The organism is Pseudomonas sp. 10B238 (assembly GCF_000970615.1).
Classification (GTDB): Bacteria; Pseudomonadota; Gammaproteobacteria; order Pseudomonadales; family Pseudomonadaceae; genus Stutzerimonas.
The window spans coordinates 57,029-114,699 of the sequence record NZ_KQ033938.1 but is presented as its reverse complement, the minus strand read 5'-3'; the positions used below and the strand labels follow the sequence as shown (position 1 = coordinate 114,699).

The following is a 57,671-nucleotide window of genomic DNA, read 5'->3' as shown; positions in this document are numbered from 1 at the left end:
ACCCTCGATACCGGCAAACCGCTGATGGAAACCCGTAGCGTCGATATTGTCACCGGTGCTGATGTGCTCGAGTACTACGCAGGCCTGGCGCCGGCCATCGAAGGCGAGCAGATTCCACTGCGCGACACCAGCTTCGTCTATACCCGCCGTGAGCCGTTGGGTGTGGTAGCTGGGATCGGGGCCTGGAACTATCCGATCCAGATCGCATTGTGGAAAGCCGCACCCGCTCTGGCTGCCGGCAACGCGATGATCTTCAAACCGAGCGAAGTGACCTCGCTGAGCGCGCTCAAGCTGGCAGAGATCTTCACCGAAGCCGGCTTGCCGGCGGGCGTGTTCAACGTGCTGACCGGCACCGGGGCGGAGATCGGTGCGTTGCTCACTGAGCATCCGCGCATCGCCAAGGTGTCCTTTACCGGCGGCGTGGCGACGGGCAAGAAAGTCATGGCCAGTGCGGCCAGCTCATCGCTCAAGGACGTGACCATGGAACTGGGCGGCAAGTCGCCGTTGATCGTCTGTGACGATGCCGACCTGGACCGTGCCGCCGACATCGCTGTCATGGCCAACTTCTTCAGCTCCGGTCAGGTCTGCACTAACGGCACCCGCGTATTCGTCCCGCGCGCCTTGTTGAGCGAATTCGAAGCGAAGCTGCTCGAGCGGGTCAAACGCATCCGCATGGGCGACCCGCAAGACGAGCAGACCACTTTCGGCCCCATGGTCAGCTTCGCCCACATGCAGAACGTGCTCGGTTATATTGCCAAAGGCAAGGCGCAGGGCGCGCGTCTGCTCTGCGGCGGTGAGCGCGCCACCAATGGTGAGTTCGGCCGCGGCGCCTACATCGAGCCGACCATCTTCAGCGACTGCACCGACGACATGATCATTGCCCGTGAAGAGATTTTCGGCCCGGTACTCAGTCTGCTGGCCTACGACGACGAGGACGAGGCAGTGCGTCGCGCCAACGACAGTGACTACGGTCTGGCTGCTGGTGTTGTCACCCGTGATCTGGCGCGCGCCCACCGCATCATTCATCAGATGGAAGCCGGAATTTGCTGGATCAACACCTGGGGTGAATCCGCCGCGCAGATGCCCGTCGGCGGCTACAAGCAGTCCGGGATTGGCCGCGAAAATGGTATCTCGTCGCTGGCGCATTACACGCGGTTGAAGTCCGTACAGGTAGAGCTGGGCGAGTTCGCGTCGGTTTTCTAAGCGAGCAGGCTAAGGCGAGCGCAGGACAGCGCTCGCCAACGCGACAGGAGGATTCATGGAATACGACTACATCATCATCGGTGCCGGCTCTGCGGGTAATACCCTGGCTGCACGCCTGACCGAGGACGCGGATGTCAGTGTCCTGCTGCTGGAAGCCGGCGGTCCTGACTATCGCCTCGACTTCCGCACTCAGATGCCGGCAGCACTGGCCTACCCGCTGCAAGGCACGCGCTATAACTGGGCTTACAAGACCGACCCAGAACCCCACATGAACAACCGCCGCATGGACTGTGGCCGCGGCAAGGGTCTGGGCGGCTCGTCGCTGATCAACGGCATGTGCTACATCCGAGGCAACGCGTTGGACTACGACAACTGGGCGACCATGCCCGGTCTCGAGGACTGGTCCTACTTGGATTGCCTGCCATATTTCCGCAAGGCCGAAACCCGCGACATCGGCCCCAACGACTATCACGGTGGCGATGGGCCGGTCAGCGTGACCACGCCTAAGCCCGGCAACAATATCCTGTTCCACGCCATGGTGGAGGCGGGCGTACAAGCCGGCTATCCCAAGACCGAGGACCTCAACGGCTACCAGCAGGAAGGCTTCGGCCCGATGGACCGCACCGTCACGTCCAATGGCCGTCGTGCCAGCACGGCACGTGGCTACCTCGACCAGGCCAAGGACCGCCCGAACCTGACCATCATCACCCACGCCGTGACGGACCGCGTGCTGTTCGAAAGCAAGCGCGCTGTCGGGGTGAAGTATCTGCGCGGCCGTGAGCAGGCGACCACTGCACGAGCGCGCCGCGAGGTGCTGCTCTGCGGCGGTGCCATTGCCTCGCCTCAGGTGCTGCAGCGCTCCGGCGTCGGTCCGGCACCATTACTCAAGGGGCTCGGCATCGAGGTGGTTCACGACTTGCCTGGCGTCGGCCAAAACCTGCAAGACCATCTCGAGATGTACCTGCAGTACGAATGCAAGCAACCGGTTTCGCTGTATCCCGCTTTGAAATGGTGGAACCAGCCGGCAATCGGCGCTCAGTGGCTGTTCGGTGGCACGGGCATCGGCGCCAGCAATCAGTTCGAGGCGGGCGGTTTTATTCGCAGTCGCGATGAGTTCGAGTGGCCGAATATCCAGTTCCACTTCCTGCCCGTTGCGGTCAGTTACAACGGCAGCAACGCCCACGATGGCCACAGCTTCCAGGCGCATGTCGGTTCGATGCGCTCGCCCAGTCGCGGACGGGTCCAGATTCGTTCGACCGACCCGAACGTCGATCCGAGCATCCTCTTCAACTACATGGCCCACGAGCAGGACTGGCAGGAGTTTCGTGATGGCATTCGCCTGACCCGCGAGATCATCAATCAGCCGGCGCTCGATCCCTTCCGTGGCAAGGAGCTGAGCCCTGGCATTGATGCTCAGAGCGATGCGGATCTGGATACTTTCGTCCGTGAGCATGCGGAGACGGCTTATCACCCGTCCTGTTCCTGCAAGATGGGCACGGACGACATGGCCGTCGTCGATGGGCAGGGCCGCGTGCACGGCGTGGAAGGCTTGCGTGTTGTGGATGCGTCGATCATGCCGCAGATCATTACCGGCAACCTCAATGCCACCACCATCATGATCGCCGAGAAGATCGCTGACCGGATTCGTAGCCGGCAGCCATTGCCGCGCAGCACAGCGGCTTACTACGTCGCCAAGGATGCACCGGTGCGCAAGGCGCCTGTGCGGGGCTAAGTATCGCCGGGGTCGGTACGGGCTGGCGGGCACGTGATGTGCCCGCCAGTTCTTTGCTGGACGCTTGAACGGCGTTCCTGCCAAGGATGCTTGCGGCTCAGTCTCCTTGGTGCAGCGCGGTCAATTCACTGCAGCTGAAGCTTCCCGGCGATAGGCGTAGGTCTCGGCGAAACGCGAAAGCATATAGGCGCTACAGGTTGTGTCCGGATACTTGGGCGGATTGTCCTGGCTCTGGCAACCGGGCAGGCAGCTAATGATCGTGTCCGGGTTGGGCTCGGCAAAGAAGGGCATCGAGTAGCGATCGACGCCCAGCGGGCTGATCACTCGATGCGGCGTTGACTTGTACCGGTCGTTACTCCAGCGCGCCATCATGTCGCCGATGTTGACGACGAAGGTGCCCTCGATTGGCGGCGCATCGATCCACTCTCCGCGCACGTTTTGCACCTGCAAGCCGCCAGCCTGATCCTGGTAGAGCAGCGTGATACAGCCGTAATCGGTATGGGCGCCGGCACCTTGTTGCTCGGGCGCCGTTGCGGTCTGGCGTGGCGGGTAGTGGATCATGCGAAACACGCTGATCGGCTCGATGAAGCGCTCATCGAAAAAGTTTGATTGGACGCCTAGTGCGTTGGCCACGGCGCGAAGAAGGGTACAGGCCAGCGCATGCATGTCTTGATAGTGCTGTTCGAACAGCGCCTGCCATCCTTCGATCTCGGGATGGCGATTCGGCCCCCGCAATGGCTTGCCTGCCAGCACCTCGGGATGATCGGGTGGCATATGGAAACCCATATCGAAGGTTTCCTTGAGGTCGCTTGGCTTCGCGGGGTCGAGTTGTTCGGTCGCAATCGCTCCGTAACCGCGGTGATGGGTGCTCTTGGTGATATCGATCTGCAGTTTCTGCTCGACGGGCAATGCGAAGAATTGTTCGGCCGCATCCTTCAGCTGGGCGATACGCTCGGCACTGATCGGATGGTTGCGGATATAGAAAAAACCCCAGTCACGGCAAGCCGTGTCGATTTGACGGGCCACTTCGTGCCAGCCCTTAACATCCGAGGCGTAGAGCGGCGCGATGTCGATAATGGGGAGTGGTGTGTGCATGGATAGCTCCGAGGAATGCTCGCTGCGGTCTTCTCGTACCGTCAGCCATATAGGGTTTCACCCCTTGCCAGCGGTTCTCCGGAGGGAGGGACGGCACGGCAAATTCCAGGTGCCGCGCCTGTGCTGGCGCGGCTAGCGCAGCGGCCGCTGGGTTACTTCGGCAGATCGGCAGTGATGCCGTTGACGTAGTAGTTCATCGAGGCCAACTCGCCGTTGCTGGCGGTGGCACCCTCGGCAATACGCACGGTGCCGGTCTGATCCTTGATCGGGCCGGTGAATGGGTGAAACGCCCCGCTGCGGATGCTGGCGATGATGTCTTCTGCCTCGGTTTTCACCTCAGCGGGTACCAGATCGCTGATCGGCAAGCTGATGGTTTCCTCTGCCAGACCACCCCAGAAGTCCTGCGGCTTCCAGCTGCCGTCGACGACTGCCTTTGCCGATTTGCTGTAGTGCGGGCCCCAGTCGTTGACGATGGACGTCAGCACGGCCTTCGGGCCGAAGTGGGACATGTCCGATGCATAGCCGACCGAATAGACGCCTCGGCGCTCGGCAGCCTGGATCGGCGCCGGGCTGTCGGTGTGCTGGAAGACCACATCGACGCCCTGGTCGATCAGTGCGTTGGCAGCATCCGCCTCCTTGCCCGGATCGAACCAGGAGTTCACCCACACCACTTTGATTTCGGTGCCGGGGTTGTACTTATCGAGCGCTAACTGGATGGCATTGATGTCGCGGATCACTTCAGGAATCGGGAAGGAGGCGATGTAGCCGACCTTCTTGCTCTTGGTCATCTTTGCCGCGAGGAAGCCGCCGACGTAACGGCCTTCATAGGAGCGCGACAGGTAGGTGCCGAGGTTCTTGTCCTGCTTGTAGCCGGTGGCGTGCTCGAAGGTCACCTTGGGGAATTGCTTGGCGACTTTGAGCGTCGGGTTCATGTAGCCGAAGGAGGTGGTGAAGATCAGGTCATAGCCACCCTTGGCCATGTTGCGGATCACTCGCTCGGCATCGGCGCCTTCGGCAACGTTCTCGACGAAGGTGGTCTCGACCTGCTCGCCAAGCTCTTTTTCCAGATACTGGCGGCCCATCTCATGCTGGTAAGTCCAGCCGTGGTCGCCGATCGGGCCTACGTAGACAAAGCCGACCTTCAGCGGATCAGCGGCGAAGGCTGCGCCAGTGGAAAGGGCGCTGGTGAAGCCGATGGCAACGGCAAGGCTGCGCAGCAAGGCGCTCCGTGGTTTCTTCTGCATGTGAATGACGCTCCTGTGTGTCATGACGCGAGGGCCGTAGCGGCTGCCTGTCCGATTGCAAAAAGCTGACCAGATGGACAGATCGCCGTGTTGCCGGCTCGCGGATGTCAGGAAGTGCCCAAAAAAGCTGTGCACTGGAGCGCTAGTGGTGCGTCGTCCGGTCCTCGCGCTCCACTAAAGTGCAACCTCAGCCGTTCACCAGCTCCCGCGCGGCGAGCTTGTGGTCCGCTATCAGCCCAGCGATGTCGAGCCCCGGGATCTGGCCGTCACACACCTTCCATTGGCCGCCGACCATGACCCGGTCGGCGCGATCGGCGCCGCACAGGAGCAATGCCGCGATGGGATCGTGGCTACCTGAAAAGCGCAGTTCGTCGAGCTTGAACAGTGCAAGATCGGCCTGCTTGCCGACCGCCAGCTCGCCGATATCGCGACGCCCGAGCAAGCGTGCCGAGCCGCGCGTGGCCCAACCCAGTACTTTTTCCGGCGTGATCTTCTTGGCACCGTAACGCAAGCGCTGGATGAACAGTGCCTGACGTGCCTCGAGCATCATGTTGGAGGCATCATTGGAAGCGGCGCCGTCGACACCCAGTCCGATGATTGCACCCTTGTTCTCGAGTTCCAGGGTGTGACAGATGCCCGAAGCCAGACGCATGTTAGAGCTGGGGCAATGGCAGATCCCGACTCCGGCTGCACCCAGACGATGCATCTCCACCTGATTGAAGTGGATGCCGTGGGCCAGCCAGGTACGTGGACCGAGCCAACCGACGCTCTGTAGATAATCCACGGTGCGCATGCCAAAGCGCTGCGCGCAGAACGGCTGCTCATCCAGCGTTTCGCCTAGATGGGTGTGAAGTCGCACATCGTACCTTTCTGCAAGCTCAGCACAGCTGCACATGAGGTCGGTCGTGACCGAAAAGGGCGAGCAGGGCGCCAGGGCAATCTGGATCTGCGCGCCGTCGCCGCGCTCGTGGTAGCGATGGATCAGTCGCTCGCTGTCGGCGAGTATCACCTCGGCAGTTTGCACCACGCTCTTGCCGGGCGGCCCCCCATCGACCTTGGACAGGTTCATTGAGCCGCGGGTGAGCATGGCGCGCATGCCGAGCTCGCGTACTGCTCCGACCTGAATGTCTATGGCTTCCTCGAGTCCCGCTGGAAACAGGTAGTGATGATCGGCGGTCGTAGTGCAGCCGGAAAGCAGGAGCTCGGCCAGAGCGACCTTGCTCGCCAATTCCAGCGCCCGTGGCGTCAATCGTGCCCAAATTGGATAGAGCGTCGACAGCCAACTGAATAGCGGCTCATTGACCACCGGCCCCCAGGCGCGGGTAAGTGTCTGATAGAAGTGATGATGGGCATTGACCAGCCCCGGCAGTACGACATGCTCGCGGGCATCGAAGGTCTCATCGATAAAAAGCGATGGCGTCGCACCAGCGACCAGTAGCTCGGTGATGACGCCGTTTTCGATTACCAATCCGCCAGGGGCACTCTGATCGGTGGCTGTGAAGAGCGCGAGGGGATTTTTGATCCAGATTCGATGAGTCGTCACGACCGGCTTTCTCCTGGGCGAATGAGTTCAGAGTAGGCAGCTCGGTGAAACCCAGTTTTCAGGTACGAAGTCAGATGCCCGTATTCGGCGCAGCGCCAGCTTCCGTGCTTCGCGCGGTGGACCGCGGGCGCCACGTTATCCATTACCAGGGCAGTTGATCGCCTTTGTAGTCGAGGTAGTGATGCCCGCCACGACCCAGCGCCAGGGTGACCTGCTCGACCATTCCGTCTGCACTGGTCTGAACATCCAGCGGCGCTTGGTCACCGCCCATGTCGGTCTTCACCCAACCGGGGTGCATGGACAATACGGTCAACCCGGTCTCGCCCAGCTCGGATACGAAAGTGCGGGTCATATGGTTGAGCGCAGCCTTGCTCGCGCCGTAGAGCGACATGCCCATGCCGGGGCCGGTCTCGACGCTGCCGAGGATGGAGCTCATGAACACAATGACGCCTCGCTCGGGATTGACCGCCGGTCGCAATTGTTCGGCCAGGCGCAGCGGAGCGACAGCATTGGTGAAGAACAGCTGACCCACTTCCGCCTCGGTGGCCTGGGTGGCCGGCTTGTCTTGCGGCCCGGCAACGCCAGCGTTGGCGAACAGCACATCCAGCTGCGTGCCCTCTAACCGCTTGGCCAGCGCATCGACGCTTGCCGCATCGTTCATGTCGAGTGTTTCCACGCTCACTCGTGGAATCTGGTTGAGCGCGTCGGCCTGTTGCGAGTTGCGAACCGTGGCAATGACCTGCCAGCCTTCGCTGGAAAATTGCTTGGCGAGGCCTAGACCCAGACCGCGGGAGGCGCCAATCACGAGTACGGTTTTTTGCATGAGAGATCCTTGTGGTGGAAGTGGGTTTCGAGCATAGCGCGGCGCAACGACATCAGCGCGTGCGGGGCGGCTGCGACATTCGACCGCTGCCTCTGTGTTGCAACGCGTGTCCCCACGATAGCTATGTTGATCTTTATTGGGCTCTCATGAGACCACTGCGTTGCCGGATTTGGCACCGCGAATCAACACCAGGGGGATCCAATGCCCGAACAGCAAATCCAATCGCACCGCTGGCATGCCTGCGAGGCTGACGAGACGTTGCGTGAGCTTGAATCTTCGGCTACCGGGCTGACCCGCCAAAGCGTAGAGGAACGGCTCTCTCGACACGGAGCGAACCGTCTCGACGAAGCCAAACCTGCAAGCGTGCTGCAACGGCTGATGCGTCATCTCAATAACGTGTTGCTGTATGTGCTGATTGCTGCCGCGGTGGTGACCGGTTTGATGGGGCACTGGGTCGATACCTTCGTGATCCTGGTCGTGGTGGTGCTCAACGTCGCCATCGGTTTCGTGCAGGAAGGCAAGGCGGAAAAAGCATTGCAGGCGATCCGCCACCTTCTGGCGCCCCATGCGGTGGTGCTTCGCGACGGACACCAGCAGGATATCGATGCGGCTGAACTGGTCCCCGGTGACGTGGTGCTGCTGGCGTCCGGCGACAGCCTGCCGGCAGACGTGCGGCTGCTGCAGGCGCGCAATCTGCGTATCGACGAGTCGGCGCTCACCGGTGAATCCGTCCCGGTGGACAAGCAAGTCGACACCGTGGCCGATGACGCGCCCATCGGCGATCGGCTCTGCATGGGCTACGCCGGTACGCTGGTAACCCAAGGTCAAGCGCGCGCCGTGGTCGTTGCCACCGGGGCGGCTACCGAGATCGGCCGCATTGGTCGCATGCTGGAGTCGGTCGAGCAGGGCACGACGCCGCTGCTGCGCAAGATGGAGCAATTCGGCCGCATCCTGACGATGGTGATCCTCGCGACCAGCGCCGTGCTGTTCCTGTTCGGCACGCCGGTACGCGGCATGGGCGCCGGCGAGATGTTCATTGCTGCGGTGGGGCTTGCGGTAGCGGCAATCCCGGAAGGGCTGCCGGCGATCATGACCATCACCCTGGCCATTGGCGTACAGCGGATGGCGACGCGAAACGCGGTGATTCGGCGACTGCCTGCGGTCGAAACGCTGGGTTCGGTGACGGTGATCTGCTCCGACAAGACCGGCACCCTCACACGCAACGAAATGACCGTGCAGGAGGTGATCTGCGCCGGCCAATCGCTGGAGGTCGAAGGTGCCGGCTATGCACCGCATGGCGCGCTGCTGGTCGATGCTGTGCCCATCGAGCCGGCTGCATTGCTGGCCCGATCGCCAGCGGTCAATGCACTGATGCATGCGGCAGCGTTGTGCAACGACGCCAGCCTGCACGAGAAGGATCAGGTGTGGACGCTGGCCGGCGATCCCACCGAGGGCGCACTGCTGACCCTTGCAATGAAAGCTGGGTTGTCACCGACCAATCTCCATGTCGATCATCCTCGGCTGGATGTGATTCCCTTCGAGTCAGAGCACCGCTTCATGGCGACGCTGCACGCTACCGATAGCGGCAGCGAGGTGCTGGTCAAGGGTGCGCCGGAGCGCATTCTGGGCATGTGCTCACACCAGCTTATGGCCGATGGCGAGGAGCTGTCGCTTGAACAGGCTCAGTGGCATGAGCAGGTCGAGGCGCAGGCGCAAGCCGGTCGCCGCGTTCTGGCGCTCGCTCGGCGCCAATTGCCCGCCGACAAGGACATGCTCGAGCACGCCGACGTCGCCAACGGACTCACCCTGCTCGGGCTGGTCGCCATCATCGACCCGCCGCGCGAGGAGGCGATCCGCGCAGTTGCGGAGTGTCGCGCTGCCGGAATTCGGGTGGTGATGATTACCGGTGACCACGGCGTCACCGCGAGTGCCATTGCCAGACAGCTCGGGATGGGGGATGACATCAAGGCGATCACCGGACCTGAGCTGGAACGGATGGACGAAACTGCGATGCGTCAGGCAGTCGCCGAAGCCCGGGTGTTTGCGCGCGCCAGCCCGGAGCACAAGCTGCGCCTGGTGCGGGCGCTACAGGCCAATGGCGAAGTGGTGGCCATGACCGGCGATGGCGTCAACGACGCGCCGGCGTTGAAGCAGGCCGATGTGGGTGTCGCCATGGGCATGAAGGGGACCGAGGCGGCCAAGCAGGCCGGTGCGATCGTGCTGGCGGACGATAACTTCGCCTCGATCGCGCATGCCGTGGAAGAAGGCCGCACCGTTTACGACAACTTGCGCAAGACGGTGACTTTCCTGCTGCCCATCAATGGCGGCGAGTCGTTGTCGTTGCTGCTGGCCGTATTGCTCGGCATCGCCTTGCCGATCACGCCGGTGCAGGTGCTGTGGGTGAACATGGTCAGCTCGGTGGCGCTGGCGATGGTTTTGGCGTTCGAACCCACCGAGGCGGATGTCATGCAGCGTCCGCCGCGCCGGCCGGACGAGCCGATGCTGTCGCGATTCGTTATCTGGCGGATCTTCTTCGTCTCGGCGCTGTTCCTGGCGGGCATTTTCGGCATGTTCGAGTGGATGCGCGCTCAAGGCGCTACGGTTGAGGCAGCGCGTACCGTGGCGGTCAACACGCTGGTCTGCATGGAAGTGTTCTACCTGTTCAGCGTGCGCTACCTGAAGGCGCCCTCGTTCACTGCGGAAGGCGTGAAGGGCACGCCGCGGGTGCTGATGGCAGTATTCGGCGTTTTCCTCCTGCAACTGATGTTTACCTATGCGCCGTTCATGCAGTCACTGTTCGCCTCCGAGGCGTTGTCGCTGACCACTGGCATGTTCGTGGTACTTGCCGGGGTGGCGGTGCTGGTCATTCTGGAGATCGAAAAGGCGCTGCTACGGCGTTTGGGCCTCGGCCTGTAGGGACGGCGTATTGCGCAGGGAGCGCATGGAAACGAATGGCCGCAGTAGGAAAGCGAGGCCTGGAAGGCCCGCTTTCCTGGCCGATCAGTGACCGGCTTTCCAAGGTTGCCCCAGCGACACCGGTGCATACAGGCGGGTGCGAATCGCGTCGCGTGAGAGCAGCACCAGCACGACGATGGTTGCCACATACGGCAGCATCGCCAGCAGGTTGCCGGGGATCGACAAGCCGATCCCTTGAGCCACCAGATGCAGGATGCTGGCAAGGCCGAACAGATAGGCGCCAAGCAGCACACGCCCTACACGCCAGCTGGCGAATACCACTAGCGCCAAGGCGATCCAGCCGCGCCCGGCAGTCATATTCTCGGCCCACATCGGGGTATAGGCGAGCGACAGATAACCACCTGCCAACCCGGCCATGGCGCCTCCGAACAGTACCGCCAACGCGCGAACCCGCAGGACCGGCAGGCCCATGGCGCTGGCCGCGTTGGGGTTCTCACCGACTGCTTGAATGATCAGGCCGACGCGGCTTTTCAACAGCACCCAGGCAACCAAGGCGAAAAGCGCGAAGGACAGGTAGACCAGCAGGTCCTGGGCGAACAGCATGCGACCGATCAACGGAATGTCGCTCAGGAAAGGAATGGCGATCGGTTCGAAACCGGCCAGCGGCTTGCCGACCCAGCCGGCACCGATGAATGAGGACAGGCCGACGCCAAAGATGGTCAGCGCCAGGCCGGTAGCTACCTGGTTGGCATTGAAGCCCAGCGCCACCAGCGCGAACAGCTGCGACAGCAGCATGCCGCCCAGGCAGGCGAACACCACGCCCAGCCAGAGGTTGCCAGTGGCGAAGGCGGCGATGAACCCGGCCACTGCGCCGAACAGCATCATGCCCTCCTGACCGAGGTTGAGGACGCCGGACTTTTCGCAGACCAGTTCGCCGAGTGCGACCAGCAGCAGCGGCGTGCCGGTCCGGATCATGGCGTAGAAGATGTTGGTGAGAAGGTCGATATCCATCAAATCAGCCCTCGAGCTGTAAGCGGCAAAGCAAAAGAGAAGTGGGGCATGAAGGTCATGTGGCTGGCTCCGGCTCGAGCGCCGATGTGTGCGGCTTGCGGCTCCAGCCTTTCAGGCGCGGCCGATAGAGAATCAACACGTCGCAGGCCAGCAGGAAGAACAGGACCATGCCCTGGAACAGCTGAGTGATCGACTGCGGCAGGTTGGCCGCCATCTGGGCGTTTTCGCCACCCAGATAGAGCAGTGCCATCAGCAGGCTCGCAAACAGAATCCCGATGGGATTGAGCCGACCGAGGAAGGCGACTGTGATGGCGGCATACCCGTAGCCAGGCGATACCTGGGGCACCAATTGACCGATCGGGCCGGTGACTTCCGCAACTCCGGCCAGTCCAGCCAATGCGCCGCTGATCAACAGGGCAATCCACACCAGGCGCTTTTCACGAAAGCCGACGAAGCCAGCGGCACGCTTGTCGAGGCCAAGTACCTTGATCTGAAACCCGAGAAAGCTCCTGTGCAGCAGTACCCATATCACCACCAATGCCAGCAGGGCGAAGTAGAAACCGGCATGCACGCGTAGATCTTCGAACAGCTGGGGCAGACGGGTGGCGTCGCCGAACATCGCCGACTCGGGGAAGTTGAAGCCTTCAGGATCTTTCAACGGCCCATGCACCGCGAACAGCAACAGGTTCAGCGCGATGTAGTTGAGCATGATGCTGGTGAGGATTTCGTTTGCATTGAACTGAGTACGCAGCCAGGCGCAGAGACCAGCCCAGGCGGCGCCACCGAGGGTGCCCGCCGCAAGCGTAAGGGGCAGCGCCCAGCGCGAGTCCCAATCGATGATGTTCACCGCCAGCGCACTGCCGGCCAACGCGCCGATAAGCAACTGACCCTCGGCACCGATATTCCAGATGCGCGCGTTGTACACCACGGCCAGGCCCAGGGCGCAGAGCAGGATCGGTAACGCCTTGACCAGAAGTTCGGAGACGCCGTAGAGGTCGCTGACCGGATCGATCAGCAGCACTCGCAACGTCTCCAGCGGCGGGTGACCCAGCGCGACGAACAACAGCGCGCCGCTGATCAGCGTCAGCAACGCGGCAAGTAGTGGCGACAGCCAGAGCATTGGTCGCGATTCATAGCCGCGTGGTTCTAGGGATAACAACATACGAAGGCTCTCAGGCAGCGGTGGGCGTGGGTTGATCGAACTGACCGGCCATCCAGCGACCCACGTCCGTGGGGCTGGTCTCGCGTGTGGCACGCAAAGCCGACAACCGGCCGTGGCTCAGGGCGGCGATGCGATCACTGATCTGGAACAGCTCTTCAAGGTCTTCGGATATCACCAGGATGGCTGCGCCGGCGTCTCGCAGCTCGATCAGTGCGCGGTGGATCGCGGCCGCGGCTCCGACATCGACGCCCCAAGTCGGATGCGCGGCGATCAGCAGCTTCGGTTGCTGGAGAATTTCGCGACCGAGAATGAATTTCTGCAGATTGCCGCCGGACAGGCTGCGAGCCGGGGTGTGGCTGCTTGGGGTCTTCACTGCGAATGTCTCGATGATGCGTCGCGCGAACGCCTCGACGCGGCTGTGCCGGATCAAGCCACCTCGCACCATTCCGTCCTGCTGGAAACCGGTGAGCAATGCATTGTCGGCCAGGCTCAGTTCAGGCACCGCACCATGGCCGAGCCGCTCGGCTGGAACGAAGGTCATGCCATGACGGCGTCGCGCATCGGGGCGCAAATGCGCCACCGGAGCGTCGAGAAAGCGGATGTGCTGACCCTGCTGTCGGCTCAGCCGCTGCTCGCCGCTCAGCAGGGCCAGCAGCTCGTCCTGACCGTTACCGGCGACACCGGCGATGCCCACGATCTCCCCGGCACAGACTTCCAACATCAAGTCCCGCAGCGAGACCCCGAACGGATCGGCGTTGTGCCAGGACAGCGACTCGACACGCAGGAACGGCGTGCCACCGCGGGCTTTCGGGTACTCGGCTTCAAGCCCCTCTGCATCACCTACCATCAGCCGCGCCAGGTCCAGATCGGTGCACTGCGCCGGTACGCAATCGCCGGAGACACGGCCGCCACGCAGCACCGTCGCGCTCTCACAGAGCGCGCGCACCTCGTTGAGCTTGTGGCTGATGAACAGAATGCTGCAGCCTTCGGCAGCAAGCCGGCGCAGTACGACGAACAGATCGTCGGCCTCTTGCGGCGTGAGGACCGACGTCGGCTCATCGAGAATCAAAAGCTTGATGTCCTGCATCAGGCAACGAACGATCTCCACCCGTTGGCGTTCGCCGATCGACAGGCTGTGCACCAGCCGCTGCGGCTCCAGCGGCATGCCGTAGCGCTGCGACACCTCGCGGATCTTCGGCTCCAGCTGTCTTGGCGTCCCCGCGCCGGTGCCCAGCGCCAAGGCAATGTTCTCGGCCACGCTCAAGGTTTCGAACAGCGAAAAGTGCTGGAACACCATGCCGATGCCGCGGTCGCGCGCCTGCGCCGGGTCGCGCATGATCACCGGCTGGCCTTCCCAGCAGATCCTGCCGGCGTCGGGTTGCGTCACGCCGTAGATGATCTTCATCAGCGTGCTTTTGCCTGCGCCGTTCTCGCCGAGCAGGGCGTGGATCTCGCCGGCCTGGATCGAAAGATCGATGCGGTCGTTGGCCAGGCAACCTGGGTACGCTTTGGTGATACCGGTCAGTTGCAGGCGTGCGGTCTGTGGTTCGGGCATGTCGGCGTCCGCTGAAATTCTCATGGCATGGCAGTAGCAAAAAGCTGGCCAGCCAGTCAGGAAATGCCGAGAAGAACGGGGTAGCGCAGATGCGCTGCTGGTCGCTGGTCAACCGAGCGCTGTGGGTGCTTCGCTTTGGTGCTTGCTTGTCGGATGGGTCCGGCATGTGCACCGTTGCAGGGCGTGGCAACTGATGCACGTGAAGCATGCCGCGCCGGCAGGCGCGGCATTTGCGTGCTACGGCGCAACTCGGTCGGGCACCTCGCGCAACGCCTGCGCCGCATCGATGGCTCGAGGAAAGCCCGCGGTGACGGTGGTCAGGTACACCACTTCCTTCAGTTCATCCCGTGTGACGCCAAGGCGCAGCGCGTAGCCGGCGTGAACTTTCATATAGGGCAGGTTGCCCTGTGCGGCGAAGGCTGCGACCACCGCCAGCTGACGAGTGCGATCATCCAGGCCGTCGCGCCCCCAAACATCGCCCAGCGCGTACTCGGTGATGCCGTCGGCAAGAAATGGATAGTCTTCCCGCAGCGCTTCGAGTACGGGCTGACCAGCACCGCCAGACAGATGATCCATGACCTCGACGCCGCGGGTGTGGCGCTCGTTGCCGACCGCTTCCAGCGAGGCAAATGTCAGCGAGCCGAGCAACCCCAGGCAGACCGCGCTCAATGCGTTACCAGTCAGTAGATTCATCGCGGCGTCCTCAGTAGGGGCTGGCGGTCGGACGAACCACCAGTTCGCTGACATCGACATCAGCCGGTTGCTCGACGGCGTAGGCGATGGCTCGAGCGATGGCCTCGGCAGGAATGGCAATCCGGCGGAAGTCATCCATGGCTGCCCGCGCGCCCTCATCGGAGATGCTTTCGGCCAGTTCCGATTCGGTGACGCCGGGTGACACCAGCGTGACGCGAATATCCCCGCCGACCTCCTGACGCAGCCCTTCGGAAATGGCGCGTACCGCGTACTTGGTGGCGCAGTAGACGGCGGCGGTAGGGCTGACCGCGTAAGCACCGATAGAGGCGATGTTGATGAACTGACCTGAGCGCTGGCGCTGCATCAGCGGAAGGCCGGCCGCGATGCCATGCAGCACGCCACGGATGTTCACGTCGATCATCCGGTCCCATTCGTCGACCTTCATGGCATCGAGCCGCGACAAGGGCATTACCCCGGCGTTGTTGATGATCACGTCGACCCGACCAAAGCGCTGCTCGGCGAAATCGACGAAGGCCTGGGTGTCCTCGCGGCAGGTGACATCCAACGCACGAAAGGCTGCGCTGCCACCGGTTTCGGTGATGCTGGCGGCAAGCTGCTCGAGCCGCTCCAGGCGGCGTGCGCCGAGTACGACCGTGGCGCCTTTGGCGGCCAGCAGCCGCGCCGTCGCTTCGCCGATACCACTGCTGGCGCCGGTGATGAGTACGATTTTTCCGTTGCTGTTCGACATGTGCAGCACCTCCGCTCGGTCATTCGAATCGACGCCCATGCGCCGTGATTTGAATGCTAGACAGAGTGTCGCAGCTGGCGTTATGTCGATCCTGCCGAGGGCTTGCCTGATTCTGGCCCTGTGCCGATCACCAGATACCGTCGTGCAATGCAGCCGCCTCCTCTTCCAGCAGAGGGCCGATCACTTCGACCTTGCGTTGGCCGGCTTCGAAGACCACGCGGCAGGGCAGATCCAGCGTCGGGTTTTCAGGATGGTTACCGGTAATGGCTTTCAGGCTGCGTTCGGAGAGGCCGTACACCACCCGCCCAAGGCCCACCCAGTAAGCGGCACCGGCGCACATGGCGCAGGGCTCGGCGGAGGTGTACATGGTGCAGCGGGAAAGGAATTCCGGCGTGTAGCGGGTCGAGGCACGGGTCATCAGTACCCGCTCGGCATGGCCTGTCATGTCGTGATCCGGCATGTAGGCGTTGCCCTGTTCGAGCAGGGTTTCGCCGTCGGGGCCCACCAAGATGGCGCCGAAGGGATGCGTGCCCTCGGCCAGGGCGCGACGGGCGACATCGAAACTTTTGCGTAGCAGGGCAGCGTCGTCTAAGGGCATGTCGAAATGTCCATGGAATAGTAAAGAGGCGGCGGGGTCAGCCTTCGTTCTTCGGCACGCTCCAGGTGAACAGCAGCCGCTGCACCAGGCCGACCAGTTGAAACAGCCCCAGGCTGATGATCACCAGCATCATCAAGGCGGCAAACGCTTGTGGGACCTGGAACATCGAGGTCGAGAAGTTGATGAAGTAACCGAGGCCCTTGTCCGCCGCGACGAATTCGGCGACCACCGCGCCGATCACGGCCAAGGTGATGGAGATGCGCAGTGCCGAGAAAAGGTGAGGGATGGCATAGGGCAGGCGGATGTTGCGGAACTCGCGTGCCCGGGATGCGCCCAGCGAGCGCGACAGTTCGATCAGCTCCGGCGGCGTCGCCAACAGGCCGGTTACCGTCGACACCACGATTGGGAAAAACGCGATGAGAAAGGTGATGAACACCCGTGGCAAGTCACCAGCGCCCATCACCACGACAATGATCGGCGCGACGGCGACAATCGGCGTGGACTGGACAATAACCAGCAGCGGGTAGAGGGTGCGAGACAACAGCCTGGACGAGGCGAGGGCGATGGCCAGCGGAATGCCGATCAGAATCGACAGGCCATAGCCGAGCAGGGTGACGCGCAGGGTCGCGAAAATGTGCTCGGCCCAGATCGTTGGGCCAAGTTTCCAGGTAGCGGTGAGGATTGCGCTGGGGGAGGGCAGCACGAAAGCGGGCAGGCTGAACGCCCAGCAGGCCGCTTCCCAGAGCAGTAACAGGCCGAGCAGCGCCAGCCCTGGGGCGAAGCGTTCGCCCATTGCGCGATTAAAGGCCATGGCGGCTGAATACCTTGCGACGGATGTGATTGGCGAGCTCGTTGAAGCGGGGCTCGGTAAGGGTGTCAAGGGACCGTGGCCGTGGCAGGTCGACGTCTATGATCTCGGTTATCCGCCCTGGGCGGGCCGACATCACCAGAATGCGGTCTGCCAGCAACAAGGCCTCGGGAATCGAGTGGGTGATGAACAAGACCGTCTTCGGTCGCTGGGTCCAGATGTTCAGCAGTTCCAGACTGAGCTCGTCGCGCGTCAGAGCATCGAGCGCCGAGAAAGGCTCGTCCATCAGCAGGATTTCGGGGTCGTGTAGCAGCGCACGAGCAATGCCTGCGCGCTGCTGCATGCCACCGGACAGCTCGTCCGGGCGCTTCCCTCCGAACTCCTTGAGGCCGACCAGCTCGAGCAATGCTTCGCCGCGCTCACGCTCTTGAGCGGTGACCCGGCCGTATTTGTGCTTCATCGGAAAGGTCAGGTTGTCGCGGATCGTCAACCAGGGCAGCAGGGTGGGCTTCTGGAACACGATGCCGACTTCGTCCCGCGGGCCATCGAGTTTCTTGCCGTAAATGCTCACCTGGCCGCTAGTGGGACGAATGAGGCCAGCGAGGATTCGCAGCAACGTCGACTTGCCGCAGCCCGAAGGGCCGATCACCGCGATGAACTCGTGGCGATCGATGGCGAAGCTGGTGTCGTCGAGGGCGACTACTTCGCTGCCGTCCGAGGAGGTGAACACCTGCCGAACCTGCTCGAAGGTGATGCTCGGCCGGGCAGCCGAGCGGGTTTCGGTCTGATTCATGCGATTACTCGACGAAGCCGTTGGCAATGACCTGAGCCGGGTCGAGGCTGTCGCTCGGCAGGTTCTGCGCGCGGGCGACCCATTGCCAGGTGGTCTCCAGGCGCTTGGCATCGAACTTGGCAGTGCCCTCGGCTTCACTGATTTCGTTCTGCATCAGCGGGACCGACGCCTCGAACTGCTCCACGGCCTGCTGCTCGTCGATCTCCGGGACCATTTTCTTGAGCGCAGCCGCGGCTGCAGCCGGGTCCGCAATAGCCATTTCTTGGGCCTGGCGGTAGGCCTTGATGAATTTCTTGGCGACCTCGGGGTTGTCCTTCAGGAAGCGCTCGGAGGCGATCAACGACAGGCCATAGCCGTCGAAGCCATAGTCCGACCACGGGATGACCTTGAGCTGTTTCCCGGCCTCCTGCATTGAACGGGCAAAACCGGGCGCGACGGTGACCCAGTTGATGGTCGCGTCAACCTTGCCGGTGGCCAGCATGGGCGCTAGCGCGCCGGGGTCCAGCTTGAGCAGCTTCACCCCATCGCGAGCGATGCCGTTGGCTTCCAGGACCAGCGGAAACACCACATTCGAAGCAGAAAAGGTTGGGGTGGCGACAGTCTTGCCGGCGATGTCCTTGAACTGATTGATGCCCGAGCCTTCGGCCGTGAAGAAGGCGTCTGGTTGTTTGTTGTAGATCGGCGCCACGGCGACCACCGGTACGGGCCCTTGCGCTCTTGCCTGCAGCACTGAGGCCAGCCCAGCGCTGCCAAAGTCAGCGCTGGCGGTTGCCAGTTTGGTGACCACGTCGCTGCCGCCGCGTGCACTGGCGATTTCCACTTCAATGTCCTGCTCGGCGAACAGGCCCTTGTCGACACCAAGATAGATCACCGCCTTGTCGCCAGCGGGTAGCCAGTCGTTCAACCAGCGCACGGTATCGGCCGCAAGCGCCGCTTGGGAGAACAGGGCCAGCAGTGAACTGGCGATCAGGGTTTTCTTGAACATGGGGCGTCGCTCCTTGATAGGCGTCACGAGAGGGTGTCGATCAGAAAACGGGGTTGGGATGACGTGAAAAGAACGGCAGCAAGCTGGCGAGCAATAACTCCGGGGCGGCCAGTTGCGGTGCATGGCCACAGTCGAGGGTGACCCGCTCTGCGCCCGGCACCAGCTCTTGCATCCAGCGCTGAACGGCCGGGACTACCGAGCGGTCCGTACCGCATTCGATATACAGGCGTGGCAGGCGACCAAAGCGCTCGGCTGTCCAGCGCGCCACGACTGCGCGCCCGCCGTCCGGCTGTGAGCCCAGCCGTTGCGCGGCGGCCAGTGCTTGGGGCAGCTGTACGTCATGGAAGAAGAGCGCACAGGCAATTTCGGCGGGAACGCGAGTGCCGAGCCCGTCGGCGCTGCGTTGCAGAAAGGGGCCCACTCCAGACACTTCTGGCGCTGTGCTGACCAGCTCTGCGCAGGCATCGGCAAAGGACAGGCCGCTGGGCAACATCATGCCGGCTACATAGGTGACGCCTGCGATGCGTTCGGCGCGCTTTTCGGCCACGGCTGTCGCCGTCATCCCGCCACCGGAGTGCGCCACCAACTGCACGGGCCCTTCCAGTTGATCGATCAGGGCACATACGTGCGCGGCGTAAATGTCGAGGCTTACCGCGGCTGCTGGCGTGTCATCGCTACCGTTTCCGGGCAGGTCCACGGCGTGAGGGCTGAAGCCGGCAACCCGCAGCCCGTCGAGCAAACGGTCCCAGACCCAGCTGCCGGCCCAAGCGCCGTGGATCAATACGACATGACGGTCAGGCATACGTCCTCCGGTACATCTCGCGGTAGTGTTCTTCCACCGTCACGCCGGGGTAACGCGGTGCTTCGCCGGCTTCGAGGCAGGTAGGGATGCAGCTCACCTGATGGTCAGGGTTGCCGCCGTAGAAAAAGGGCACGCTGTAGCGCTCGTGCCCGGATAGATTCACCACGCGATGCAGGGTCGAGCGGTAACGGTCGTTGGTCCAACGAGCGATCATGTCGCCAAGGTTGACGACGTATGTACCGGGCAGTGGCGGGGCGTCCATCCAGGCTTGAGCACGGTGATTCCAGACCTGGAGCCCGGGGTTGTCATCTTGCAGCAACAGCGTCAGGCCACCGAAGTCGGTGTGAGCACCACAACCCTTCTCGCCAGGCGCTGCCATTGCGGGCTGCGGTGGATAGTGCAGCAGGCGCAGGGTGGCCATGGCCTCATCACAGAAGCCGGCGAAGTAGTTCTCCGGCAACTCAAGCGATAACGCCAGGCCTGCCATCAGCCGCTCGGCGAGATCGGTCATGGCGGCGTGATAACGCTCCATGGCGGGGCGGAAACCGGGCAGCGACGCCGGCCACTGGTTCGGCCCGTGATTGAAGCGCCCGGCTTGCACGCGCGGATCGTCTGCCGGCAGGTCGCGGCCCAGGTAGAAGCCTTCCTTCAGGTCAGCCGGCGCGCCGGGCTCTAGGCACTGGCCTCGCAGCGCTTCATAGCCGCGGTTGGCTGGTGACGCGGCCTTGTCGAGTGCTCGCTTGGCCTCGTCAGGCCGGTCGAATAACTGGCGCGTCTGCTCGAACACGGCCGCTTGTAACCTCGCATCGATGCCATGCTTGTATATGTAGAAGAAGCCCCACTCACGGCAGGCCTGTCCGATCTGCCCGGCGACGGCATTGCGTTGCTGTGAATCGCTGCTGAGCAATCCGGTCAGGTCGATCAGCGGCAGGTAGCACGCTTGGGCTGGGTCTGAACTGAGTGGGTAGGCCATGACATGGCACCTGCAACGGAGGGGCGGGGGCCCGTTGTGGCGCAGTATCCGGTGCGTTAGCTGTACGCAAAAGAAGAGAATATCGAGCATCCCGATGCCGTTTCGGCATCGGTTGTGGCTGCCCATTTTGAGGGCGTGAAGCGCTCTAATACGGGGCTTACGACACCCTGCGCCGGCGTTGGGTTGGGTTGCTTGGCGTCATGTTTGGCGAGGCGCTGCGCCCCGGAATGGCGCACTCAGGGTGCCTTTCAATGAGGTTGAAATATTTCACATGCCAGGGCTGGCGCGTCGAATACAGAGCGCGCCGGCGATTGAAATCTGAGCGCGCAGAGAGATATGGCAAGGAGGGGGATAGGACGGTGCGGGTAGAAGTTGAACAGAGGGAATCAGGTGCACTCGGTCTCGGCGCGCTCGTATTGTTCGCGGCGGGTGATTTCCTCGCAGAGCGCGCGAACGAACGCGTCCACCGCCACCGGGAGGTAGCGCGAGCTGCGCACGTACACCCCGAGATCACTGAGCACCTGACCATTGTCGTTGAGTGGCAAGTGCACAAGAGTGCCGGTGGACAGTTCCGCTTCGATGCCGATGCGCGTCTGGAACGCGATGCCAGCGCCACGTTTGGCCATTTGCGCTGCAAGCTCCACCGAGCTGGTCTCCAGCGCCGCTTTCTGCGGCGAGCGGGTGCGCGCCAACACCGGGGCGAGCAAGTGATGAATCGAAAGGTCGCTTTTCGCCAGGATCAGGCGGTGTTCGGCACAGGTTGAGAAACTCACCTCGCGGCGTCCCGCCAACGGATGATTGGCAGGCACAATGGCACCGAGTCGAAAGTGGCCGACGCCCAACTGCTGCAAATCAGCGGTTCGCCGCAGCGCAAAGGCGATCCCGATATCGGCCTGACCGCTGGTAACCGCTTCTGGAATGGCTTGCGAGCCCAAGCTGGTCACCCCCACGGTGATGTGCGGATAGCGCGCAGTCATGCCTTCGAGCACCGAAGGCAGCAGATCGACCGTGACGCCCGAGACCGTTGCAATCTCCACATGGCCGGTGCGCAGCCCCTGCAACGCGTCCAGCTCGGAGCTGGCCCGCGCAGCGTCCTGCAAGACCACGAGCACGTGGCGAGCGAATACCTCACCTGCAGCGGTCAGACGCAGCCCGGCCGGCAGGCGCTCGAACAGCGGTGAACCTATTTCGGCCTCAAGTTTGAGGATCTGCCGGTTCACGGCAGAGGAGGCCACGTTGAGCCGACGCGCGGCTTCGCGGATCGACTGACAGCGTCGCACCATGTCGAAGTAATGAATCGCGGGGGAATGAATGCGCAGACGACGGGACATACAGATTGACGGCTCGGGGGGGGGCGGCGGAATGGCGCAGGGGTCAGCGCGGCGGCGTCAGGCCACAGCCTTTGAGAATCACCCTGATCAGCGTCTCGGTGCCACGTTCGAAATCGTCCTTGGTGATGCGGCGCTGGCCAGTGATGCGCCGTATCTGGTCAGAGAAGTCAGCATAGTGCTGCGTGCTGCTCCAGATCAGGAAGATCAGATGCATGGGGTCAATCGGGTCCATCTTGCCGGCATCGCTCCAGCCCTGCAGTACGGCGGCGCGACCGCGAAACCACTCGCGATAATCCTCGTTGAAGTGTGCGGACAGGCATTCGCAACCGCTGATGACTTCCATGGCAAAGATTTTCGAGGCCTGTGGCTGTTTGCGAGAGAACTCCATCTTGGTGCGGATGTAGTCCGCCAGCGCAACGGCTGGGTCGTCTTCCACCGTCAGGTGATCGAACGCGTTATCCCAGAGCTCGAGGATATGGCGCATCACTTCGACGTAGAGGCCGAGCTTGTTGGTGAAGTAGTAATGCAGGTTGGCCTTCGGCAGCCCGGCGCGAAGCGCAATTGCATTCATGCTGGTGCCCTTGTAGCCGTGGCGGGCGAATTCTTCGGCTGCGGCTGAAAGGATCAGCTCCTCGTTCTTCTGACGAATCCGTCCGGTGCGTTTACCGTCGGTGGGCGTCTGCGGCAGCAAAGCGTCGAAAGTAGTCATAAGGTCCTTTCCCTGTGTTGGCGGCATCAGGCCCGATGCGCTATCGAATGCTAGCCTACGCGGGCTACGGAGAAGGTGGCTACAGACCTTCGGACGGGTCGTGCACCCACGCCGAACTGACGCGGGGGTCGAGACAGCACAACGGCGGCACCGTTTGGGCGCCGCCGCTGGTGAACAAGACCGTTCAAGACGGCATGCCGCCCGTGGAACGAGCGGCTGTGCATATTAGAAATGCACTTTCACGATGGCGTTCCAGGCGCTCTGGTCGGTCGGGCCGACAAAGTTCTCGCTGACGAAGCCGCCATCTTTGATGCCGTACTTGTTCGACCAGTAGTCATATTCGATACCGACATAGAGCTGACCGGCCTTCTGGTACACGGCCTTGCCGAGGTCGTATTTAACCTGCGGGTTGATGTGCAGGTTCTTCGATTGGAAGTCATCTGAGCCTTCATTGCCGGCGTCATTGACGACCCAGTCGATATAGCCATCGATGAGAATGTCCGAGCTGCCGACGGGAATGGTGATGGCCCAAGTCGGGGTGATCTGCCACTGGCCGGAGGCCTTGTTACGAATGCCATCAGGCTTGCGGTAATAGGTGTTGATGGCCAGACGGTCGAAGCCTGGGACTGCCAGGTCGACGGCGGGGCCGAGCAGGTAGTTCTGCACTTCGTCCTCACCGCGCTCGTAGGTGAAGGCCACCAGCACATCCTTGATCGGCCCGTACGAGAAATCCATTCCGGTGGTCTTGCCGAGCGACAGACGCGGGCTGAACTCGCCGTAGTAGGTGCGTGCGGCCTCGCTGTCGTCCTGGCTTTCATTCCACTTGTAGTCGACGAATAGGAACACGTCGCCATAGGTCCAGCCACTGGCATGTTCAAAGGTCAGGGTGTGCTGGGTATCGGGGTCGACCTTGAAATCGTTCCCGTACAGATAGGTCAGGCTGTTGTTTTGCCAGAGCATCGGTGCGGCGATTGCCTGGCCAGCGAGCATCATGCTGCTTGCGAGTGCGGCAGTGGTCAGTATGGATTTCATGTAGCGCTCCTGTTTCGTTATGTGTGCTTTTTCTTGGCCGAACGGTCAGATGAATCTGACATAGCAAGTCTTGAGCCAAATGCTATGGGCTCACCGTAAGTTCGGCTTAGTTGTTATTTTTCAATCAGTTGTAGTTATCGGTTAGCCGCGATTCCGGCATCGTCCGCTCGCGGGGTATCTTCCTGCCCCAGAAAGAACCTGACCGAACGGACAATGCTTCATCTCGATGCAAGCCTTTAGCCATCCGCCCGGCTCGGGCGAGCTGGTATTCCTTAACGGGCTGCCATGTTGAACGTGTCGTTAGAAGACCATCTAGAAGTGCCGGGACGGTGGCGAGTTGCTGAACACAAAAAAGCCCCGCGGGTACGGGGCTTCACGTTTCGGGCGGTAATGATCAGATCACTTCGGCCCAGAGGTCATATTCGTCGGCGTTGGTCACGCGGACGCGGACCTTTTCGCCAGCCTGAAGTGGACGCTCGCTGTCGATGTAGACCATGCCGTCAATTTCAGGGGCGTCGGCCCATGAGCGACCGATGGCGCCGTCTTCGTCCACCTCGTCGATCAGCACGTCCAGTTCTTGTCCGATCTTGCGTTCCAGGCGCGCCGCGCTGATGGCTTGTTGATGTGCCATGAAACGGTCCCAGCGGTCCTGCTTGACGTCGTCCGGTACGGCTTCAAGGTCCATCGCTTCAGCGGGCGCGCCCTCGACCGGCGAGTACTGGAAGCAGCCAACACGGTCGAGCTGGGCTTCGGTCAGCCAGTCGAGCAAGTACTGGAAGTCCTCTTCGGTCTCGCCGGGAAAGCCCACGATGAAGGTGGAGCGGATGGTCAGCTCTGGGCAGATTTCACGCCACTTCTTGATCCGGGCCAGCGTCTTGTCTTCGAAGGCTGGGCGCTTCATCGCCTTGAGCACCTTCGGGCTGGCGTGCTGGAAGGGGATGTCCAGGTACGGCAGGATCTTGCCCGCAGCCATCAGCGGGATCACGTCGTCGACGTTCGGGTAGGGATATACGTAGTGCAGTCGCACCCACACGCCCATGCTCGACAGCGCCTGACACAGCTCGAGCATGCGCGTCTTGACCGGCTGGCCATTCCAGAAGTCGGTCTTGTACTTGACGTCGACACCATAGGCGCTGGTGTCCTGGGAGATCACCAGGATCTCCTTCACGCCGGCTTTGACCAGGCGCTCGGCCTCGCTGAGCACGTCGCCCACCGGACGGCTGACCAGCTTGCCGCGCATGGAGGGGATGATGCAGAAGCTGCAGGTGTGGTTGCAGCCTTCAGAAATCTTCAAATAGGCATAGTGACGCGGGGTCAGCTTGATGCCCTGCGGCGGCACCAGATCGACGAAGGGATCGTGATCGATGTTCGGCGGCACCACTTGGTGTACGGCGTTAATCACCTGCTCGTACTGCTGTGGGCCGGTTACGGCCAGAACGCTGGGGTGCACGCTACGGATATTGTCTTCAGCAACGCCCATGCAGCCGGTGACGATCACCTTGCCGTTCTCGGCGATGGCTTCACCGATGGCATCCAGCGACTCGGCCTTGGCGCTGTCAATGAAGCCGCAGGTGTTGACCACCACCACGTCGGCGTCCTCGTAGGACGGCACGATCTGGTAACCCTCCATGCGCAGCTGGGTGAGGATGCGTTCAGAGTCGACCGTTGCCTTGGGGCAACCCAGGCTGACGAACCCGACTGTTGGCGTTTTGCTCATCGACTTTGAACCTCGAAAACCGCGCATGAAAAAGGCGCGCGAGTATATAGAGCTGGGCATTTTTTAGCCATGTCTGCCGTCGCCCGGCCAAGGCATCAATGCCATCAGGGGCGAGCCGAGGATCAGGCGTCCGGTTTGGAACCTTCCCGCGAGTACTGATCGGGCTCAGCGATTTCCGAGCGATTCCGGCCGTTTTGCTTGGCACGGTACAGCGCGGCATCGGCCAGCTTCAGGACGCGTTCGATGTCGCTGGCGTGCATGGGCCAGACTGCGATTCCCAGCGAAACGGTAATGTTGCCGACCACGGGGATCTGCTCCAGCTCGACGCTGGTGCGCAGACGCTCGGCTACCAGCAACGCCGAATCGAGGGTGGTATTGGGCAGCAACATCAAGAACTCCTCGCCGCCGCTGCGACAGAGAACGTCAGCGTCCCGTGAGCAGGTCGTCATCAGCCCAGCCATCTGGCGGATGACGGTATCGCCCACGTCATGGCCGTGGGTGTCGTTGATGCGCTTGAAATGGTCGATATCCAGCGCTATGACCGCAAATGACCGGCCCTCGCTGGCGAGCATCTCGAGGGCCAGTGTGAGGCCGCGACGGTTGTGCAGCCCTGTCAGCGGATCGGTTTGAGCGTCCAGGTTGAGCTTGCCGATGCGCTGATGCAGCAGGCTGATGCCCAATTGCATGGCGCGCTTGAGTTGCGCCGCTTCGAAATACCAGGAGCGGATACGCTGAATGCGCTCAGCGCTGTTGGGAGCATCCATTTCGCTGGCGCGCTGGGCCAGCTGAGAAAGCGGTCGCGTTATCAACGTCGCCAGTCCCCAGATGCAAAGCAGCGTCAGCAGGGCGAGCGGTGCCGTCTCACGGATGACTTTGAGCATCAGATGATCGAGCGGCTGCAGCGTGTCGGCGGTTGGTCGCTGGGCCACGATGCCCCAGCCTGCTGCCGGGGAGGCCGCATAGCCAGCCAGCATATCCGCGCCTTGACTGTTGATCACTCGAAGGCTGCCGGACTCCCCTTGCAGCACCCTGTCGATGACTTCGTTCTCGCCCACTACTGTACCCAGGCGTTTCGGCTGAGGGTGATAGAGGAGCCTTCGCGACTGGTCGACGGCATAAAGGTAAGAGCCGTCCTGATAGAAGTGCTCGCCCAACATGCTATGGAGGATGTTGCGCTCGCGCAGAGAAATCACCCCGCCTATATAGCCGAGGTAGGTACCGTCACTGGCGACGATAGGATGCGAAATAAGGATTACCAACGTACCTAGTGCCGACGTGTACGGGCTGCTGATCAGCGGCTCGCGCTTAGCCAAGGCTCGGAGAGCACCCGGTGAGTTCAGCTTTTGCCCAACCAATAGGCCGGTATTCGGAGCGGTCGCCAGCACTTCGCCTTGGGCGCTGGTAACAACGACGGCATTGAAGCTGTCTGTCTGCTGCCGAAGCCGTCTGGCTTCCTCGTTCAGTACACCGTTGTCAGGAAACTGGGCAGCGATATTCTCAGCGCTGACGGCCAATTGCTGCTGGGCCGAGTGAAAGAACAATTCTGTCCCGTCTGCCAGTTTTGCCGCATAAGCGCGGTTGGCAGCCAGCGTGCTGCCGATCAGCGAGTCACGCTGGACCTTATAGCTGGCGTAGAAGCCGATACCGAGCGTGATCAAGCCACTCAGCATTGCCAACAGGATGATCAGTCGGCGCAAGTCCAAGCGAGGTAGGCGAGCGGTTTGCATAATTCCGGTTGTAATCAGTCTCGGTAACGGTGCGATGTAGAGATTTTGTTTGCCTCCAGCAACGACTGCAATCAGTCGACATAGGGCTGGCTGCTCCTGGCTCAGGGGGTAACTCGCGAGACCCTAACACGGTCATCGAGCAGGCAAACAAGATTATTGACTGCGTCCCCCTCGCTATCATGGGTAAAACATGAACAACCGAGCGCGGCAGGTGACCAATGTGCACCGGCGAGTAATTAGGTCCGGGGTCCCTTTGCTACCATGCGCTCATTGATCGAAACGGAAAGCTGCTGTGACCGACAACTCTACCTATTCGCCAACCGCGCCGACTCATGTTCCGACCGGCGTGCCAGGGTTGGACGCTGTCCTCAAAGGTGGGCTGCTACCCCGAGCGGTCTATATCGTTCAAGGTGGGCCTGGCGAGGGAAAGACCATTCTTGCCAACCAGATCTGTTACAGCTGGGCGGCTCGTGGCGAGCGCTCGCTATATGTAACCTTGCTGGCTGAAACCCACCACCGTCTGCTTCGTCATTTGCAGAACATGCGATTCATGGACAACCAATTCGCCGGAACTTCGGTGGTCTATGAAAGTGCTTTCGACATTCTGCGTACCGACGGATTGGAAGGCATCCTTCGCTACCTCACGCGCAACGGCAAGCGCCAGCAGGCTTCGCTGATCGTGATTGACGGCCTGTTCGCGCTGGAAGAAAACGCCGCCTCGGAGCGAGCGTTCCGTGAGTTCATCAACGACTTGTCGATCTACGCTGACGTGGTTGGGTGCACCATTCTGTTGCTGACCAACAGCAAGCGCGACTCCGGTAGCCCTGAGTTCACTATGGTTGATGGTTGGTTGCACCTGGGGAGCGACGAGGACCAGTTCCGCACCTACCGCTATCTACAGGTGCGCAAGTTCCGCGGCAGCGACTTCATCTCCGGTCGGCACATGACCTCGATCACCAGCGACGGTTTTCGCGTGTTTCCGCGGCTCGAGGCGGTCACTGGCGATCTACAGTCGGCAAACATGCGCGACGAGCGCTTGAGCACGGGCGTCGCCGGGCTCGACGACATCATTCAGGGCGGCATTCCTTTTTCCTCGACGACCTTGCTGGTAGGCCCGACAGGGGTAGGCAAGACCACCTTGGGACTGAGCTTCATCTGCGAGAGCAGCGAAGCCGAGCCTGGGCTCATTTTCGGCTTCTACGAGGACGCCCACAGACTGCGACGTCGTGCGAAAGCGCTTGGGCTTGAGCTGGGCGCGATGATCGACAGCGGCGTGGTGGAGGTGGTCCATCACTCCCCGACGGAGCTGTTACAGGATCAGCTCGCTGAAGAAATTATCGAGGAGGTCCGCCGCCGGGGCGTCAAACGGCTGTTCATCGACGGCATCGACGCGTTCAAGCAGGCGGCGGTGAACGAGCAGCGGCTGGGCCGTTTTGTCAGCACTCTTACCGCTATCCTGCGTTGCGAGGGCGTGACTACGGTATTTAGCGCCGAGCTGGCCGAGATCGTCGGTGGCGAACATGGGCTGCAGTTCGCGGCGGTCTCGGCGATAGCGGAGAACATCATTCTGCTGCGGTACGCGGAACTCGAGTCGAGGCTCTACCGTACTCTAGCCATTTTGAAGATGCGTGAAAGCGGCTTCGATCCCTATGTATATGAGTTCTATCTGGGCGAGGGAGGGTTCAAGCTCGGAGGGAGGATGGAGCGTACCGAGGGGGTCGTGACGGGGCAGCCCCACCGTCAGACCCTAACGGGAGGGCGGGATGCGTGACGAGCAGCCGCAAGAGCTCGACCCGCTCGTGTTGCTGGTCGAGGACGAACTCGGCCTCAGCAAGCTGATGGTGATGATTCTCGAGGACGAGGGCTACCGAGTCGTCGAAGCGGCAAATGGCGCGCAGGGCTTGGCCAAGCTTGAGCAGGAAAAGCCGGCGCTGATCATCACTGACTATATGATGCCTGAGCTCAATGGCTACGAGATGGTTTGCACGATACGCAAGAACCCGGCGTTCGACGACGTGCCGATTCTGATGATGAGTGCTGCCTTGCCTCAGCAGTTGCCGGTCGACGATCTGGTCGATCATTTTCTGCCCAAGGGCACCGGGCTTGAGAAGCTGGTGACCACCATTCGCCATCTCATCGAGACTGGCGGCAAGCCTTTAGAGCCGGCTCCCTAATGGCCGGCCGGCTGCTGCGCTCAGGGCGCCGGGGTTAGGCCCGCACCGCTGATACCTGGGCGATTGCTTGGCAGGAAGCGCTTTAGGCGCAACGCTGGCGACTCGATCAGATGCCAGGACAACGCAGCCATGGCGATGCTCGCTGCCAGGCTGATCGCCATGAACATTGGCAGCGAAAGCTTCGGGTCCAGCCAATGAACCAACAGCTGCTGTACTGGGAAACTGAAAATGTAGATGCCATACGAAAAGTCACCGTATCGGCCGAAGCGTGACAGTCGCGGAATTCTCAGGTGCGCCAGGTAAATGGTCAGGTAGGGCAATGTCAGCACATGAACAAGGAACCACCACTCGGTCCTCGCGCTGATCAGCGAAAGCGTAAGCAGCACGACCGCGATCTTCCAGTTCCAGGGCAGGATCTTGCGATACAGATAGAGCGCTGATCCGAGAAAGAAAAACATGCCCAGGCGAGTCATCTTGCGCAGCATGTCGCTCTCCAGTCCAAGGTTAGGCGCCAAGTGGAAATGGATGAACATAAGCGCGATTGGCACTGCCAGTACGGCGATTCGTCCGAACAGTTTGAGCAGCCCCAGCAACAACAACATCGTGTACATCAGCACTTCATAAGGCAGCGTCCAGACTGATCCATTGACCGTCTCGGGGAACGGGTTTTCGGTGAATACGCCAGGCAGGTGGAACTGGGTGAACAGCGCCACATTCGTGAGATAGCGGACGGTCTGGCTATTGAGCAGGTACTCGCTCAGCGACAGTTCGGTGGCCAGCGGGCCGACAATGAAAGCCGTGAACAGCGTCGATACCGCTAGCGCCGGAAATATTCGCAGCGCTCGTTTGCCGGCGAAGTCCAGGCTGCTGCGGCTGTGAATCCAAGATGCGGCAATCAGAAAACCGCTCATGACGAAGAATAGATTCACCGCTATGTCGGCCGTATCCATCGAACCGGTGAACAGCCGCACCGGTTCGACAGCGCCCAGTCCGGACAGCCAGTAACAATGGCCAAGCACCACTGCGGACGCAGCGAAGAAGCGTAGAAAGTCAAAGTTGTTTTCGTCGCGTTGCACCGATGCGATATCCACACGCGTCTCCTAATCAAGTCCAACACTCGGGTGGCCCGAGTCAACGCAATGGGAAGGTCTTGTTCATGCCCAATGCACCGCTCTCGCCGTCATGGATGGCCTGCTCGAGAAGCGCCAGGCGCTCCCGGCTGTTACGCAAGCGGGCAAAGAGGCGCAACAGGGTGAGAAAGACCGCTCGGTTGAGCCAGTGAAGCCGGGGCGAAGCGGCCCAGACGTTTTTGTCGAACCATGCTTGGTTGCGCGCGGTGTAGTAGGCGCGGAAATCGGAATCACCAAGCAGGAAGGTTTCGTAGATGTTGCTGGTGCGCTCCTTGATGTTCCAGGACTGCTCCAGCTCCTCGATTACGGCTTCGGTAAAGAGATACAGTCGTCCACCGCTGGCCGTAATGCGCCGGGTGTATTCGGTATCGTCAACGTAGAGGACCAGTTCCTTGAGCGGCAGACCTATCCGTTCATACAGGCTTCGATGGGCGAGCATGCCCCCGTAGGGGGCGAATGGCAGGCTGATGCTCGTGGGTGGCCTATTGGGCCCCTTGCCCCAGGGCAGCCGACGCCAGAGTTTGTAAGGCAGCTGGGCGATATGAAAACCGAAGTAGCTGGAGCGCGGTTGGCGGATGTACCGCGGGGGCACGCCTTGCGCAACGTCGGCTTGTTGCGTTGCCCGATAGCCCAGCACCGCGACCCGATCCCTGCCGAGCAGGCCAGTGAGGCGCGTAAGCTCGCGGTGCAGAATCGATACCGCGGCCGCCGTGGGCGCGTTGTCGTCGTCCATCATCCAGATGTAATCGGCATCCGCAGCCAAGGCGGCCTGGAGGCCCACCGCGTAGCCATTGGCCGAACCGGTGTTCTCTGTCAGCTCGATCAGGCGGACCTGGTCCGGCCAGCGTTCCGTCAACTGATCGAGTGGTGCCAGCGCCGCGTTGCTTACCACCACCACGTCGCTGATGGCGGTAAAGCTCAGGGCCCGTTCGATCAATTGCTGGAGATAGGGCAGCCGGTCGCCGTAGGTCACGGTAACCACAGTGGTTTTCGAAGTCATGGTTGTCTCGGCGTGAATCCTGAGGATGCCCGCTACCTTGATAGCGTGGCTCATCTGGCAAGGCCCTTGCGGCGATGCGGTGGGAGCGATAGCGGGAACTCGTTGAGCGTGGTCTACAGCTGAATCAAACGATCTTGTCGGGTGCGTTGCTGATTGCTAGATACGTTCCATTGGCCGATCGATCGGCGGAAGAAGGGCTATCGTCCTCTGCGGTAAAGAACGCGTGGAAGACACTGATCAATGGGTTATTACCGGGCATGCCGGCGATTGCCGGAGCCTGGAATATTTCCGTATAGGAATACCCGTCTGCATACACCAGCGTTTGCTTGGTTTGGTCTGCACTGTCCATGGCGTCTCCAAATAGGTCGCGGGTTAAAACGAGTAACGAGTGCTTTCGCCTGAGCGGATGTACGGGCTGCCGGAAAGCGGCTTCGCCAAGCGAATTGGGGCAGGAGATGGTGTGTCGGCGTGGTTGACCACGATGCATGGGCTAACGCTCTGGCGTGACCCGAGGTTGTAGATATTTTTTCCAGCCGCACAGTGGGACGTGCCCTGCGCAGCACTCTCATACTCGTGTAGGTGCTGCTCATCGTATGCTGAGCCGGTTTTGTGGCTGGCGTTTGTTGTCCCGCTGATCAGCAGCGCGAGGCTTAATGCCGAAAGGGTCTGAATGCGGTGTGTTGCGGTGGTTGTGTTCATCCTTGAAGCCTCGCAATGGGGAATGAGGGCTCGGTCAGGCGTGCTTCATCGGTACAGCCGTCGGGTAAACCTGAGCCACGCTCAGAGGGGTTACCGTTGGTCGATGCAACAGCGCGTCCTGCCCTTGAAGCAACGAAACCTCTCGAACCCTAGTATCAACGAACGCCTTAATCTCCTGCCTGAATCGTTCGGTTGAAAATCGCTCTGCGCTTGTGCGGCAAGTCTCAGGCAGAATCAGATGCGCTTGCGCCTCGAATTGCCCCACAGCGGCTATCAGTGACTCCGGCATCTGTTCGGTATAGAACACGCCCGTCGGCTCGGGGTGGTCGATTCCTCGTACGGTTTCCAGTACACCCCCTCTGCCATAGGCGATAACGGGCGTGCCGCATGCCTGGGCTTCGATGGGTGCTATGCCGAAGTCTTCTTCCGCTGCAAAGACGAAGGCGCGGGCGCGCTGCATGTGGTGCAGCAGCACCGCGAAGCTCTGATACCCCATCAGCGTTACGTTCGACGTGGCGAGCTCCTTGGCCTTTTCCATCTCAGGTCCGCTGCCGATCACGACCAGCTTCTTGTCCGGCATCCGCGAAAACGCCTCGACGATCATCGGGATGCGCTTGTAAGGCACCATTCGCGAGGCGGTCAGGTAGTAATCCTCCTTCTCCGCGTGGAGCGTGAACTGGCGCGTGTCGACCGGCGGGTAGATCACCGTGGATTCGCGTCGGTAGCTCTTGTTGATTCGCCGGCCGATGAAGTGCGAGTTGGCGACGAAGTCATCCACGCCGCTGGCGGTGCGCTGATCCCACATGCGCATGTAGTGCAGGAGCATGCGTGCCAGCTTGGCCTTGAAACCATGGTCCAGGCTCGCTTCGTGCAGGTATTGATGTTGCAGATCCCAGGCATAACGGATCGGCGAGTGCACATAGCTGATATGCAGTTGGTTGGGGCCGGTCAATACGCCCTTGGCGACGGCGTGACTGCTGGAAATCACCAGGTCATAACCCGACATGTCCAGCTGCTCGATGGCCAGTGGCATCAACGGCAGATACTTCTGGTAGTGCGTCTTCGCCTTCGGCAGTTGCTGAATGAAGGTCGTGGTGGCGCGCTTGCCGCCGAGGTTGGCGCGGTCCTCGTCAGAGAGGAAGTCGATCACGGAATACAGGTCGGCTTCCGGCCAGACGTCCAGCAGTCCGGAAAGCACCCTCTCAGCACCGGCGTAGGTCACTAGCCAGTCATGAATTATGGCGATTTTCATTGCGATGGCCTTTTTGTAGGTTGGGGAGTGGCGGCCGTCACCTCAGTTGCCGTGACGGGAATCGCAGCCGATGCCGTTACTGCTGTACCGGCGGGCGGGGGTGGTGCGTCGGAACAGTCAGGTGGCGGACCGGGCCTCGGGCTAGTGCTTTGGCTGGCTGAATGGCAGCGAATTGATGCCCGCAACATTGGTATTTCGTGCTCCAGTGAACGCTTGGTCGATGAGCCTGGAAACCTGACGAGCCGAGGTGTTCCAGCAATACCGCGCGACGTTAGCCTTGCCTCGTCGCCGCAGGTCCTGACGTAAGGCGGCGTCGTTGAGGATTCGCTGCATGCTCTGTGCGATGTCCTCCACGTTCAGGGGGTCGAAGTACAGTGCGCTGTCGCCCAGAACCTCCGGAATAGATGCGGCGCGCGCAGCGATGACTGGGCAACCGCAGGCCTGGGCTTCGAGCGGCGGGATGCCGAACCCTTCATACAGCGAAGGAAACACGAAGGCAGTCGCACCCTGGTAGGCCTCGACCAGTTCCTCATCGGTTAGCCTGCCCAGCATGCGAATGCGTCGACTGCCTGGCACATCGTGAAGGCTGCCCGAGAAGATCCGGTTCGAGTCGCCAATGATGCGTAGCTCAACTTCACTCCGACCTTCCATGCTGAGGAATGCCGCCACCATACGGGCGAAATTCTTGTGTGCACTGGGTGACGACACCGCCAGCAGGTAAGGCGCCGCCTCGCGTGGGCATTGCTCTGCGCAAAATGGTTGGAAACGCCCGTCCACGGCGTTCGGCACGACACATATGCTGCTTGCTGGATAACCGTAATGGCTCGCTATTTCCTTTCTGGAAAAGTCGCTGACGGTGATCAAGGCTTTGGTTCGTCCAAGCAATAACGGGGTCAGGTTTCGGTACATGGCTCTGAATGTCCTGGAATAGCTTTCCGGGTGCCTGATGTAAGTTATGTCGTGGTGCGTTGCGATCTGGTTGCCATAGAACAGAGGGGCGGTGTTGCACAGCGAGACCAGGGGGGGGTAGCCGTTGCGTGCCAGCCACAGTGGGAGGTCCAGCTGCTCCCATGCATGCCCTCGGTGTCGGCCAATACGTCGGACCTGCAATTGCTCTGCGCTTTCGTGCAGGCGTATGTCTTCGGGTGCGACGAAGACCAAGTCGTCGCGCATGTCCTTCAGCTGCAGGGAAATCTGTTCAGCGAACCGCTGTACGCCCCGCATGTCCTGGGTCAGGAAGCGAGCATTGATCACGATCATCTTGAGTTCCTTCTGTTCAACGAGTCGAGATGGGTTGCAAGGGCTCGGATCCGACCGAATCAGGTCCGAGGCTAAGGATTTTCGGAAACGCGCTGAGTTCGACGCGGGCGGCGCAGTGATCCGCGTTGCTCGGGCATTGCCAGACGATAGCGGTGGTCCACCCCTTGTCGGGCTGAGCGGTATCCAGCAGTTTCAGGTTGCTGGCTGACTTGCCTGCCGAGGTGATGGTGACCGGGCGGGTCTGGTCTGTAGTACTCCAGGCCACCAGAAGCTGATCTTCGTCGTTGCCGAAGCGCAGCAGAACGCTGTTTCGGGATTCCTCGACCCGGCCCAGGAACTGGTAATCCTTGATGATCGGACTGATCGCTTCGAGCACCTGGTACGCAGGTTTTGGCGAGTAGTCCTGCCTGAGCAGGCCGAAGTTATGTTCCCGTTCGCGCTTGTCGGTGCCGTCGTTGCGGAAGTCGTACCACCAGTATCCGCGCACGTTGGGTAGTGTCCTGGCGAGGAAAAAACTCCGTGCCAGATACGCTGCCTGTAGGGTTTCGTCGATGCCGCAGGCACCTTGGTGCGCAGGCCAGGCCATTTCCGTCAGGTAAAGCGGCACCGGTTTATTGGCGGCACGGGACAGTTCCATGTCGACGCCGGCGAGCCATTCGATCCAGGCTTCCGGTGTGTTCTCCCCTCGACGCCTGCAATGGACGTAGGGGTGCAACGAGAGGCCATCGACCGATTGCATGATTCCGGCTTCGATCAGGCGCAGCGCGAAGCCGGATTCGATGCCCTTCGTGGTCACTGCACCGGCCAGCACTTTGGCGTCCGGGTCATGCTGGCGGATGATGCCCGCAGCATCGGTGATCAGCCGGGCGTAGTCCGCGGTGAACTGCGGATCGACCGGGTCCTCGACATCCCATTCGTTCCAGATCTCGTAGTGCTTGATGCGGCCGCGAAACTGCTCGGCGGTGAACGCCACGTAGCGGTTGAATGCGCTGCGTACCGGTTCGCTGCGTGGCTTCTCGCCGTCGCCGTGAAAGCGATTGCCGTAGCCAAGAATGAACAGGCTGTCGATCCCCTGCGCTTCGTTGCCGGCAAGATACTTAGGCCAGTGCGGTTCCACCTTGAGCTGATCGCGCCTGCGCTCGAGGAAGGCCCAGTGCGCATCGGTGCGCACGGACTCGATGCCAGCTTGTTTCAGCAGCTGCACGCCCTTGCTGCTGCTGTCGCGTAGGTGCAGATCATGCGAGCAGACCCCCAGAATGAACGGGTCCTCAGCTGGCTGTGCCGGTGCCTGCATGGCAAGGACGGTCACAGCGGCGGCAATCGCCAAGCGGTGTAGTGGATGGCGACATTTCATGGCCGGTCGTCCCTAGTCTTTCGCTTGTCGAGTTCAAGGCCGTAGCGCGTTGATACCGAAGCAATCGGGTGATGACGCTCACGCGGCGTCAGGGCATGTGCGATGGCCATGCCGAGGAATAGGGTGGCCGTAGTGACTTCCAGTACGTCGGTTGCCCAGCCAATCAGGATGGTGCAGAAAACGATCCCCAGCAGCGCGTCGCGAATGCGCGGGCCACGGTCATGCAGGCGCAACAGCAGCGGAAACAGCAACAGGTACAGCAGCACGCCGAATACACCGAGCATTCCCCATAGATACAGCGCGGTGTTATCGGCGATGCTCAGCAGCTCCAGCCAGGCCAATGGAAAGGCTGCCGCGCTGCTGCCTACTGCACCGAAACCCGCGCCCCACCAGCCCCAACCTTCATTGGTCACGACGTCGATGAAATTCGGCCAGCTGTGAATCAATCGGTCATTGAAGGACGCCAGCAGGCTGGCGCTATAGGCCTCGCTCTGCGGAATGTTCAATAGCAGGCTGGCGATCGGCAATGCCATTCCGGTCAGCACGGCAATGAAAAATGCCGTGGCGCTGGGCAGGCGATAGCCGGCCAGAAACAACATCATCAGGGTCAGCAGGTAAGCCGCCGCGGTGGACTTATTGGTCGTCAGAAAGATTGCGCCGAAGGCCACCGGGTACAGCGCCACCCGTAACAGCCGCGACTGCAGGAACGCCGCGAGGAACAGGCTGTACAAGGCGATCATCACGGCCAGGTTGGTCGACATCCTGGCGAACCCGGCGAGACGGTCGGTACTGCCGAAGGCCCATGATTTGTTAGCGGTCAACTCGACGTCGCCCATCATGTAGCTGTAGCCCTTCCACGGCACGCTGGTGAACATGTCCAGCGCAATACCGAGCAGGGACGCGACCAGGCACAGGCCGATTACCCAACTGAGCAGGCGGGTCCTCTGTTCCAGGTAGCCGCCGCAGAACAAGCCGAACAGCAGCGGAATGTAGATGAACAGACTGAAGCCGACATTGCCGAGCGTGGCGCCGTGCAGCAGCGCGAACAGGCTCGAGACCAGCACAGCAAACAGCACCAGCCACACGCCGGGTTTGCTTTGCGTCCTGGGTAATTCCAACGCAACCGCGGCGACGCAGGCCAGCTTTGGTAGGTAGAGCAGGGCGGACACGCCAGCAACATCCAGGTAGTAGCGAAGTGCGCCGGCAAAGGTTTCGCTGATCAGCAGCGAGGCCGCGATCAGCGTGAGCACGGTGGGTTTGTCAATCGCCAGCGGTCTCGACCTGCGGTGCGAAATGGTCAGCGAATTCGGGTTCATCGTGGGCGCTCCGGCCGTGCAGCGTGGAATACAGGATCGACTGGTACTGATCGAGCATTCGTTCCGTATCTAAGAAGGCGGCGACGCTATCGCGTGCCTGGCTGGACAATCGATGGCGCAGGCCGCTGTCCAGATAGAGCTTGAGCATCGCCCTGCCGAGGGAGTCGGGATCGGTCGGCGTGCACAACAAGCCATTCAGGTTGTCCCGGATGATCTCCGGCAGGCCGCCCATGTTCGTAGCGATGACGGGCAGATGCTGTGCGCAGGCCTCGACCGCCACCAGCCCGAAAGGCTCAGCCCAGATTGACGGTACGACCAGTACATCGATCCCCTGCATGAAGCGTTCTGAAGGCTGATAGCCGACGAACCTCACTTTGGAAGGGTCGGCCAGCTCGTTGAGCTTCGCTTCGTAATCCAGCTTGCCGCGACCGGCGATTTCCAGCGTGGCGTTGATGGACAGCGCCTGGAACTGCTCGATCAGCCAGCCCACACCCTTGTTTTCAGACAGCGTGCCGATGTAACCGAAGCGCAGCAGGCCGCTGTGATGCAGGCGTGGCTCGGCCGAGTGGCTGTGGCTGGAGTCGACGCAGTTGTGCACTACATGCTGGCTGGCCCGGCTGAAGTAGCCCTCGGCCGTTATTCGATCGAGGACGAAACGACTCACACCGATGACCGCCGCGACCTGAGCCGACGCAGCAGCATGCGGCTGGCGAAAGGCCGAACACATGCCACACTGGCGCTCGCAGCTACGGCCCTTGCTGAACATGGTGTCCTTGGGACAAAGCAGATAAAGGTCGTGCAGCACCTGAACGATCGGTAGCCCGGCCGCGCTGATCTCATCCCAGGCCGATATCGACCACCCGGTGAGGTTGTTACACACCACAACGTCAGGCCGTTCATGCTCGATGACCTGGCGCACATGCCGCCGCATGCTGCGGTTGTAACGGTCTCGATAGTGCCAACCGAGCCGCAACAGTCGGCTGGGACGGGACTGGGTGAAATGCCAATAGAAGTTATCCAGCCCGGCTCGGTAGATCCGCACGCCGTCGAGCTCTTCTTCGTGCAGCCCGGCCTCTGGTCCGGTCGCCAGGACGACGGTGTCGCAGCCACGACGCTGGAGCCCTTCGGCGATCTGGCGGACGACGATTTCGGCGCCACCGCCGATATGGGGCGCATACAAACTGTGTAGAACTAGAACTTTCATGGTGTGCCCCTCGATGAGCCGTCAATCCGCTCGACAGGCCAGCGCTAGGCCAGGAAGGGCGGCGGTGCTGCAGAGGTAGCGCGTGGGCACACGGACCTTTTGTTCACGCTGCAACAGGTTCAGCAAGATCACCGAACGCTTCTCGCCGTCAGCGCTGACAAAGATCGCCTCGAGCTCGTTGAAGCTGCCACTGTGCAGCTGCACCTTTTCGCCTGGTTCGAACTGCGGCTTCTGGGAAGGGGCCGCCAGGCGTTGGCGCAGCTGCTCGATCAGCTCGTCTCTGACCGGCGTCGGCTCGCTACCGAAGGCCACCACTCGGGCGACGCCGCGAGTGGAGCGGATCGGGTACCAGTTATCCAGCTGCCGATCGAGACGGATGAACAGGTAGCCCGGAAAGAGCGCTTCGTCCGCCTTTCCGTTCCCTGCGGCGTTTGGCTTCACTGGCCGGTAGCACTCGAAGTGCTGACGTCGAAGATTGTCTTCGGCGCGGCTTTCCTGGCGGGGTTTGGTCTGGATCAGGTACCAGCGAGCGCTGCTGAGCGAGGTCATATGAACTGCCTTCCGTAGTGAAAATTTCAATGTCCGTTCTGTCGACGTCATGCGCCTTGCAACATGGCCGACTGCTCTATTCCCTCGACCAGAGAAAAGCGTTTGAGCAGTGCCTGCGCTTCGCTTCGGCTGTTGAACATCAATACGTCGATGATCGACAGCGAGGGCACGAAGGGATGGTTGAACTGCGGATAGCTCAAGTCATCCATGCGCAAAAAGCGCAGCACCAGTCCGTTCGATCTGAAGTAGGCAGGACAGTAGAGCGCCGTGCCGCCAATGGGGTTGATGTACAGCTCGGCGTTCATCTTGTGGGCGATGGTGACGACGCGTTCCTGCTTGTCCATGCGTGCCGGCAAGCCCAACTCCGAGCCGATGCGGATAGGCGTTGCGATCTGCAGATAGGCGCAGATCCGCCGAATGGAGTTTTCGATGAAGCGCGCCAGGTTGCGTTCCGGATGAGCCAGAATCTGGCGCACCAGCGTTATCACCTCGGTCTTGTGTGGTGCGCGTGAGTAGCTCAGCTCCAGCGTTTTCAACAGTTTCTGAGCTTCCTGCTCGAACTCGTCGCATAGCCAGCGCTGGTTGATCGGGGAGAACTGGCTGGCTTTGCGCAACGGGAACGTGATCAGTTTTGGCTGCCCGTTCGCCAGCACGCGGTTACGGTTAATCCAGGAGCCCTTGACGTACTGAAGGTCGTCGCCCAGCACAAAGACATCGCTGCGCGCGATCAGCTGGAAATAGCCAAGGTAGGGGAACAGGTAGGGCTGCATCATCGAGACGGTTCTGAGCACGGGCTTATCCCTCGCGTGTGTCAGGCTTTTTGAGAATAGCTGTAGTAACCGTAGGCCCCGGTCTCGTAGGCGGAGCTCGAGGCCCTGCGTTTGACGCCGTTGAGGATGGCGCCCTTGAGCAGTACGCCGTTCTGCGCCAAGCGTCGCTTGGAGGCTTCGACCTGGCCGGCGGTGCTCAGCCCATAACGGGCCACCAACAGGCAGGTGCCGGCCTGTTGTGCAACCAGGACGGCATCCGTTACCGCCAACACCGGTGGTGTATCGACGATCACGAAGTCGTATTCACGCTCGGCTTCTTTCAGCAACCGGGCGAAGTTCTCGTGCATCAAGAGTTCTGAGGGGTTGGGCGCGGAATGCCCGCTAGCGATGAAATGCAGGTTGGCCTGATCGGTCTTGTTGACTACCGCGGCGAGTTGCAAACCGCTGGCCAGGGCGTCGGACAAACCGTTGCGCGGCCCCAGGCCGAACATGCCGGCCAGGTAGCCGCGCCGCATGTCGGCATCGATCAGAAGCACGCGCTGACCGGCCTGGGCGATGACCGAGGCCAGATTGCTGGCGACGAAGGATTTGCCCACCGAGGGTGTTGGGCTGGTGATGACCAGTACCTGATTGCGTGCCTCGAGCATGGCGAATTTCAGGCTTGTGCGCAGGCTGCGGAGAGATTCGATCGCCAGGTCGGCCGGATCGGCGCGACCCAGCAGCTTGCTTCGGCCATCGCGGATTTTCCGCAACCGGTACAGGTGCTCCTGTTTCGGCGAGAAGGGCAACGCCGCATACACGGGAGTACCCAGATGTTCGATGGTTTCGGGGCTTTCAATACCGCGATAGAACACCTGTCGCAACAAGATCACCATCGCCGACACCAGCAGCCCGACGAAGATCGCAACCAGTACCACCAGGGGCTTGATCGGCTTGGCCGGTTTTTCCACCACCGCGTAGGCGCTGTCGATGATGCGCACGTTGCCGATGGTGCCCGCACGCAGGATGTCCTGCTCTTGTGCCTTGTCCAATAGCAGCGTGTAGGTGCGAGTGGTGACCTGCATGTCGCGGTTCAGGCGCAGGAGTTCCTGCTGCGTCATCGGCAGGGTGTCGATTTTCCCCATCAGCGCGGCTTTCTGCGCCTGCAACTGGCCGATCTTCTTCATCAGCGTCTGGTAGGTCGGGTGTTCCGGCGTGTAGAGCTGGTTGTATTCAGTGCGCTTGAGGTTGTGCTCGGAGATCTGGGATTCCAGCGCGACGATCTGATCGAGCACGCCCTTGGTCTCGATGCTGATATCCACCGACTGGGCGCTGGTCTGATAGTCGTTGAGGGCGGCTTCGGCCTTTTCCAGCTCCTTGCGCACTAACGGCACCTGAGTCCGCAGAAACTCCAGGCGCTGGGCTGCTTCGGCGGAGCTGCGTTCGATGTTCTGCAGCACGTAGAGTCGACTGATCTTATCGAGGACGCGATTGGCTTTCTCCGAATCCGGATCCTCCAGCGTGAGATAGATAATTCCGGAGTCCTTGCCGGCTTCCCCCACTTTCAGTCGCTTCTGGTAGTCCAGCGCGGTGGTCTGCGGGCGGCTGCGCACGACGATGAACTCGGTGCCGGGACGGGCCTTGAGTTCGGCGATCTGTACCCGAAAACCGTCGTGCTGCACGGCTTCGTTGGTCTTGCCAGTCAGCAGCAGCTTTTCATCAGCGTCGTACAGACGGTATGAGCCGGCAGTGCCTGCACGTAGCAGCATTTTCTCGCCCAGGTAGGCTTCCGGCACGTCCAGCTGGAAGATGTCTAGCTTCTCTCCGCCCCAAGCGTAGCTGTCCATTCCCAGTATCGGCGCAGCCAGCTCGCCGTCTTCTAGGGGATCGTGTTGGCGGGCCAGGTAGCTGCCAAGCAGCGGGACGTACTTAGGCCGTGTGGTGATGTACAACTTTAGATCATTGACGGTGCTTCCCAGCACAGCACGGGATTTGATCAGCTCTATTTCGGTGATTGCCTGGGATACCGAGTTCGGCCGGGGCACGGCTTCCGGAATGCCGGTGATACCCGCCTTCTTCGGCTCGATCTGGATCATCGCGGTGGCTTCGTAGATGGGCGTGGCGACGATGGCATAGGCGACGCCGAGCAGCGCGAAGAGGGTGGTGATGGTGAAAATAAGACGCTTGTGATCGAACGCCACGCGCAGAATGCGCGCCAGATCGATCCTGTTATCGCCGTCGTAGTCCAGCGAAGAGCGGGCCATTGCAGTCATTGCGGGTTCCTTCCTTGAGTGTTGCGCCATCGGTGCAGCAGCGGGCGTGAAGGCCAGGTGTTCGTCAGACACCTGGGGTCAGCCTGCGTAAAAGATTGATGCTGATGTTCTGGAAGACCTGGCCCAGCGCCTGGAGCTTGCTGAGCGGGGAGATCGAAGCGAGTACCTGAGCGAACACCTGGATCATGAAGTACTCGTAAAGTGACGAATCGCCGATGCGCTGGTAGTAACGCGCGAGGTTGTAATAGGCGTGCGTGGTCATCTGGATGCGTTGCTTGCTGCTGCGCATCGAGAAGATGCCGCCTTCGTGCACCCGGTAGGCCGCAGGTTTGATCTCTTCGATGAACTTGCCCTTGCCATGAGCACCAAGCAATGACCACCAACAGATGTCCAGAACCTCGACACCGTGCAGCTCCGGCGGAAGCTCATGCAGCAGATTGCGAAAGCAGACGGTCAGGGTTGAAATCGGGCGCGCCTGTTTCAGCTGTAGAGCGCTCGCGTCCTTTCGATATTTGCCGGTCAGATGAGGGGTACGGACGACGCCCTGACTGTTGAACATGAATGCATCGTGATAGGTCATCACGTAGTCGCGATGTTTTTCGAGGAAGTCCACCTGGATCTGCAGCTTGCGTGGGTCCGTCCAGTAATCATCCCCTTCGCAATAGGCGATGTACCTGCCGCTGGCCTGAGCGAACAGGCGCGTGCTGAACGGCACCCCTAGGCTGTACTGGTTCTCCCGCTGATAGATCGGCTTGATCAGGTTCGGGTAGCGCGCGGCGTATTCACGGATGATTGCCGTGGTGCTGTCCGTCGAGGCGTCGTCATGGACGATCACCTCGAATGGGAAATCGGTTTCCTGCCGGATGAATCCTTCCAGCGTTTCCTTTATGAACGCTGCATGGTTGTAGGTCAGGCAGATGATGCTCAGCAGGGGAGATCGTTGATTGCCCCACGCTGCCATGACGTCCTGTTCGGTTTTCGATTGGGTATCCATTTCAAACGCTCGACTTGGTCATCATTACGTAAAGCCGCATCACTACCGGCCTGGAGGTGAAGGCCACCAGCGTCAGGCAGATCAGCCCGCTGACCGCCAGCCCTAGAAGAATGTCGAATCGGTTTTCGCTGGCGATGGCGGCGAACACCGGTTCGCCGATCAGCAGACCCAGGCCGGTCATGGCCGTGATACGCAACAGATCTTGTAGCCAGGGTCGACGCAGGCCGGCACCGAAGCGCTTGTGCACCATCGACGGCCAAATCAGAAAGGTCAGCATGCGTAGCCCGAACCAGGCCAGCGCTGCGCCGTACACGCCATGCTCAAGGGTTGCGTAAATGACCACGGGAATGCTCAGCACTGCACTGACCAAGCTGAACCACACATGGAGGCGCAGCTGACCGTAGGCGTATTGCAGATAGAACTGAAAGGCGGTGACGGCCATGATCGCGCTGCCGACCACGTACCAAGGCAGTATATGGCGGCTCCATTTCGCTGCCTCTGCGTCACCGGTCCAGGCGAAAACCAGGTCGGCGGCGTGAAATGCGATCACGCCGGCCAAGGGAAACAATAGGCTGCAGACGAACCGGGTCGCGTTCAGGTAGAGCGCCTGCATATCGGCGATCCGGTCTTCAGCAACGAGCATCGTCATCCGCGGCAGCAGCGTCTGCACCAATGGATTGGTCAACGTCATGATGCCGGTCGCCATCAGCGCGACCAGCGAGAAATAGCCGTACTCTTTAAGCGGTAGCACGTTGGACAGCAGCACCTTGTCCAGCTGCGTCAGGACGATCCACAGCACCGAGGTCAGCGAAATGCCAGCAGCGAAGGGCAGAACCGGCTTGACCACTGCCCAGTTGAAGCCGGTCAGCAGCTTCGGATTGGGCATCAAACTGTAGGCCTTGACGGCGAAGATAAGGGTTTCGAGCAGTCCGACAGCGGCCTGGAAGACAAAGAAGTCCTGCGGGTTCTGGCTGATATTGGCCACCAGAAACAGCCCACCGAAATAGCGCAGCGTGGCGACGATGACATTTGCGCTATTCAGCCATGCATGTAGCTCAAGGCCTTGCAGACCACTCTTGTAGAGGGTGGCGTAGAGCTTGAGGCCGATCATCAAGCCCATCAGGCTGATGCAATGGACGATCGTGGCGCTGCTTAGCTCCTCTGCCTGCAACCATTGGTGAGCGATCCAACCACTGGCGAAATGGATGCTGAGCGCGGTGAGCAGTGCCAGCGGCAGGAAGATGAGTTCGAACGAACGCAGCAGTTGTCCCGGTTCGTAGCGTTGCGCCGCGGAGCCGTTACGACCGCGGAAATGCGCTATTTGACGAACCAACGAAGGGGACAGGCCAGCGTCCAGCAGCTGCAGCCAGGCCTGCAGGACTGCGAAAAAGCCGATCAGGCCATAGGCCTCGGCGCCCAGGTGCCCGAGATAGAAGGGCAGGATCAGAATGCCGATGAGCATGGCGTACGCTTGGCCTGCGTAGCTAAGGCCGGTGTTGCGAAGCATCGATAGATTTCGATCGGACATGTCGTCAGCCGTTCTGATTGAGTCAGTAAATGCGCTTGTACGCTGGGGCTGGCGCGCTTAAACGGTCTTCCAGCAACAGACTGGCAGCGACCTGAGGCCAGACGCGTTCGGTGGCCAGGCGGCAGCCCTGCGATGACTGATTCAATAGCGTTTCGATAACCGTGTTTTGGACGTGCCGTGGCAGGCCCGGGTAGATCGGCAGGCACAGCACCCGGCGACTCAGGGCGCGGGACTCGGTTTGTGGGATCTGCGGCTGCACGTAGCTGAGTGTGTCTAACGAGGGGTAGAAGTAGCGCCTCGGGTTGATGCCCTTGTTCTTAAGCGCCGCCCGACACTGCAGCAGTTGGTTTTCATCCGTCAGGGCTATCGGGAAGTAGCTGTGGTTGCGTTGTGAGTACGGCTGCTGGCGCTGCAAGTCGAAATGATCACCGAGCTGTCGTTCGTAGCGGCTGGCGATTTCCTCTCGCTGCTCCAGAATCAACGCCATCTCGTCGAGGATGCACAGGCCCATTGCGGCGGCAAATTCGTTGAGTTTGGCGTTGATACCGATGCCGTCGATGATGTCGGTGTCGACAATGCCGAAGTTGCAGAGCAAGCGAATCCTTTCCGCCAAGGCGTCATCATTGGTAACGATGGCGCCGCCCTCGATGGTGTGGAACAGCTTGGTAGCGTGAAAGCTGAGCGTGCTGATGTCGCCCCAGTTGAATACCGACTGGTCCTTGTAGCGGACGCTGAACGCGTGGGCGCCGTCGTAGATCACCTTCAGGCGATGCCGCTGTGCAACCTGCGCGATAGTCTCAACGTCGCACGCATTGCCGAAGACATGGGTGGCCACGATCGCTTGGGTGTCGCCCTCGATCCTCGCTTCGATCGCCTTGGGATCCAGGTTCCAGGTGGCCTTGTCGATGTCCGCGAATATCGGCCGGACGCCCTCCCACTGCAGCGAACTGGTGGTGGCGACGAAGCTGAACGGAGTTGTGATGGCGCTGCCGGAGAGATTCAGTGCTCGATAAGCAATCTGCAGCGCCAAGGTTCCGTTGTTGGTCAGGATGATATTCCTGACACCCAGGTAATCGCGCAGCCGCTCCTCCAGCTCAGTCACCAGCGGACCATGATTGGTCAACCAACCGGATGCGTAGATGCTGTCGACGTAGCCCAGGAATTTGGTTTTATTGCCCAGATACGATTTGGTGACATTGATCATCTCGATGTCCTTATCGGTCGTCACATCGGATAGCAGACGCAAAAAAGTGCGTCTGTGAGATCACGCAGTAGGTTGCGTGCCCAGGGCTGTTGCGCGTCGTGCCCGACGCTGGTTCAGCTTGAGGATCATGCGGGTCGCGAAGCTACCGGCGTGGGGATCGCCATAGTGGAAGATGGCTGTTGCGCGGCGGTGGGAGGGATCGCAGGGTTCGTTCGCATGCAGTGTGCGGTAGCCCCAGAACAGATAGAGGTTGCCCGGGACAAGTTGAAGCTTTTCGGGTCGCAAAAGCTTGTGGCGGATGGCCGAGCTGATCAGTTTTCGACTCAGTGCGTTCTGCAATAACGCTTTTTCCACAACGTTAATCAGGACATTGGAGCGTATGCGGCGACCATTGGGGAACAGAATGAGATCACCCCGATCGACCCCGTCTTGAGGAATTTCGATGGGCAGTAGTGCGGTGACCAGACTGGCGTCGTAGTGAAAGCAATTGGACTCGCGCCGGCCTGAGGTCCCCTGCACACAGCGCAGGACTTTAAGTATTTCATCGCTATAAGCGGCTTGCCCTGCGCCCGCCTGATAGACACTTGCCAACATATTCCGAAACTCTGGCGAAGCGCCTAGCGCGCCCAATAGACAACTTTCTATTTCGCCGCCACCATGATGAGCGAAATAACTTCCTTTATGTTTTTCGGCCTCGACCCGGACGCTTTCTTGAAGCGATGCCAGTTGTTCGTTTGATAGGAAGTTGGTAATGCAGGAGCTTCCTTTGTTGTTTATTTCGCTGGTAATTAGCTGAAGGGCTGACGCTTCCAAGTTGCGAAAAGATGTATTCACGATGCACTCCAGTTGGATAATACAGTCGAGTAAGCGCTTTTAGTCAGGTATTAGGAAAGTCAAATCTGCTCGACAACGGTATTGGCTGGTGCAGATGGCATTACCGTTGAGAAAACTATGAGCCCAAGTAGCGCTGCATAGACTTCCCGCTAACGTAATTCGTCCTGGCGAACCTACCGCCACCAGCTGCTTAGGCGCCTGTGGCCCTGTCTGCGTTGTTGTTGAACCAGAGTGGCTGGCTCCGCAGTAGGCTTCAGGCAGAGCTACCGCACTCGGCTAGAATTCGAGATAAGCATCAAAGTATTTATTGTCGCAGGCAGCCCAGCTACAACTGGGGGAAACGCCATCCATGTGCATCAGCGCAGTACCGGCTTCCTTTGGTTTGCCGCCCTAAATGAACTGCCGCTGATTTATGTGATGTAGTTAACATTCAGAACCTGACGGCAGTCAAGATCCGAAACAAAAAATAAATGCACCAACGGGGTGCTTTATCTCAATTCATTGATAGCAAAGGGAGTTCTTACTCTGATAGGCAGGCGAAGGTCGGGAGGGGCTTAGTTTGGCTCAATCTTCGGAACTAATCCGTTTGATCTACGACCATTTGCGCAACAAATAGATGTGCGCTGAAAGCTTCTTCATTTATTCCGAAAAATTAAAAGAAGGGGCGGGTTTTATATGCGAGATAAGTTATTTATGAGGCAAAGCGAACAGCAAAAAAAAAGGCCACTCAATGAGTGACCTTCTATTTGGTTGCGGGAGCCGGATTTGAACCGACGACCTTCGGGTTATGAGCCCGACGAGCTACCAGACTGCTCCATCCCGCGTCTGTGGGCGGCATTCTACAGGCTGACGAACCCGTGTCAACCTTCCGCGGCGATAAAGCGTTTTATTTTCAGGTGGTTAGCCAGGTTGGCTGGCTTGGCACAACGAGCTGAGCACATCCACTCAGGCGTCATGCAGCGATACAAACGAAAAAGGCCACTCGATTGAGTGGCCTTTTCGTATTTGGTTGCGGGAGCCGGATTTGAACCGACGACCTTCGGGTTATGAGCCCGACGAGCTACCAGACTGCTCCATCCCGCGTCTGTGGGCGGCATTCTACAGGCTGACGAACCCGTGTCAACCTTCCGCGGCGATAAAGCGTTTTATTTTCAGGTGGTTAGCCAGGTTGGCTGGCTTGGCACAACGAGCTGAGCACATCCACTCAGGCGTCATGCAGCGATACAAACGAAAAAGGCCACTCGATTGAGTGGCCTTTTCGTATTTGGTTGCGGGAGCCGGATTTGAACCGACGACCTTCGGGTTATGAGCCCGACGAGCTACCAGACTGCTCCATCCCGCGTCTGTGGGCGGCATTCTACATCTTTCGGTTGATCTGTCACGGTTTTATTGCCAAACGGACAATCTTTCGTCAGGCAGTTAGCGAAACATGCGCGGCGTGGGGCTCGGACGAGGGGGGCTGGTGTCGAGCCGGTCGTGCGCTAGGGGACGCTTTGTGATGGTGACGCGCGATTCGCAGCATGCCCCAAAGCATTGCCAGGGCGGCTGCACTCCAGCCAATCACAATCAGAAGAATTACCAGTGGCGGTGTGATCATCGTTGGATTCCTTTCTAACTAGACATCATCTGCTCTCGATGTAGTGGACCGCGAAATGCAAACAACGGTTCCGCTTTCCATCTGTCGGCAACGTGGACCTATGCCGGCAGCCGGCTGCCTAAATGGCTGGGAGCGACTCGAATAGAGGAGAAGGGTATGCGGAGCTATTTGCCTATCGCGCTGGTAGCGGCGCTTGCAGCTACAGCTACGGCAACAGCTGGAGTCACAATGCCAGGCCCCGTTCAGCTGGCGCAGAACTCGGGCTCGGTCGATCGAACCCTAGGTAATGGGTCTATGGGCACCGGTGCGGGTATCGAACGACTACCGGAAGATTCCGAGAAGGATCGCAAAGTACCCGACCAGCGACCGCAGCAGGCGTATGAGCAATCCAATCATGGCGACACGGATACCGATATGGAGCATCGCCCGCGCCGGACATTGGGCGATCGAGATCAGGATTGATCGCCCCGTTTTATGAGCCGATAACGGCAAAAGGAAAATGTCGTCGCCCGATGCTGCCTCCACTGCTGCTAGCCTCGACGAGATCATCCATCGTCAGTGGTGGTGCTGCTGTGACAGGTCGCCGGACAGCAGCTTTTGCTTACGTTGGAGACCGATTGCGTGTCGCGCTGCGATGTTCAAATTTGCCTGTTGATGGAACAGCTACAACAGGCTGCCCGAATGGAAGGGAAGGAGCGCGCTTTGCTTGACTGCCAGAGCGCCCAAGCCGGGTGGTCGTCCCCTATTGGCTTGCCATGATTTGCAAAATTGGGCAAACGAAGGCTAGCACTGGCGCTTGGCTCCTCCTCAGGTCGCCCCAACAGATAGCCCTGAACCAGGTCGATGCCCATATCTGAAAGGACGTGCAGTTCCTCACTCAGCTCGATGCCTTCCGCGATGACCTGAGCCTGTGACGCTCTGGCTATCTTCATGATCGATTCGACAAACTCGCGCTTCACGGCGTCGCGGTGAAGGCCGTCTATGAAGTAGCGGTCAATCTTGACGTAATCGGGGCGCAGCTCCGACCACATGCGCAGGCTGGAATAGCCAGCACCGAGGTCGTCCAGAGCGATGGAAAAGCCCATGTCACGGTAGTGATGCAAGGCTGCACGCAGCAGCTCGAAATCGTCGGTGGGCGTCTGCTCCGTAAGTTCGATCACCACCTTGTCGGCAGAGATGCCGTATTGATGCAGTAACTCTAGAGTGCGGCCCGGCTTGTGCTTAGCATCCAACAACGTTTCCGGAGACACGTTGAGGAACAGTTTGCTCTGCAGCTGCTGCTGGCTGTAGCGACGACAGGCGTTCTCGCGACAGGTCATTTCCAGCTCATTGAGTCGGCCGGCATGTCGAGCTGCTGCGAGCAGGTTGATAGGGGAGTGTAGCGAGGTGTTCGATGGCCCTCGTGTCAGCGCTTCGTATCCGAGGATCAGTCGTTCGGAAAGCGACACGATGGGCTGGAACAGGCTGGTAACGCTGCCGTGAGCAAGGATGGAATCCAGCGTGCTCAACTGCTCGGTAACGGTCATGATGGTCTCGTGCGGCCTTAAAATGCGAAGGGCCGCACAATGGCGGCCCTTCGCATTTCACGACACTACGATGTCATTTTGATGACATCTGTTGTTTAGCGCTCGTCAGGCTGGTTCTTAGCCATCGTCTCTTGCAAACCCAGGTAATCCAGCAGAATTCTGCCGCTTTCTGACAGATAGGCATCGTCCTCGGGTTTGATTTTTTTATCTTCAACGTGCGGCGTCGTCTCGTCTTCTTTTTCGAGCTTGGCCAGTGGCTCTTCGCCCTTGGCCTTGCGCAAGGTGTTTTCCAGTGTCAGCTGACGCTTCTCGATCCGCTCCTGCTGCGCCCTGCGCTTTTCCTCGTTGAGACTAATAGTCGTCTCGTGAGTAAGCTCCTGCGTCAGTGCGAGGCGATCCCGAGTAAATACAAAGTCTGGATTCTCATTGGTCCGCCCCTCATGACGAGCCTTGAGTTCGGCGAGGAACGGCTTGAACGGATTCATGTCCGGGCTGACCGCTGCTCGAATGCTGTCCCATGGCATCGCTTCAGGCAAAGCGCTTTCGCCAATTTCCTTGGTATCAACCTCGGCGGGGTAGGAGATGTCCGGGATGACGCCTTGATGCTGAGTGCTTTGTCCGGAGACTCGGTAGAACTTGGCGAGCGTCAGCTTGAGTTCGCCGTGATTAAGCGGTTGGACAGTTTGTACGGTGCCTTTGCCGAATGTCTGTCCACCGACGATCAGTGCGCGGTGGTAGTCCTGCATGGCGCCAGCGAAGATCTCCGAGGCCGATGCGGACAGTCGGTTAACCAGCACTGCCAGCGGGCCCTTATAAAACGCGCCTTGCTGCTCATCAGCCAGAACGTCGACGCGGCCATCGCTATTGCGGACCAGGACCGTAGGCCCTTGATCGATGAACAGGCCGGTCAGCTCAGTGGCTTCCTGAAGGGAACCGCCGCCATTGTTACGCAAGTCGATGACGACTCCGTCGACATCTTCCTTCTCCAGCTCCGTGAGCAGTTTTTTCACATCTCGGGTGGTGCTCTTGTATTCCTTGTCGCCAGCACGCAGGGCCTTGAAGTCGAGATAGAACGCCGGAATTTCAATGACCCCGAGCTTGTAGTCACGACCGTCCTGATTGAGCTTAAGCACCGACTTCTTCGCCGCCTGCTCCTCAAGCTTGACCGCTTCGCGGGTGATTGCGACGACTTTGCTGCTCTGGTCGTTTGGCGCGTTGCTCGCTGGGATGACTTCGAGTCGGACAACTGATCCTTTGGGGCCGCGGATCAGTTTGACGACTTCGTCGAGCCGCCAGCCGATCACATCGACCATCTCTTCATTACTCTGACCAACGCCGACGATCTTATCGGCAGGCGCGATCTGCTTGCTCTTCTCGGCAGGGCCAGCCGGGACCAGGCGCACCACCTTCACGTGCTCGTTGTCGCTCTGCAGTACAGCCCCGATACCTTCAAGAGAAAGACTCATGTTGATATCGAAGTTTTCGGCATTGTCAGGAGACAGATACTGGGTGTGCGGATCGTAGGACTGCGCGAAGGCATTGATATAAGTCTGGAACACGTCTTCGCCACGAGTCTGCTCAAGGCGCGACAGCTGATTCTTGTAACGTTTGGTGAGCAGTTCCTCGATGGCCTTGGGTTCCTTGCCGGCGATCTTCAACCGCAGCACCTCATCCTTTACGCGCTTGCGCCAGAGGTCATCCAGTTCCTGTTCGTTCTCGGGACGCGCTGCATTTTCGCGATCGATCAACAGCTCCTCGTCAACGGTGAAGTCAAAACTGTCGACGCCTTGCTCCAGCAGGCTCAGTGCATATTGCAGCCGGCTCTGCAGTCGCTCCAGATGCACCTTATAGATGATGAACCCGGGTTCAAGGTTGCCGTTCTTCAGAAAGTCATCGAACTGGTTGCGCCAGGCTTCGAATTCGGCAACGTCCCCTGCAGTGAAATAGCTGCGCGAAGGGTCGAGCATCTCGAGGTAGCTGTCGAAGATCTTCGCCGAGCGGGCGTCGTTCAGCGGGGGCTTGTTGTAGTGGTGGCGCTTGAGCAGCTCGACTACGTTGAGGCTGGCAATCACCTGGTCACGGTCAGGCTGCAGGTAGTCCCATGCATTTGGGTCGGCAGGTTTGGCGAAGGTGGCAGTGGCCTGAAGGCCAACCAGCAGGGCTAGAAAGCCTGCGGTCAATGATCGTTTCATATCGAAGGAGCGACGCGAGGCTGAGTAATAACGCATATTAGGCCATCAAATCAGGCGCCGGGACGGAATCCGCTCGGCGGGAAAAACACAGCCCGATGGTATCTGGCGGCTGGCACGCCGCGATTCAGATCTCACCGAGGGGCAGAGCGGTTCGCTGCACCAGAGGATACCGAAAAGGCATTCCACGGTTTTAGACGGGCGTATCGCAATGTGGCCTCGGCAGAACTCAATCAACGGCCTGCACTGCCGGAGTCACGGTTTAGCGGGCGCAGGTATGGACCACTATGGAGGCAGCATGAAGGGATTGCAAGGCGTCGAGGGACAGGTGGAGTGGGTGGAGCGTACCGCGGCGAAGTGCGGCGATGGAGAGGTCAGGATTCAAGTAGCCGCTGCAGGCCTGAACCGTGCTGATTTGCTGCAACGGGCGGGGCACTATCCGCCGCCCCCCGGCGTGACCGATATCCTTGGTCTGGAATGCTCCGGAGTGATCAGCGAGGTTGGGGCTGGCGCTTCCTACCAGATCGGTGACCGTGTATGTGCTCTATTGGCGGGTGGCGGCATGGCCGAGGAGATTGTGGTCGATAGCCGCCATGTTCTTCCGGTACCGCAAGGCCTGTCGTTGACAGAGGCGGCGGTTATTCCCGAGGTATATGCCACGGCATGGCTCAATCTGTTCCGCCTGGGTGTGCTGCAGCCCGGCGAGAAGGTTCTCTTGCACGCCGGTGCCAGTGGTGTGGGATCGGCTGCAATTCAATTGTGCAAAGCCTTTGGCAACCCATGCTGGGTCAGCGTCGGTTCGGCCGATCGTCTGGCCTATTGCGAGTCGTTGGGTGCCCAGGGCGGCGTGCTCCGGGGTGAGTCACTGGAAGCGCTTCGCGATTTCGGACCCTTTGATCTGATTCTCGATCCGGTTGGTGCGAAGTATGTAGCGCTCAACACCCAGCTCCTGGCGACGGATGGACGTTGGGTAATGATTGGCCTGATGGGCGGACGCAAAGCCGAGGTTGATCTGGGGTTGCTGCTGGCTAAACGAATCCAGCTGATCGGGTCGACGTTGCGTAGCCGCGGGGCTGCCGACAAGGCCGATTTACTGGCTGACATGCAGAACAAAATCTGGCCGCTCTTCGCCAACCAGACTCTTTCGCCGCGATTGGAGCGTAGTTTCCCGGCGCGCGACGTGGAAGCGGCATTTGCTGCCCTGGCAAGCAACCGGGTGTCCGGGAAGGTTGCGTTGGTTATCGACGACAGTCTGACCTAAACAATCCAGGCGCATGCGCCTGGAGACCAGATTTTAAGGCAGCTCGGCGCTCGAATAGAATGCGCTGAGTACCTTCACCAGATGCGCCAGATCCTGGCTGCCGGCCAGCTCGCGGATCGAGTGCATACCAAAGGTCGGCAAGCCAATATCCACCGTGCGCACGCCCAGCTGGCTGGCGGTGATTGGGCCGATGGTCGAGCCGCAGCCCATGTCGCTGCGGGTGACGAAGCTCTGCACCGAGACTTCGTTTTCCAGGCAGAGATGGCGAAAGAAGCCGGCGGTTTCGCTACTCGTCGCGTATCGCTGGTTGCTGTTGACCTTGATCACCGGCCCAGCATTGAGTTTCGGGCCGTGGTTGCCGTCATGCTTGTCGCTGTAGTTAGGATGCACCGCGTGTGCATTATCGGCCGAGATCATCAGTGAGCGGTTGATGCTGCGCTGGAAGGATTCACCTTCAGGCAATACGCGGCGCAACACTTGCTCGAGAAACGGCCCGTCCGCACCACACATCGACGTAGAACCGACTTCTTCATGATCGGTGCAGACCAGCACACAGGTTTCCTCAGTGCCCGCACGCAACAGGGCCTGTAGGCCCGCGTAGCAAGACAGCAGGTTATCCAGGCGGGCTCCGGCGATAAAGTCGCCATTCAGGCCGATCACGGCAGCGCTCTGGGTATCGTAGAAACTCAGCTCGAAATCGAGTACGACGTCCGCAACCAGACCATGTTCGCGGCTGAGTTGGTCCGCCAGCAGCGCTCTGAAATCTGGGCTGTCTTCGCTGGCGACTTGCGCCAGGATCGGTGGCAGTTCGTTCTGAGGGTTGATTGTCCAGCCCTGATTGGCTTCCCGATTGAGGTGGATCGCAAGGCTTGGAATCACCGCAATGGGCAGCTTGAAATCGATGAGCTGGCTTTCGATTCGACCGTCGCGGCTGTAGGTCACGCGTCCAGCCAAGGACAAGTCGCGGTCGAACCACGGAGCAAGCAGCGCGCCGCCGTACACTTCTACGCCAAGCTGCCAGAAGCCCTGGCGCTGCAGTTCGGGCTGCGGCTTGACGCGCAGGCAGGGGCTGTCGGTGTGCGCACCGACCAGGCGCATGCCCTGTTCGATGACCGAGTGGCTACCCAGTTGGAAAGCGACGATCGCGGAGTCGTTACGGGTGACGTAGTAGCGACCGCCTGGTTCGGTGTGCCAAGTCTCGCTTTCATCCAGGGGCTTGTAGCCAGCGGCCTGCAGGGCCTGGGCAAGGCTGGCAGTGGCATGAAATGGGGTAGGGGAGGCCTTGAGGTAATCGATCAGACCCTGGTTGAGTTCTTCGCGCATGGTTGGCTCCGGACGGCAATGGCTCGGAGTTTATCGCGGAATCAGGTGCAAGCTACAGGCCGCACAGCCTGTAGCGGCTCCTTTTAGAACGGCGCCGGGCACTCGAATCGCATACGTTCGCCAGTTTGAGGATGGGTCAGGGCAAGCATGCTGGCGTGCAGGCAGAGTCGGTCATACGCGGTGAGCGCCCGTTCGTGCGCATAGAGGCGATCACCCAGGAGGGGATGGCCGATCGAGAGCATGTGGACACGCAGCTGATGGGAGCGGCCGGTGATCGGGGTAAGCTCGACCCGGCTGTAATCACCGCAGCGCTCCAGGACTCGCCAATACGTTAGCGCATGCTTGCCCAGCTCATGGTCGACCACATGTCGCGGTTTGGTCGGCGGGTCGTAGCGCAGCGGCAGTTCGATGCTTCCACTGTCCTGTTCGGGCTCACCCCAGCATAGGGCGGTGTACGCTTTTTCTGTCTCGCGGTCGTGGAACTGGCGCGACAATTCGCGGTGGCTGTCCGCGTCACGTGCAAGCACGATCAGGCCGGAGGTTTCCCAGTCCAGGCGATGAACAATGCGCGCCTCAGGGTAGCCATTTTCCTGTAGTCGGGTGACCAGGCAGTCCTTGTTGTCTTCCGCGCGACCGGGTACGGACAACAGTAGAGTAGGCTTGTTGATGACCAGCAGAGCGGCATCTTGGTGAACGAACTGGATGTGACTGAGGGGCATTTTCGAATTCCGCAAACGACATCGGCGACCGAAGTCGCCGATGAATCTGTCGCTACACCACGGTGCTGGCGACTACCTGGTCGATCAACGATCGGGCAAGGTGATGTTCAGCTCAAGGATCGAACAGCTTCCCTGATCTTCCAGGGCGACCTGAACCTGATCGCTGTCGATGTTGACGTACTTGCGAATCACCTCGACCAGTTCTTTCTGCAGTGCCGGTAGGTAGTCCGGCTGGGTGCGCTGGCCGCGCTCGTGCGCGACGATGATTTGCAGACGTTCCTTGGCGATGTTAGCTGGCGTTTCCTTCTTCTTGCGTTCACGAAAGAAGTCGAGAAGGTTCATTCGCGGCCTCCAAACAAGCGCTGCAGGAAGCCCTGCTTCTTCACATCGAGGAAGCGATGGTTCACTTCCTTGCCCAGCAGGCGATCCACGGCGTCGCTGTAGGCCTGGCCGGCGTCGCTCTGGTCATCGAGGATGACCGGCACGCCCTGGTTGGAGGCTTTAAGTACGGCTTGGGATTCTGGGATGACGCCGAGCAGACGAATCGACAGAATTTCCTCGACGTCCTCGACACCGAGCATTTCGCCCTTGACCACCCGCTCGGGGTTGTAGCGGGTCAACAGCAGATGTTCCTTGATCGGCTCATCGCCGTTTTCGGCGCGGCGGGATTTGCTGGCCAGCAGGCCCAGCATCCGGTCCGAGTCGCGAACAGAGGAGACTTCCGGATTGGTTACGACGATGGCTTCGTCGGCGAAATACATGGCCAGGTGCGCGCCTTTCTCGATGCCGGCCGGCGAGTCGCAGATGACGAACTCGAAGGTCTTGGCCAATTCGTCGATGACTTTTCCGACGCCTTCAAGCGTCAGCGCATCCTTGTCGCGGGTCTGGCTGGCCGCGAGGACGTAGAGGTTTTCGAGACGCTTGTCCTTGATCAGTGCCTGGGTCAGGGTGGCATCGCCCTGAATGACATTGACGAAGTCATACACCACGCGACGCTCGCAGCCCATGATCAGGTCCAGGTTACGCAGACCGACGTCGAAGTCGACGATGACGGTCTTGTGGCCGCGCAAGGCGAGGCCGGTACCGATGGCGGCGCTGGAAGTGGTTTTACCGACGCCACCCTTGCCGGAAGTGACTACGAGGATCTTGGCCAAGGTGATTCACCCTAAATATGAAGTCGGGACCGTAGCCGAGTCGGCTTACAGTGCGCCCGTTTTGGTGCTTGAAAATTCGCGGCAGTATCCGTTAAAGGCGGGTGATGTTCAACACGTCGCCGGATAGCTTCATTTGCACGGCTTCGGCCCACAAAGGGTCGCGTCTAAGGTCTTCGGCGACCTTGTAATGCCCGGCAATCGAGACCATTTCAGCAGCTAGCTGCTGACAGAAAATACGTGCATTGGCATCGCCCTTGATGCCTGCCAGCGCACGCCCGCGCAGCGGGCCGTACACATGGATGTTCCCGTCGGCGAGAAGTTCCGCGCCGGGGCTCACCGCGGCCAGCACGATCAGATCGCCACCCTGAGCATAGACCTGCTGGCCGCCGCGGATGGGGGTGGTGATCACGCGGGTGGGGCGGTAGGCGGGCTCTGCCGGTTTGGCGGGTTCGCTTGGCGCCTTGCTGGTGACGTCAAGCTTGCGTTCACGAGCGCCCGACGGCGGTAGCACGGGCAAATCGAGCCGGCCGGCGGCGTCGACGATTTGCGGGTCGGCTGAACGCAACGCAAGGGTACGCAGGCCATGCTTTCGGCAGAGCGCGATAAGGGCAGGCAGGTCGAGGTTGCAATCGCTGGGAAGCTTGTCCAGCGCTAGCACCAGCGGCGTGTTATTAAAAAAGTCCGGGGCCTGTTCGACCTTGACGGCGAGCTGCTGATCCAGACGCTGCAGGTCGTTCTGTGTCAGCTCCAGCACGGTGATGGCGAGCATGCTGCCCTTGAGCTGGAATACGGGGGCTTGGTCGGTAAGATCGGCTTGGCTCATGGTCTGCCTGCTGCGGTAAATGGCGAGGACTTATAGCGGGGCGAACTGCCGCCTGCAAGTCTCGCCCACACTCTCGGACGGGTGCCGTGCATCGCAACGCTGCCGCATTGGCGGATGATTTATCGCTAGAATGCGCGCTTTTATCGGTTCGGACTGCCAATGGATCGTCCTCGTTTTCGCGCATCATTTCTTCATCCTCGTTTCTGGTTGCTGTGGCTTGGCCTCGGTCTACTGTGGCTGGTGGTGCAATTGCCCTATCGGATTCTGCTGTTGCTGGGGCGTGGACTGGGCGCAGTTATGTATCGGGTTGCCCGCTCGAGACGGCAGATCGCCCGGCGCAACCTGCAGCTGTGCTTTCC

At 60.4% G+C, this 57,671-nt stretch carries 49 protein-coding genes, 3 tRNA genes and 1 pseudogene (2 of these 53 running past the window's edge); 8 read left to right on the top strand and 45 right to left on the bottom strand.

Annotated elements, in window-relative coordinates; translation table 11 throughout:
- Both betB and betA read left to right on the top strand, forming a co-directional pair.
- Positions 1-1,203, top strand: partial view of a betaine-aldehyde dehydrogenase gene (gene betB, locus RT21_RS17905; protein WP_046163804.1) — the 3' portion only. 270 nt of this gene lie to the left of the window's left edge; only the last 1,203 of its 1,473 coding nucleotides appear in the window; its start codon lies off the left edge, out of view; the stop codon is at positions 1,201-1,203.
- A 55-nt stretch (positions 1,204-1,258) separates the two neighbouring features.
- Complete coding sequence (gene betA / locus RT21_RS17900) at positions 1,259-2,935, top strand: choline dehydrogenase (protein ID WP_046163803.1); 1,677 nt, start codon at positions 1,259-1,261, stop codon at positions 2,933-2,935.
- A gap of 120 nt (positions 2,936-3,055) precedes the next feature.
- On the opposite strand, the gene RT21_RS17895 is transcribed toward betA, so the two are convergent.
- From RT21_RS17895 to RT21_RS17880, 4 genes are all read right to left on the bottom strand, one after another.
- Positions 3,056-4,030, bottom strand: a complete 975-nt coding sequence (locus RT21_RS17895) for a 2-oxoglutarate and iron-dependent oxygenase domain-containing protein (protein ID WP_046163802.1) — start codon at positions 4,028-4,030, stop codon at positions 3,056-3,058.
- A gap of 152 nt (positions 4,031-4,182) precedes the next feature.
- The gene (locus RT21_RS17890) at positions 4,183-5,274 is read right to left on the bottom strand and encodes a BMP family ABC transporter substrate-binding protein (protein WP_046163801.1); all 1,092 of its coding nucleotides are present in this window, start codon (positions 5,272-5,274) and stop codon (positions 4,183-4,185) included.
- A gap of 187 nt (positions 5,275-5,461) precedes the next feature.
- On the bottom strand, positions 5,462-6,817 hold the full coding sequence (locus tag RT21_RS17885; RefSeq protein WP_046163800.1) for an 8-oxoguanine deaminase: 1,356 nt from the start codon (positions 6,815-6,817) through the stop codon (positions 5,462-5,464).
- Positions 6,818-6,959: 142 nt separating this feature from the next.
- On the bottom strand, positions 6,960-7,640 hold the full coding sequence (locus tag RT21_RS17880; RefSeq protein ID WP_046163799.1) for an SDR family oxidoreductase: 681 nt from the start codon (positions 7,638-7,640) through the stop codon (positions 6,960-6,962).
- A 201-nt stretch (positions 7,641-7,841) separates the two neighbouring features.
- On the opposite strand from RT21_RS17880, the gene RT21_RS17875 reads away from it, so the two are divergent.
- Positions 7,842-10,556, top strand: a complete 2,715-nt coding sequence (locus RT21_RS17875; RefSeq protein ID WP_046163798.1) for a cation-transporting P-type ATPase — start codon at positions 7,842-7,844, stop codon at positions 10,554-10,556.
- An 84-nt stretch (positions 10,557-10,640) separates the two neighbouring features.
- On the opposite strand, the gene RT21_RS17870 is transcribed toward RT21_RS17875, so the two are convergent.
- The 16 genes from RT21_RS17870 to RT21_RS17795 all read right to left on the bottom strand — a co-directional run bounded on the left by RT21_RS17870 (position 10,641) and on the right by RT21_RS17795 (position 27,200).
- Complete coding sequence (locus RT21_RS17870) at positions 10,641-11,567, bottom strand: ABC transporter permease (protein ID WP_045428370.1); 927 nt, start codon at positions 11,565-11,567, stop codon at positions 10,641-10,643.
- A 55-nt stretch (positions 11,568-11,622) separates the two neighbouring features.
- A complete protein-coding gene (locus RT21_RS17865) occupies positions 11,623-12,729 on the bottom strand; it encodes an ABC transporter permease (RefSeq protein ID WP_046163797.1) in 1,107 nt (368 codons plus the stop codon).
- Positions 12,730-12,739: 10 nt separating this feature from the next.
- Entirely contained in the window at positions 12,740-14,284 is a 1,545-nt protein-coding gene (locus RT21_RS17860) for an ABC transporter ATP-binding protein (protein WP_046163796.1), read from the bottom strand.
- A 237-nt stretch (positions 14,285-14,521) separates the two neighbouring features.
- On the bottom strand, positions 14,522-14,977 hold the full coding sequence (locus RT21_RS17855) for a carboxymuconolactone decarboxylase family protein (protein WP_046163795.1): 456 nt from the start codon (positions 14,975-14,977) through the stop codon (positions 14,522-14,524).
- Positions 14,978-14,987: 10 nt separating this feature from the next.
- The gene (locus tag RT21_RS17850; protein WP_046163841.1) at positions 14,988-15,725 is read right to left on the bottom strand and encodes an SDR family oxidoreductase; all 738 of its coding nucleotides are present in this window, start codon (positions 15,723-15,725) and stop codon (positions 14,988-14,990) included.
- A gap of 127 nt (positions 15,726-15,852) precedes the next feature.
- Positions 15,853-16,323 (bottom strand): nucleoside deaminase, encoded by a 471-nt coding sequence (locus RT21_RS17845; protein ID WP_046163794.1) that lies wholly within the window; start codon positions 16,321-16,323, stop codon positions 15,853-15,855.
- Between the two features lie 37 nt (positions 16,324-16,360).
- Positions 16,361-17,134, bottom strand: coding sequence for an ABC transporter permease (locus tag RT21_RS17840; protein ID WP_046163793.1), 774 nt, complete (start codon positions 17,132-17,134; stop codon positions 16,361-16,363).
- Complete coding sequence (locus RT21_RS17835) at positions 17,124-17,924, bottom strand: ABC transporter ATP-binding protein (RefSeq protein WP_046163792.1); 801 nt, start codon at positions 17,922-17,924, stop codon at positions 17,124-17,126. Before RT21_RS17835 ends, RT21_RS17840 begins: the two co-directional genes overlap by 11 nt.
- Before the next feature lie 4 nt (positions 17,925-17,928).
- Positions 17,929-18,909, bottom strand: coding sequence for an ABC transporter substrate-binding protein (locus RT21_RS17830; RefSeq protein WP_046163791.1), 981 nt, complete (start codon positions 18,907-18,909; stop codon positions 17,929-17,931).
- A 40-nt stretch (positions 18,910-18,949) separates the two neighbouring features.
- On the bottom strand, positions 18,950-19,711 hold the full coding sequence (locus RT21_RS17825; protein WP_046163790.1) for an alpha/beta fold hydrolase: 762 nt from the start codon (positions 19,709-19,711) through the stop codon (positions 18,950-18,952).
- Positions 19,704-20,684 carry an isopenicillin N synthase family dioxygenase gene (locus RT21_RS17820; RefSeq protein ID WP_046163789.1) on the bottom strand — a complete coding sequence of 327 codons (981 nt, stop codon included), beginning with the start codon at positions 20,682-20,684 and terminating at the stop codon, positions 19,704-19,706. The genes RT21_RS17825 and RT21_RS17820 overlap by 8 nt, the downstream gene beginning before the upstream one ends.
- Before the next feature lie 386 nt (positions 20,685-21,070).
- Positions 21,071-22,015, bottom strand: a complete 945-nt coding sequence (locus RT21_RS17815; protein WP_045428348.1) for a LysR family transcriptional regulator — start codon at positions 22,013-22,015, stop codon at positions 21,071-21,073.
- A 43-nt stretch (positions 22,016-22,058) separates the two neighbouring features.
- Positions 22,059-22,724 carry a TetR/AcrR family transcriptional regulator gene (locus tag RT21_RS17810; RefSeq protein WP_046163788.1) on the bottom strand — a complete coding sequence of 222 codons (666 nt, stop codon included), beginning with the start codon at positions 22,722-22,724 and terminating at the stop codon, positions 22,059-22,061.
- A 225-nt stretch (positions 22,725-22,949) separates the two neighbouring features.
- Positions 22,950-23,756 (bottom strand): outer membrane protein OmpK, encoded by an 807-nt coding sequence (locus RT21_RS17805; protein ID WP_046163787.1) that lies wholly within the window; start codon positions 23,754-23,756, stop codon positions 22,950-22,952.
- 394 nt (positions 23,757-24,150) lie between these two features.
- A complete protein-coding gene (gene rimO / locus RT21_RS17800) occupies positions 24,151-25,473 on the bottom strand; it encodes a 30S ribosomal protein S12 methylthiotransferase RimO (RefSeq protein ID WP_045428339.1) in 1,323 nt (440 codons plus the stop codon).
- A 122-nt stretch (positions 25,474-25,595) separates the two neighbouring features.
- A complete protein-coding gene (locus RT21_RS17795; protein ID WP_046163786.1) occupies positions 25,596-27,200 on the bottom strand; it encodes a sensor domain-containing diguanylate cyclase in 1,605 nt (534 codons plus the stop codon).
- A 292-nt stretch (positions 27,201-27,492) separates the two neighbouring features.
- On the opposite strand from RT21_RS17795, the gene RT21_RS17790 reads away from it, so the two are divergent.
- Together RT21_RS17790 and RT21_RS17785 are read left to right on the top strand one after the other, a co-directional pair.
- The gene (locus tag RT21_RS17790) at positions 27,493-28,971 is read left to right on the top strand and encodes an ATPase domain-containing protein (protein WP_045428334.1); all 1,479 of its coding nucleotides are present in this window, start codon (positions 27,493-27,495) and stop codon (positions 28,969-28,971) included.
- On the top strand, positions 28,964-29,374 hold the full coding sequence (locus tag RT21_RS17785) for a response regulator (RefSeq protein ID WP_045428331.1): 411 nt from the start codon (positions 28,964-28,966) through the stop codon (positions 29,372-29,374). The genes RT21_RS17790 and RT21_RS17785 overlap by 8 nt, the downstream gene beginning before the upstream one ends.
- A gap of 20 nt (positions 29,375-29,394) precedes the next feature.
- Here RT21_RS17785 and RT21_RS17780 read toward each other — a convergent pair whose 3' ends face one another.
- The 18 genes from RT21_RS17780 to RT21_RS17695 all read right to left on the bottom strand — a co-directional run bounded on the left by RT21_RS17780 (position 29,395) and on the right by RT21_RS17695 (position 48,062).
- The gene (locus RT21_RS17780; protein WP_046163785.1) at positions 29,395-30,465 is read right to left on the bottom strand and encodes an acyltransferase family protein; all 1,071 of its coding nucleotides are present in this window, start codon (positions 30,463-30,465) and stop codon (positions 29,395-29,397) included.
- A gap of 40 nt (positions 30,466-30,505) precedes the next feature.
- Positions 30,506-31,504 carry a glycosyltransferase gene (locus tag RT21_RS17775; RefSeq protein ID WP_046163784.1) on the bottom strand — a complete coding sequence of 333 codons (999 nt, stop codon included), beginning with the start codon at positions 31,502-31,504 and terminating at the stop codon, positions 30,506-30,508.
- A gap of 124 nt (positions 31,505-31,628) precedes the next feature.
- Positions 31,629-31,853: a hypothetical protein gene (locus RT21_RS17770; RefSeq protein WP_045428323.1), complete on the bottom strand. Its 225-nt coding sequence runs from the start codon at positions 31,851-31,853 to the stop codon at positions 31,629-31,631.
- Between the two features lie 384 nt (positions 31,854-32,237).
- The gene (locus tag RT21_RS17765) at positions 32,238-33,455 is read right to left on the bottom strand and encodes a glycosyltransferase family 4 protein (RefSeq protein WP_046163783.1); all 1,218 of its coding nucleotides are present in this window, start codon (positions 33,453-33,455) and stop codon (positions 32,238-32,240) included.
- A 141-nt stretch (positions 33,456-33,596) separates the two neighbouring features.
- Positions 33,597-34,715, bottom strand: a complete 1,119-nt coding sequence (locus tag RT21_RS17760) for a glycosyltransferase family 4 protein (protein ID WP_046163782.1) — start codon at positions 34,713-34,715, stop codon at positions 33,597-33,599.
- 16 nt (positions 34,716-34,731) lie between these two features.
- The gene (locus RT21_RS17755; protein WP_046163781.1) at positions 34,732-36,069 is read right to left on the bottom strand and encodes a hypothetical protein; all 1,338 of its coding nucleotides are present in this window, start codon (positions 36,067-36,069) and stop codon (positions 34,732-34,734) included.
- Entirely contained in the window at positions 36,066-37,385 is a 1,320-nt protein-coding gene (locus tag RT21_RS17750; protein WP_046163780.1) for a membrane protein, read from the bottom strand. The genes RT21_RS17755 and RT21_RS17750 overlap by 4 nt, the downstream gene beginning before the upstream one ends.
- Positions 37,330-38,589 (bottom strand): glycosyltransferase family 4 protein, encoded by a 1,260-nt coding sequence (locus RT21_RS17745; protein WP_046163779.1) that lies wholly within the window; start codon positions 38,587-38,589, stop codon positions 37,330-37,332. The genes RT21_RS17750 and RT21_RS17745 overlap by 56 nt, the downstream gene beginning before the upstream one ends.
- A gap of 21 nt (positions 38,590-38,610) precedes the next feature.
- Positions 38,611-39,138: a transcription/translation regulatory transformer protein RfaH gene (gene rfaH / locus RT21_RS17740; RefSeq protein ID WP_046163778.1), complete on the bottom strand. Its 528-nt coding sequence runs from the start codon at positions 39,136-39,138 to the stop codon at positions 38,611-38,613.
- Positions 39,139-39,185: 47 nt separating this feature from the next.
- Positions 39,186-39,929, bottom strand: a complete 744-nt coding sequence (locus RT21_RS17735; RefSeq protein WP_046163777.1) for a WbqC family protein — start codon at positions 39,927-39,929, stop codon at positions 39,186-39,188.
- A 20-nt stretch (positions 39,930-39,949) separates the two neighbouring features.
- Positions 39,950-42,160, bottom strand: a complete 2,211-nt coding sequence (locus tag RT21_RS17730) for a polysaccharide biosynthesis tyrosine autokinase (RefSeq protein WP_046163776.1) — start codon at positions 42,158-42,160, stop codon at positions 39,950-39,952.
- A gap of 64 nt (positions 42,161-42,224) precedes the next feature.
- Positions 42,225-43,154, bottom strand: a complete 930-nt coding sequence (locus RT21_RS17725; protein ID WP_046163775.1) for a glycosyltransferase family 2 protein — start codon at positions 43,152-43,154, stop codon at positions 42,225-42,227.
- A gap of 1 nt (position 43,155) precedes the next feature.
- Positions 43,156-44,682 (bottom strand): lipopolysaccharide biosynthesis protein, encoded by a 1,527-nt coding sequence (locus RT21_RS17720; RefSeq protein ID WP_046163774.1) that lies wholly within the window; start codon positions 44,680-44,682, stop codon positions 43,156-43,158.
- Positions 44,683-44,704: 22 nt separating this feature from the next.
- Entirely contained in the window at positions 44,705-45,886 is a 1,182-nt protein-coding gene (locus RT21_RS17715) for a DegT/DnrJ/EryC1/StrS family aminotransferase (protein WP_046163773.1), read from the bottom strand.
- A 60-nt stretch (positions 45,887-45,946) separates the two neighbouring features.
- A complete protein-coding gene (locus RT21_RS17710; RefSeq protein ID WP_046163772.1) occupies positions 45,947-46,720 on the bottom strand; it encodes a hypothetical protein in 774 nt (257 codons plus the stop codon).
- Positions 46,721-47,467: 747 nt separating this feature from the next.
- Positions 47,468-47,544: transfer RNA gene (locus RT21_RS17705), tRNA-Met, on the bottom strand.
- 182 nt (positions 47,545-47,726) lie between these two features.
- Positions 47,727-47,803, bottom strand: a tRNA-Met gene (locus tag RT21_RS17700).
- 182 nt (positions 47,804-47,985) lie between these two features.
- Positions 47,986-48,062: transfer RNA gene (locus tag RT21_RS17695), tRNA-Met, on the bottom strand.
- Between the two features lie 483 nt (positions 48,063-48,545).
- Here RT21_RS17695 and RT21_RS17690 point away from each other — a divergent pair.
- Positions 48,546-48,779 (top strand): hypothetical protein, encoded by a 234-nt coding sequence (locus RT21_RS17690; protein WP_052724763.1) that lies wholly within the window; start codon positions 48,546-48,548, stop codon positions 48,777-48,779.
- 308 nt (positions 48,780-49,087) lie between these two features.
- Here RT21_RS17690 and RT21_RS17685 read toward each other — a convergent pair.
- Positions 49,088-49,843, bottom strand: a pseudogene (locus RT21_RS17685) (EAL domain-containing protein); the annotation flags it as partial.
- Positions 49,844-49,938: 95 nt separating this feature from the next.
- A complete protein-coding gene (locus RT21_RS17680; RefSeq protein WP_046163839.1) occupies positions 49,939-52,035 on the bottom strand; it encodes a carboxy terminal-processing peptidase in 2,097 nt (698 codons plus the stop codon).
- 295 nt (positions 52,036-52,330) lie between these two features.
- Here RT21_RS17680 and RT21_RS17675 point away from each other — a divergent pair, with 295 nt between their 5' ends.
- Positions 52,331-53,293 (top strand): NAD(P)H-quinone oxidoreductase, encoded by a 963-nt coding sequence (locus RT21_RS17675; RefSeq protein ID WP_046163770.1) that lies wholly within the window; start codon positions 52,331-52,333, stop codon positions 53,291-53,293.
- A gap of 33 nt (positions 53,294-53,326) precedes the next feature.
- Here the strand turns inward: RT21_RS17675 and RT21_RS17670 are convergent, their stop codons facing one another.
- The 5 genes from RT21_RS17670 to minC all read right to left on the bottom strand — a co-directional run bounded on the left by RT21_RS17670 (position 53,327) and on the right by minC (position 57,312).
- Complete coding sequence (locus RT21_RS17670; RefSeq protein ID WP_046163769.1) at positions 53,327-54,616, bottom strand: M18 family aminopeptidase; 1,290 nt, start codon at positions 54,614-54,616, stop codon at positions 53,327-53,329.
- An 83-nt stretch (positions 54,617-54,699) separates the two neighbouring features.
- Positions 54,700-55,335 (bottom strand): RluA family pseudouridine synthase, encoded by a 636-nt coding sequence (locus RT21_RS17665; protein WP_046163768.1) that lies wholly within the window; start codon positions 55,333-55,335, stop codon positions 54,700-54,702.
- An 84-nt stretch (positions 55,336-55,419) separates the two neighbouring features.
- Positions 55,420-55,677 carry a cell division topological specificity factor MinE gene (gene minE / locus RT21_RS17660; protein WP_019341568.1) on the bottom strand — a complete coding sequence of 86 codons (258 nt, stop codon included), beginning with the start codon at positions 55,675-55,677 and terminating at the stop codon, positions 55,420-55,422.
- On the bottom strand, positions 55,674-56,489 hold the full coding sequence (minD, locus tag RT21_RS17655) for a septum site-determining protein MinD (RefSeq protein WP_045428284.1): 816 nt from the start codon (positions 56,487-56,489) through the stop codon (positions 55,674-55,676). The genes minE and minD overlap by 4 nt, the downstream gene beginning before the upstream one ends.
- Before the next feature lie 91 nt (positions 56,490-56,580).
- Positions 56,581-57,312, bottom strand: a complete 732-nt coding sequence (minC, locus tag RT21_RS17650) for a septum site-determining protein MinC (protein WP_045428283.1) — start codon at positions 57,310-57,312, stop codon at positions 56,581-56,583.
- Positions 57,313-57,471: 159 nt separating this feature from the next.
- On the opposite strand from minC, the gene RT21_RS17645 reads away from it, so the two are divergent.
- On the top strand, positions 57,472-57,671 hold the start of the coding sequence (locus RT21_RS17645; RefSeq protein WP_046163767.1) for a lipid A biosynthesis lauroyl acyltransferase. The gene runs 751 nt beyond the window's last position; the window shows 200 of its 951 coding nt (coding positions 1-200); its start codon is at positions 57,472-57,474; the stop codon falls past the right edge of the window.

Bases quoted from the DNA above. Each gene is read 5' to 3' on its own strand.
- betA (WP_046163803.1), top strand. From the start codon at position 1,259: ATGGAATACGACTACATCATCATCGGTGCCGGCTCTGCGGGTAATACC.
- RT21_RS17895 (WP_046163802.1), bottom strand. From the start codon at position 4,030: ATGCACACACCACTCCCCATTATCGACATCGCGCCGCTCTACGCCTCG.
- RT21_RS17890 (WP_046163801.1), bottom strand. From the start codon at position 5,274: ATGCAGAAGAAACCACGGAGCGCCTTGCTGCGCAGCCTTGCCGTTGCC.
- RT21_RS17880 (WP_046163799.1), bottom strand. From the start codon at position 7,640: ATGCAAAAAACCGTACTCGTGATTGGCGCCTCCCGCGGTCTGGGTCTA.
- RT21_RS17875 (WP_046163798.1), top strand. From the start codon at position 7,842: ATGCCCGAACAGCAAATCCAATCGCACCGCTGGCATGCCTGCGAGGCT.
- RT21_RS17870 (WP_045428370.1), bottom strand. From the start codon at position 11,567: ATGGATATCGACCTTCTCACCAACATCTTCTACGCCATGATCCGGACC.
- RT21_RS17865 (WP_046163797.1), bottom strand. From the start codon at position 12,729: ATGTTGTTATCCCTAGAACCACGCGGCTATGAATCGCGACCAATGCTC.
- RT21_RS17860 (WP_046163796.1), bottom strand. From the start codon at position 14,284: ATGCCCGAACCACAGACCGCACGCCTGCAACTGACCGGTATCACCAAA.
- RT21_RS17855 (WP_046163795.1), bottom strand. From the start codon at position 14,977: ATGAATCTACTGACTGGTAACGCATTGAGCGCGGTCTGCCTGGGGTTG.
- RT21_RS17850 (WP_046163841.1), bottom strand. From the start codon at position 15,725: ATGTCGAACAGCAACGGAAAAATCGTACTCATCACCGGCGCCAGCAGT.
- RT21_RS17845 (WP_046163794.1), bottom strand. From the start codon at position 16,323: ATGCCCTTAGACGACGCTGCCCTGCTACGCAAAAGTTTCGATGTCGCC.
- RT21_RS17840 (WP_046163793.1), bottom strand. From the start codon at position 17,134: ATGGCCTTTAATCGCGCAATGGGCGAACGCTTCGCCCCAGGGCTGGCG.
- RT21_RS17835 (WP_046163792.1), bottom strand. From the start codon at position 17,924: ATGAATCAGACCGAAACCCGCTCGGCTGCCCGGCCGAGCATCACCTTC.
- RT21_RS17830 (WP_046163791.1), bottom strand. From the start codon at position 18,909: ATGTTCAAGAAAACCCTGATCGCCAGTTCACTGCTGGCCCTGTTCTCC.
- RT21_RS17825 (WP_046163790.1), bottom strand. From the start codon at position 19,711: ATGCCTGACCGTCATGTCGTATTGATCCACGGCGCTTGGGCCGGCAGC.
- RT21_RS17820 (WP_046163789.1), bottom strand. From the start codon at position 20,684: ATGGCCTACCCACTCAGTTCAGACCCAGCCCAAGCGTGCTACCTGCCG.
- RT21_RS17815 (WP_045428348.1), bottom strand. From the start codon at position 22,015: ATGTCCCGTCGTCTGCGCATTCATTCCCCCGCGATTCATTACTTCGAC.
- RT21_RS17810 (WP_046163788.1), bottom strand. From the start codon at position 22,724: ATGACTACTTTCGACGCTTTGCTGCCGCAGACGCCCACCGACGGTAAA.
- RT21_RS17805 (WP_046163787.1), bottom strand. From the start codon at position 23,756: ATGAAATCCATACTGACCACTGCCGCACTCGCAAGCAGCATGATGCTC.
- rimO (WP_045428339.1), bottom strand. From the start codon at position 25,473: ATGAGCAAAACGCCAACAGTCGGGTTCGTCAGCCTGGGTTGCCCCAAG.
- RT21_RS17795 (WP_046163786.1), bottom strand. From the start codon at position 27,200: ATGCAAACCGCTCGCCTACCTCGCTTGGACTTGCGCCGACTGATCATC.
- RT21_RS17785 (WP_045428331.1), top strand. From the start codon at position 28,964: ATGCGTGACGAGCAGCCGCAAGAGCTCGACCCGCTCGTGTTGCTGGTC.
- RT21_RS17775 (WP_046163784.1), bottom strand. From the start codon at position 31,504: ATGACTTCGAAAACCACTGTGGTTACCGTGACCTACGGCGACCGGCTG.
- RT21_RS17770 (WP_045428323.1), bottom strand. From the start codon at position 31,853: ATGGACAGTGCAGACCAAACCAAGCAAACGCTGGTGTATGCAGACGGG.
- RT21_RS17765 (WP_046163783.1), bottom strand. From the start codon at position 33,455: ATGAAAATCGCCATAATTCATGACTGGCTAGTGACCTACGCCGGTGCT.
- RT21_RS17760 (WP_046163782.1), bottom strand. From the start codon at position 34,715: ATGATCGTGATCAATGCTCGCTTCCTGACCCAGGACATGCGGGGCGTA.
- RT21_RS17755 (WP_046163781.1), bottom strand. From the start codon at position 36,069: ATGAAATGTCGCCATCCACTACACCGCTTGGCGATTGCCGCCGCTGTG.
- RT21_RS17750 (WP_046163780.1), bottom strand. From the start codon at position 37,385: ATGAACCCGAATTCGCTGACCATTTCGCACCGCAGGTCGAGACCGCTG.
- RT21_RS17745 (WP_046163779.1), bottom strand. From the start codon at position 38,589: ATGAAAGTTCTAGTTCTACACAGTTTGTATGCGCCCCATATCGGCGGT.
- rfaH (WP_046163778.1), bottom strand. From the start codon at position 39,138: ATGACCTCGCTCAGCAGCGCTCGCTGGTACCTGATCCAGACCAAACCC.
- RT21_RS17730 (WP_046163776.1), bottom strand. From the start codon at position 42,160: ATGACTGCAATGGCCCGCTCTTCGCTGGACTACGACGGCGATAACAGG.
- RT21_RS17725 (WP_046163775.1), bottom strand. From the start codon at position 43,154: ATGGATACCCAATCGAAAACCGAACAGGACGTCATGGCAGCGTGGGGC.
- RT21_RS17720 (WP_046163774.1), bottom strand. From the start codon at position 44,682: ATGTCCGATCGAAATCTATCGATGCTTCGCAACACCGGCCTTAGCTAC.
- RT21_RS17715 (WP_046163773.1), bottom strand. From the start codon at position 45,886: ATGATCAATGTCACCAAATCGTATCTGGGCAATAAAACCAAATTCCTG.
- RT21_RS17690 (WP_052724763.1), top strand. From the start codon at position 48,546: ATGCCAGGCCCCGTTCAGCTGGCGCAGAACTCGGGCTCGGTCGATCGA.
- RT21_RS17680 (WP_046163839.1), bottom strand. From the start codon at position 52,035: ATGAAACGATCATTGACCGCAGGCTTTCTAGCCCTGCTGGTTGGCCTT.
- RT21_RS17675 (WP_046163770.1), top strand. From the start codon at position 52,331: ATGAAGGGATTGCAAGGCGTCGAGGGACAGGTGGAGTGGGTGGAGCGT.
- RT21_RS17670 (WP_046163769.1), bottom strand. From the start codon at position 54,616: ATGCGCGAAGAACTCAACCAGGGTCTGATCGATTACCTCAAGGCCTCC.
- RT21_RS17665 (WP_046163768.1), bottom strand. From the start codon at position 55,335: ATGCCCCTCAGTCACATCCAGTTCGTTCACCAAGATGCCGCTCTGCTG.
- minE (WP_019341568.1), bottom strand. From the start codon at position 55,677: ATGAACCTTCTCGACTTCTTTCGTGAACGCAAGAAGAAGGAAACGCCA.
- minC (WP_045428283.1), bottom strand. From the start codon at position 57,312: ATGAGCCAAGCCGATCTTACCGACCAAGCCCCCGTATTCCAGCTCAAG.